Origin of the sequence: Acinetobacter sp. YH12086 (genome assembly GCF_013419345.1) — a bacterium.
Taxonomy (GTDB): domain Bacteria; phylum Pseudomonadota; class Gammaproteobacteria; order Pseudomonadales; family Moraxellaceae; genus Acinetobacter; species Acinetobacter amyesii.
On the sequence record NZ_VPAF01000019.1, the window covers coordinates 1 to 51,082 of the forward strand.

Below are 51,082 nucleotides of genomic sequence, written 5' to 3' on the forward strand. Positions count from 1 at the left end.
TGCGTTTCGTTCGTTTCCGTCTATCTCGTCGGTATGGTGCTCATTATAGGGCAATTTCTTACACGCGCAAGTGCTTTTCACTCACAAAGAACACGAGTGTTTTATTTTTATGCACCATTATGGTTCAAAAAACACACTTTACTCACATAAATACATGATATTTATTACAAATATCATGTAAAATATTTTTCCTATTTTGTGCGCTTAGTTTTTTACAGGTGCTGCTTTAATCACCACACTCTGTATAACTACTGGGTTTACAGGGACATTCTGATGCATTCCATAGTTCGCAGTTGGAACTTTTACGATTTTATCGACGATATCCATACCTTTAGTGACCTTACCAAAAACAGCATATCCCGCATTCATTGCACTTTTATTGAGAAACTCATTGTCTGCAACATTAATAAAGAACTGACTACTTGCTGAATCAGGATGATTCATCCGTGCCATTGCCAATGTGCCGCGTTTATTGCTCAAGCCATTACTTGATTCATTCTTAATCGCCGCTTTTGTTGGCTTCTCCTGCATTTTGACATCCATGCCCCCACCCTGAACCATAAATCCAGGAATCACGCGATGAAAGATTGTACCGTTATAAAATTTTTCTTTTGCATAGCTTTCAAAGTTTTTTGCTGAGATAGGTGCCTTGTCATTGAATAGTTCAATTTCAATATTGCCTTGAGAGGTTTTCATTTCGACAATAGTATTGGCAGCAAAACTGCTTAAGCTCACACAGCCAAGTGCTGCTGTAAATAAAATCTGTTTTAACATTTGCTAACTCTTCTGGTTGATCTCGTACTTGTTATTGACTGTATATTAGTCTTTGATGATTAAAAAGTAATTATTCTGCCATTATTAAAACGAGAACAATGATGACGCAAATAATACCGTCGGACACTCCATTGACACATTTACCGCCTTGGCAACTGCGTGGCGATGCTTTTATTTTAAATTATTGGCTCTCTCCGAGTTTTATCCAACAAGCGCAAATGTTCCGTTTAGCGACATCAGCTTTGGGTCGTGTGGTTCAGGTGTTATTGGTCCGATACCATGATTCGCCTGTGGGTCCTTATGACGAATTGCTGATTTTAGATCACCCTTTATGGAGTAAGAAAAGGTTAAGTTCGATACCTAAGATTTATGTTTCGACAGATATCTCTGTCATTTATGGTCAAAAACTCTGGGGTATTCCTAAAGAGTTGGCAAAGTTTGAATGGCAACAACATGACAATGAAGTGGTCTGTACTATAGAAGTTGAACAACAAAAGATGCAGATCCGTTTAAAAAAATCACGTTTACAGCGTTCTTTCTATATTAATAGTCATCATATCCCTGCAGCGATGTTGCAAATCAGACAAGCGTGGGAAGGTAAGCGCTATCAATTTTCACCAAAGTTTCGCGGACGGCTATCTAAACTGAAACAGGTAGAATGGCACAACACACAGGATATTTTTCCAAATTTTTCTGAAGCACGATTATTGCAAAGCTTTTATGTCCCAGAATTTAGCCTCGTTTTTCCTGCTGCAAAAATCCAAGATAAATAACCCAATAAATAAAAACCCAGTGTTTCACGTGAAACACTGGGTTTACTTTATATAAAGGAATGATTAGCTACGTTTATCCCAAAATTTACGGAACTTCGTACTGATCTCGATCACGTATTTTTTAGCTCGGTGCGAAACCGGGGTTAAATTGATAAAACCATGGGTTTGATCGGTATATTCTTGATAAAACACTTTCACCCCTTGCTGACGGAGTTTATGCGAATAAATTTCACCTTCGTCATGTAAAACGTCATGCCCTGCTGTCACGATATACGCGGGTGCGATACCTGCCAATTTTCCATAGGTTGGTGAAATTAATGGATCATCTAAGGCCACTGCATGTTGTTCTGCATATAAAGCCGTTACGACATCAATATCTTTTTCAGTCAGAACCAAACCATCTTTATAAGCATAGAAAGATGGGTGGCGACTTTTGAAATCCACCACAGGATAAATTAATAGCTGAGCTTGCGGGGCAAAAACTTTCTGAGCACTGCGCTGCGCAACTGCGGTAGCAATATTGCCGCCTGCACTATCCCCTGCCACCGCAATTCGATTTTTTAGAATTTTAAACTGACGACTATTTTGATAAGTCCAAGCCAAGGCATCTTCACAACTTTGCATTAATTGAGCTGGGCTGGCCTCTGGCGTGAGTGGATAATCAATACTTAAAACTTGTGCTTTGGCATGCACGGCCAATAAACGACAAACTTCATCATGCGTGTCTAGACCACCCACCACAAAACCACCACCGTGATAGAACACGATCATCGGTAATTTTTTATTTGGAGCAGGATGATAATGACGCGCAAACAGCGTAGCACTTTGTAAAGGTAGACGTATATCTTGCACTTGTTTCACAAAGGTCGGCTTGGTCTTGATCGACTCCATCTGTAAATCAAATAATTTACGAGACTTCACATAGTCTTCGGTCACAAAGCCTGACTTACCTTGCTTGAGTTGAGCCGCCATCATGCATTTCACCAGCGGATCTAATTCTGGAAAAATAAACGGATAATCGAGACGTTTTGCGAGGCTTTCTTTGGCAAAGTTAGGAAGACGATCAAGTAACCGAGCAGCCGTACCTTGGCCTTTATCTTTCATATTTTTAAGTGATTCATTCAATGCAAACATGCTCTATCCTTCGAATTATGCTCTTCATACTTTCTACATGATCTAGGTCAAATGTGACCATATTCACATATAAGTCTCAACATCGACATACATAGTACAGACCTAGTTAAGCTAATCTTCTTTTATAGAGTTGTCATTGACAATTTACCCAAGTTTTATGGGTTGATTATGCTAACCCATTCTCGATAAAGGATACTCACCATGGCTAAAAAGATCATCCTTCTGTCTTTTGCGACTGCTTTTTTGGCTGTAGGCTGCGTAGCATTCCCTGAAGATGGTTACTACGATGGACGTTATGATCAACGTTATGACCGCCGTTATGATCATAATGATCGACGCTATGATAATCGTTATGATCGCCGTTACGACAGTCGTTATGAACAAGACCGCCGTACATGGGAACGTCAGCAACAACAACGTAATCGTTTAGAGCTCGAACGTAGAAAGCAGCAACTTGACCAGCGTAACTGGGAACAGAATCGTAAAAATCAACAAGAGTGGGATCGTCGTAAAAACGAACTCGAACGTCACCGTCTAGAACAACAGCGTAAATACTCTGAAGCTGAACGTCGTAAACGTGCTGAACAAGATCGTCAAAAAGTCAGCAAAGAGCGTCAGCGCTTAGAAGAACAGCGCCGTAAAGCCAGTCAAGATCGTAGAAAACAAATTGAGCAAGAGCGCAAAAAAAATATTCAAGATTTAAGAAAGGCATCAGATCAACAACGTAAAGCGGCTGAAGAACGTCGTCGCGCGTGGGAAAATCGCCGTTAATTGTTGTTTTTTGCAGATCGGTTAAAAGTAAAAAGCTCATCTACATGATGGGCTTTTTTTTCGTTCACTAAAAATAGAAAAGGTAAAAAAAAGCAATAGAAAAGAAAATAGACAGAAGAGGCATCCTATCTTCTGTCTATTCTTGACTGCCTGTTGTTACAGGTCAGAGAGCATTAAACAATCTTATTGCTGAACTGCAGGTTGTGGTGCAGGCGCAGATTGAACTTCAGCACCTTGAGCTGATGGATCTGCTTGAACCACAGCACCCGATTGCTCTGTCGTTACAGATGCTTCAGTTGCAGACGTTACTTGTGCGGTTTCCGGAGATTCTACAGTTTCTTGAGAAGTACAACCCACCGCAGCTAAACCAAAACCTAAAACTGCGACAGCGAATAAACCAATTTTTTTCATCTTCATTATTTCCTTCATTGAATCATTAAAAGCAAAGCTCAACTTTGCCCGAGTCATAATGGAAAAAAATTCTGTGAAGTTCCCACCTTCTGAGTTGTACTTTGTACGAGGCACGGTACAGCTTATGAAATGTTTTATTAATTAGGCGGTTTTCTTTCGTTTTAAGGCTTTACATCATTTTTTAACTCAAGTGCTTTGTTTTTTATTAAAAAAATAAATATAAATGATTTTGAATAAAGCGTGATCACAGCTTTTGAATACAACAAAGTTCAACAAAACTTGCAACTCAGTTACTTAAGTGGCTGTTTTTATAAATTTCATGCAAAAAAAAGCCTGCTTATGAGAGAAGCAGGCCATGAAAAACACATTTGAAATAAATTAAGAAACTACAGCGATAGAATCTGAAACAAAGAATACTGTGCTGATCATTTTTTGTGAAATATTTAATAAAACTGATACTAAGAGTTTTTATGTATAAATATTAACCACTATTTTTTGAGGCAAAAAAAATGCTGATTCTTGGGAAATCAGCATGGAAAAGTGTTTCTAAAATCTAGAGGTAGTCACCATATCCCTCTCTCCAGTGGATATGGTCACTTCCGATAGATAAATTATGCAAATTTTCAGGCACAAAGAGAAACCGTTAAAATTTATGATGAAAATCTATAAATCCGATCAAAATATGATTATACATTCAAATCAATAATTTATATTTTCATAGAATTTAATTTTGCAGTCGATATTTTGCTGAAAAACCATTTATTTGAATAAAAAACTGCATTTAATCGCTGACTTCGCTTGAATTTTTATCCCCTGCCCCGATTTCTTTTATTAATCATGAATTCAAAACGCATGGCAGTTACGCATCGATGTCGTTTGAACGCACAGCTATAAGGACTGAACATGTTTAAGAACCCATTTAAACGGAGTAAATCAATGGCGACTGAGCAAAACCAAGACGCTCAAGATCTTCAACAAGAGCAAGCAGAACAGCAAACTCAAGCTGAAAACGAGCAAGCTGAAGTTTCAGTTGAAGATTTACAAGCACAAATCACCAATTTAGAAGAAAGCTTAAAACTTGAAAAAGCACGTACTGCAAATGCCGTATATGAAGCGCAAAAAAGTGTAGAGCGCATTCAACGCGAATCTGAAAAGCATAAAGATACTGTGCTGGAAAAATTTGCAAAACAATTGCTTGAGTCAGTTGATAACCTTGAACGCGCGATTGCTGCGGCAGGTGATGAAAAATCAGGTTTATCTGAAGGTGTAGAACTTACACTGAAATCATTGCTCAGCACTTTAGAAAAATTTGGTGTGGTTGCTGTGGATACTGCAAATGGTTTCAATGCAGATCTTCATCAGGCTGTGGGCATCGATCCAAATGCCAAATCAAATGAAATTGGGACAGTATTGCAAAAAGGCTATAGCTTAAACGGTCGTCTATTACGCCCTGCTATGGTTATGGTTGGTGCATAAAGACAAATTTTCTGAGACGAATTAAAAATTTTAACCAATATTACTTGAAAATTTTTGATTGGCTCTCATATCGGATAACAAGCGAAAACATCGTAAAAGAATTTTAGAGGAAACATCCAAATGGCGAAAATCATTGGTATTGACTTAGGTACTACAAACTCTTGCGTAGCAGTACTTGAAGGCGACAAAGTAAAAGTAATCGACAACGCTGAAGGCGCTCGTACAACCCCATCTATTATTGCGTATAAAGACGGCGAGATCCTTGTCGGTCAATCTGCTAAGCGTCAAGCAGTGACTAACCCTAAAAACACATTATTTGCAATCAAACGTTTGATCGGTCGTAAGTACCAAGACCAAGCTGTGCAAAAAGATATCGGCCTTGTACCTTACAAAATCATCAAAGCTGACAATGGCGATGCTTGGGTTGATGTAAACGACAAGAAACTTGCACCACAACAAATCTCTGCTGAAATCTTGAAAAAGATGAAAAAAACAGCTGAAGACTACCTTGGTGAAACAGTAACTGAAGCGGTAATTACTGTTCCTGCGTACTTTAACGATGCTCAACGTCAAGCGACTAAAGATGCAGGTAAAATTGCTGGTTTAGATGTTAAACGTATCATCAACGAACCAACAGCTGCTGCACTTGCGTTCGGTATGGACAAAAAAGAAGGCGACCGTAAAGTTGCGGTTTACGACTTAGGTGGTGGTACTTTCGACGTATCAATCATTGAAATCGCTGACCTTGATGGCGACCAACAAATCGAAGTATTGTCTACAAACGGTGATACATTCCTTGGTGGTGAAGACTTCGATAATGCATTAATTGAATACTTGGTTGAAGAGTTCAAGAAAGAACAAAGCGTAAACTTGAAACAAGATCCGCTTGCACTTCAACGTTTAAAAGAAGCTGCTGAAAAAGCAAAAATCGAGCTTTCTTCTTCGAATGCAACAGAAATCAACCTTCCATACATCACAGCAGATGCGACTGGTCCTAAACACTTAGTGATCAACGTGACTCGCTCTAAACTTGAAGGTTTAGTTGCTGAATTGGTTGCTCGTACAATTGAACCATGTAAGATTGCACTTAAAGATGCAGGTCTTTCAACCTCTGACATCTCTGACGTAATCTTGGTGGGTGGTCAGTCTCGTATGCCACTTGTACAACAAAAAGTACAAGAGTTCTTCGGCCGTGAGCCACGTAAAGACGTGAACCCAGATGAAGCTGTAGCGATGGGTGCTGCGATTCAAGGTGCAGTACTTTCAGGTGATAAAACTGACGTACTTCTTCTTGACGTAACTCCGCTTACACTTGGTATTGAAACAATGGGTGGCGTGTTAACAGCGATCATTGAGAAAAACACGACGATTCCTGCGAAGAAATCTCAAGTGTTCTCAACTGCTGCAGACAACCAACCAGCTGTAGACATTTCAGTTTACCAAGGTGAACGTAAAATGGCTCAACAAAACAAATTGTTGGGTAACTTCCAATTGGGCGATATTCCACCTGCTCCACGTGGTGTACCACAAATTGAAGTATCATTTGACATCAACGCTGATGGTATCTTGAAAGTATCTGCAAAAGATAAGAGCACAGGTAAAGAGCAATCAATTCAAATTAAAGCTAACTCTGGTTTGAGCGATGCTGAAATTGAAGCGATGATCAAAGATGCTGAAGCGAATGCTGAAGAAGATCGTAAATTTGAAGAATTAGCGAAAGCACGTAACGAAGCTGATGCACTTGTTTCTTCTGCTCAAAAAGCAGTAAAAGATCTTGGCGAACAGGTAACTGCTGATGAGAAATCTGCAATCGATGCTGCTGTAGCTGAGCTCGAAGCAGCGACTAAAGAAAACGATGTAGATGCAATCAAAGCGAAAACTGAAGCACTTCAAAACATCATTATGCCGATCACTCAACGTGCTTATGAAGCTGCACAAGGTCAAGGCGGTGCTGAAGGTTTTGATCCTAACGCTTTCCAAGGTGCTGAAGGTCAAGCTCAAAAAGCAGATGACGGCGTTGTAGATGCTGAGTTCACTGAAGTGAAAGATGACAAAAAATAATTTGTCGCTTTAACTGAGTTTTTCAAAGCTTAAAAAAACCGCGCGAAAGCGCGGTTTTTTTTGTAGATGATTTCATCTGCATCAGACTATATTCAAATAACACGCAAACGTTCAAACAGCCACATTCTTCTCGACTGCCAATCTGGCTAAACTTAGATTTGCATAGCGCTAAATTTCAGTTAAATTAATGCAAAATAAACAAGTTTTGCGACGCTATGCGTTTGATTTTAATTATTGTTGTCATCGTTTTGAGTACTTGGTGGATCTATCAAACCAAGCAGCATCCTCAACTGAAATTTAATTCAATTTCAGATCGACTTTTACACCCTCTCGATACCCGACTGCGTTATCGGGTTGCTGATGTCGATCCGCGTTTTGGATTAAGCCAGCAACAAGTCATTCAACTTAGCCAAGAAGCCGCAGAGATATGGCATAAAGGGGCACTCAAACCGTTATTTATCTATGACCCAAATGCACAACTGGCGATCCATCTAATTTATGATGATCGCCAAGAACAATACAATGCCTATAAGCAAGTCCAAAAGACCTTAGCCGCAGATAAAGCCCGTAATGATTTATATGCCGAGAACTTAGCAAATTCGAGAAAAGGTCTGGAGATGAATGAGCAACAGCTCCGATCAAAACAAGCCATGATTCGTGCGGAAATCGCACAGCTGTCACAAGAACGTATGAGTTGGAGTCGAATCGAACATGCGCAAGGCCCCAATATGCAACGCGTTGAAAGAGAACTTGCGCAAGTCAAAGCACAAGCGATGCAATTAGACCAAGAAATAGATCGATTTAATCAGCAAAATGATCAATTTAACCAACAAGTCTTAAGCTATAACCAGCAAATCGATCAATATAATGCAGGCGTGATACAAGCCAGTCAGCGCTTTCCTGCTCGAGAGTTTCATAAAGGTGTCTTTATGGGCGATCAGATTCAGATTTATCAATTTGATGCCGAAGATGATTTACGCCTTACCCTTGCCCACGAACTCGGACATGCTCTCGGCTTATCTCACCATAATGACCCTGCTGCATTAATGTACCCAATTTTAGGCGCGCAACAATTAGAAAACTTTAAACTGATGCCAGCAGACCAAGGATTACTATATTATCGTTAGAATACCCTGAGCAAAAAAACCATACAATCTATAAGGATATTATAGGATTCACCAACAATAATTAGCATTTCATGTTATTGTTGATTTGCAATAATTCCCTTATATCAATGACATCTTACGTGGAGAGCAATGTGAGTTACTACCATATCTTAATTGAAGTGAATGACCACATCAGCACGATTGAACAAACCCGTGATATTGAGATTTTTGATATTACAGACATTCAACCTTATCTCCATGCGGTACTTTTACCCTTTTTTAATGAGCAATTAATTGAGCTCGAAGACGAAAATCTTGAGTTTAAAGATGTCTTACATTTACAGGTCAAACAAACCCTATTGCCGATCCGTGACCTCATCGAAGAAGAACAACGCCTGCTTCCGAGTGATACCGATGTCACCATTACGGCATATGAAATTTTTAATAATTATCAATTGACTCAAGACGTGACTACCGTAATTTTAGATCTATTAGAAGCACTAAAATTTGAAGCCTAATATTGATTTTAAACATTAAAAAAGCCCTCTAAATGAGGGCTTTTTTATGGCTCAATTCATCATCGCGATTAGATCGAGAATGAAGATCCACATCCACACGTGGTTGTCGCATTCGGGTTTTGAACCACAAATCGAGAACCTTCAAGACCTTCAATATAGTCGACTGTTGAACCAACTAAATATTGATAGCTCAGTGAATCAACCAACATCTTCACATCACCATTGATAAATTCAGCATCATCTTCGTTTTGGCTTTCAGCAAAATTAAACCCATATGAGAAACCTGAACAACCACCACCAGTCACATATACACGTAACATAAGGTCTTGATTACCTTCACTCTCACGCAATTGGCGTACTTTATTGGCAGCATTGTCAGTCAGCACAAGTGCTTGAGCATTCATGATGGATTCCTCTGAGTCATTGGGGTGTCTTTAAAAAGAAAAGACCATATTTCAAGTATAACATACTCAATATATGGTCAGTCTTTACAGTTTAAAGTTAAATCAGAGTATTTTTCTCAAGATTCATTTAAAATTTATTTATAGTTTTCTTCCTGTAATGCGCATTCGAAGTTTTTCGGATCTTGTTTACAGCGGAATTGCCATAATAGTTTCATCATTCGCTTATCGTAGATACCACGTTTAGTCAAATCGATACGCGCTTCACGCATCATTTTTTGATAACCAGCTTTGTCTGCAGTTGGAACATCCATCCAATATTTGGCTGGAATTTCTGACTTCATTTTGCCTAATATCGTGAATGCACGAGGTAATTGTGTTTTGACCCAATCACGTGATTTTTGCCCATACCCCGCTGGGAATTTATCTGGGCGAATAATAATATTTCCCGTCACTTGTAAAATTGGATAATTGACAATTGCGCCTTTGCTGCCTAAACCTTTATGTAATTCTAATGGTTTGAACACCGCAGCAGGTGCCCCAATTATATCTACCTGACCATTGTTAAATTTAGCGCCAAAATTGGTTACATCGGCACTGACCGCTTGAGCCCCGACCTGCTGCACCATAATTTTCTGTGCTTCATCGTAGTCTAGCACCGCAATTTTTTTACCTGCTGCTTTAGCGACAGTATTAATACTTCGGTCATTCACTAACAGATAGGCATCACCAACAGGTATCACACCTGCCACTTCATATTTACTATTGACCATGCTCTTAGCAAATGTTGGACTTGCAAGACCTTGCATAACTTTTACGGCCAATTTCAAATCTGGAATCGCACCAATGGCATCTAAAGAACCGGTAAAATTATTGAATTGGCGACCACGCATACCAGTAACACTGATCCCATCACATTTACCAGCTTTAAAATCTTCTGCAATCACCGCTTCATTTTGACCGACGCGGAGCTCAATGTCTGCACCCCAGTTTTTTGCCGCCAATTGATAATCTTTCATCAGGGTAAAAACATCACCATTTTTACCAACCAAATCAAATACACATACCACTTGCTTCGCTTGAGCTACGCCATTTACCGCCATTAATGCAGCAGCAACGCTCAATGCCTTTGTCCATTGTTTCATACTGACTTTCCTTGTTTTTTTACTGTTTTTGTTTTTAACCATTTTTTGAATTTTGGGTCATGCTGAGTTCGATTCTATTGACTCACAGCCCTCGATTTGAATTTAGATTACCTGAATATTTTGCTGACTCAATGGCGAGAATGACCTGTAAATTTGCAAAAAAAAGCCTGGATAAATCCAGACTTTTTTCTTTAAATATCAGCTTATTCGCCACCAAGTGAACATTCAAAATTGGCTTTATCGACAGAACAACGTGCCTTTTTCAAAACAGACATCATGCCTGCATCATAAATGCCACGCTTCGTCATATCCATACGACCTTCACGCAGTAATTTTTGATATTTGGTTTTATCTTCTGCACTTAGGTTAAGTTTATATTTCGCAGGAATACCCGCTTCTAGACGGTTAATCATCGCGATACTCTTCGGTAAGTGTTTCACAAACCAATCACGTGATTTTTGACCAAAGCCTGCAGGGAACTGATCAGGACGAATAATAAAGTCCGCAGTCACTTGTAGAACTGGGAAGTTAAACATCGCACCATTGGTACCTAAACCTTTATAGATCTCTAATGGTTTGTAGGCATATGCAGGCGCACCCACCATATCCACCTGACCATTATTAAACTTCGCCACAAAGTTAGATACATCTGAAATCACAGCTTGAGCGCCGACACGTTGCACCATGATTTTTTGTGCTTCGTCATAGCCTAAAACTGCAAACTTTTTACCTGCTGCTTTTTCAATTGAGTCAATTTTCTTGTCTTTGACAAAGATGAATGCTGAACCCAGTGGGGCAATACCCGCCACTTCGTATTTTTTACCACCTAGGTTGCTAACCATTTTTGCAGCATTACGTTGGTCTAATGCAAAGGTAATCGCACGTTGCGCAATCGCATTACTCGGTGCGCCACCCAGCGCATCAATAGAGCCTGCAAATTTGTTGTATTGACGCGCACGCATTGCGGTCATAAATACACCGTCACATTTACCCGCTTTAAAGTCATTGTCGGCTACTGCTTCGTCTTGACGCGGAATTAAGTTAATTTCAGCACCCCAGCCTTTTGCTGCAAGCGCCCATTCCTGAGCCATTTGATATGACTCGCCTGACTTACCTAGTAAGTCAAATACACAGATATCTACTTTTGCTGCCTGAGCTGAACCAGCAAAGCCAATTGCAGCAAACGTAGCCAATGATAGGAGCGTTTTTTTCATTCTATTTTTCCTTTCAAATCTTTTTATGGTTCAGAGGTGTCCTTACACAAGCCCGATATTAAGCAAGTTAATTTAAAAAAAATAGAGCATTTACTCCATTTATTTATGTCATTTTGGCATATTCTGTTTTTCTGTGATGTATATCACTTTTTATTCAAACTAAAATTATAAATATAATCATCATCTTATATTTGCAAAAATGGCTTTTTACATTTACAGCGATTGCATCAAAATTTACAAAGAAATACAGAAAAAAGCTTATTCACCCGCCACTGAACACTCAAAATTGGTTCGCTCAATCGTACAACGGGCTTTTTTTAGTACCGTCATCATGGTGGAGTCATAGATCCCTTGTTTGGTTAAATCCATCCGTCCTTCACGCAATATTTTCTGATACTTCAACTGATCATCTTTGCTGAGATTCATCTTATATTTGGCAGGAATTTCAGCTTCCATACGTTTCACCATGGCAAAACTTTTTGGTAATTGCTTAACAAACCATTGCCGAGAAGGTTCAGCAAAACCTTCTGGGAATTTATTATTATGAATAATCAGGTCTGCCGTGACATTCACCACAGGAAAATTCACCATCGCCCCGGTAGTGCCTAAGCCTTTTGAAATTTCAAGTGGCTTAAAGGCATAAGCTGGCGCAGCCACAATTTCAACTTCGGCCTGATTAAACTTGCGAATAAAATTAGAAATTTCTGACATCACTGGCACAGCGCCAACACGGTCGACCATCACTTTTTGCGCATAATCATAATGCAAAATGGCAAATTTTTTACCTTCAGCTTTTTCTAAATTATTGATATTGCGATCACGGACAAAAATGTAGGCTGAACCAATTTGCCCGATCCCTGCCACTTCATAACTATCTTTACCTAGATTGCTAATCAGTCGTTTACTGTTCCGTTTATCTAAGACATAGGTAATGGCTTTTTGCGCGATGGTATTATTCGGTACACCGCCAATGGCATCAATCGAACCGGCAAATTTGTTATACGCACGTGCCCGCATCGAGGTCATATAAAACGCGTCACATTTCCCTTCTTTAAAATCTTTATCGACTTTGGATTCATCTTGATATGAAATCAGTTGAACTTGTGCTCCCCATGCCTTACTGGCCAGAGACCACTCTTCCATCAGCTTATAAGATTCCCCCGCTTTTCCAAGTAAATCGAACACACAAACCTTCTGATTGGCATAGCTTTGTGCAGACATCACACCTGAAAGAAGCGATAAAATTAAAATTCCTTTTCTCATTTCTTATATTCCCAATATGTTTTATTAATCCATTTAAAACAACAACTTGAAATATTTTTTTAATACTAAAGCCCGTTCAATATACCTAAATACGTGGAATCTGTCACATTTTTTCAGATGGTTGCGATGCTTTGTTTTTTCTTTTGCAAAGCCATCCATTAGAATAGCCCCACATTCTTCTTGTTTAGTTAGTTCCATGATTCAGTTAGACCAACTTTCCATTCGTCGCGGTGGGCGTGTTTTATTTCAAAAAGCATCTATGCAATTGCATCCAGGCTGGAAAATCGGCTTAACCGGTGTAAATGGTGCGGGTAAATCGACTCTTTTTTCTGCGCTTTTAGGTGGAATGGAATCTGATGGCGGCTCATTGACTCGTCCTGCGGTATGGACCGTCGCGCATATGGCACAAGAAATCAAAGCACTCGATATGAAAGCGATTGATTTCGTTCTATCAGGCGATGAAGAATATTGGGATATACAACATAAACTTGAACATCCAGAACAATTAGACAATGAAGCGTTGGCACACTTATATGGCCGATTTGATGAAATCCATGGCTATACAGCACCATCCAAAGCCTCACAACTGATGGCTGGTCTGGGTTTCTTTGAACATCAGTCGCAGCTCAATGTTTCAAGCTTTTCTGGTGGTTGGCGTATGCGTTTAAACCTTGCGCGTACCCTGATGAGCCGTTCCGACCTCTTATTACTCGATGAACCAACCAACCACTTAGACTTAGATGCGATTTTGTGGTTAGAAGATTGGTTAAAAGCTTACGAAGGTACACTAATCTTGATTTCACATGACCGTGATTTCTTAGATGCGGTGACTGATCATATTTTACATATCGAAAATCAAGAGCTGACACTTTACACCGGCAACTATTCGACCTTTGAACGCACCCGCTCTGAGCGCTTGGCACAACAACAACAAGCCTATGAAAAGCAGCTTGAAACCCGTGCGCATCTCCAAAAATTTATTGACCGTTTTAAAGCCAAAGCCACCAAAGCCAAACAGGCTCAAAGCCGTATTAAACAATTAGAACGCATGCAGGAACTTTCTGCCGCGCATGTCGATACACCATTTACCTTTAGTTTCCGTGAGCCAACCAAAATGAGCTCACCGCTGCTGCAAATGGAACATGTCGATATTGGCTATGGTGACAAACTGATTGCCACCAATGTGAATTTACAGATTACCCCAAACAGTCGCATTGGTTTACTGGGAATGAATGGTGCAGGTAAATCAACCTTAATTAAATCCTTGGTTGGAGACCTTCCCTTATTACAAGGGACACGCAAAGCCTCTGAACTGTTGAATATTGGCTATTTTGCTCAGCATCAAATGGATGCTCTAGATGGCAATGCCAGCCCGATGTTGCAATTATCTCGAATTGCTGACAAAAAAATCAGTGAAGCGGCATTACGTTCATTCTTAGGTAGCTTTGGTTTTAGTGGCGAACGCATGGATACGCCAAGTGAAGGCTTTTCAGGCGGTGAACGAGCACGATTAGCTTTGGCTTTGATTGTTTGGCAGCGCCCCAATGTTTTAATTCTAGATGAACCGACCAACCATTTAGACCTTGATATGCGTCATGCCCTAACAATGGCGCTGCAAGATTTTGAAGGTGCTGTGGTTTTGGTTTCACATGAACGTCAATTGATTGCCAGCGTTTGTGACGAATTATTGTTGGTACATCATGGAAAATGTCGTGAATTTGATGGCGACCTCGTGGCTTATGCCGATTGGCTGCGTCAAGCACGGATTGACATGATGAAAAATAGCCAACAAGCCCCTATTCCCATCAAATCTCAAGTTGAAACTAAACCGACGATTTCTAAAGTCGATAAAGAAGCGCAGCGTAAAGAAGCTGCACGTCAGCGTGAATTGACCCGCCCGATTCGTAAAAATATTGAAAAAAATGAAGCGCAAATCAGCAAAATTCAGCCACGCTTAAACGAAATCGAGGAATTATTAGCAGACAGTGCTTTATATGAAGCCAGTCGAAAAGATGACTTACTCAAACTAATGAATGAGCAAACAGAATTAAAAGCCAAACTTGAATCTGTCGAAGAGCAAATGCTTGAATTAATGATGGAATTAGAAGAAATGGAAAGTAGTTTTGAGGCTTAATTTAAAAAGCAAAACCCTAGATTTGCATTATTAAGAAAACCTAACTTAAGCTCAAAAAATCAATCGCCGTGAAATTTAAATGTTCCACGGCGATTTTTTATTTAAACTTCACAATCATAATCACACTATAAATCTAAAAAATATTTAAAAAATCGAATGTTCATATCCAACTGATTATTGCATCGTTAAGGCATTTCTATTCGGAAAGAATCTAAAAATTCAGCGATCGCTTTTACCCTAATTATGTAAATGAATTCAAAAAAATATACTTCACATCAAACTCATTACCACAGTTATCCACAAAAGCCATTTTTAAATTCAAATCTTAGTTTTAAATTCATTTTTATTTTTTAAATTCAAAATATCAAACCACCTTTTTGTGGATAAATATTTTTAAATAATGTTGTCCACAATTATAAATGACTTTGATGTTAAACACTATTAAATGTGAAAATTCACAAAACTTATCCACATTTGCAAGATGGATGCATTTTATCTCCATTCACGACATCAATTTAAACTTTTTATTGTTTAAGATAAGGCAGAAGGATGGGCTTTTTTTGCCTTTAAAAAACGTAATTCTTGTATTTTCCAGGTCTGATCAAAATGCCAGATTTCCTGTATTTGCTGCTGTGTTTCGGCTAAACCAATTAAAATTTTGCACTCAGTTTGGTCACGATTAAACTCATATTCTTCAAATTCTACGTCTGGTTTTTGTGGTTTCCAAACCCCATTCTTCACTGCATGTGCAATACGTTCATAGCGGACATAATTACTTTCGACACGCCCGTCTTGCTCATAAACCACCTTAAAGTGCTCATCTTCGTATTCGGCTAAAACGGTATAATTTCCGGTAAAAAATGCATTTACCCAGATGTCACGAATGTGTTCAAGTTGATTGTCCATCATATATAGACCTCTTATTTTTAGCTGCTAAGTTCAATTTGATTTGAGCTTAGCATCAGAATAAGTCAATTTTATAAAACACAAATTGGCGATTTAATATTCAATTTTATTTAAGATAGCATAAAAAAAAGCACTCCCAAGAGTGCTTTTTTGAATGATTCTGTAATCAGAATTTAGGCATCAATATCCGCATTTAACGCATTTTCTTCAATGAAGGCACGACGTGGTTCCACATCATCACCCATCAAGCAAGAGAACATACGATCAGCTTCAATCGCATCCTGTACCGTTACTTGCAGCATGTTACGGTTCTCAGGATCCATTGTAGTTTCCCAAAGCTGTTCAGCATTCATCTCACCCAAACCTTTATAGCGCTGAATCATCATGCCACGGCGTGAGTCTTGTAAGATGTTTTGCCAAACCTGATGGAAGCTGCTCACTGGAATTTTGCGCTCGCCTTTTTGTAGGTAAGCACCTTCTTCCAATAAGGTGAACCAACTCTTCGAATTTTTGAGTAAACGCGCATATTCACCTGAACCCAATAGACCTGAATCTAACAAGTATTGGTGTGGTAAATTATGAACATAGATGGTAATACGCGGGAAATAGGTCGCTGACTTATTGCCTTCAGTATCTTCATGCTCAAAAGTTTCTAAGCTTAATTCAGGACGTAGGCTAGGTTGAGTTTTCTCAATATTGGCACGTAGTTGCTCACCCCAAGTCTGTACATAGTCTTGGTTATTTGCTTGATCTAACTTAAAGCCTTCTACTGCCAATAAACCATCCAACACACTTGCAGGATAACGTACAGTCAGACGATGCAAGCTCTTTTGAGAGGTTTGATAATCCGCAATCACACCCGCTAAAGCCTCACCACGAATGGCTGGCGCTTCTGCACTGATGTGTAATTCAAGCTCATCAATTGCATTTGAAATCAGGTATGTCTCAAGTGCATCATTATCTTTAATGTACTGTTCTTGCTTGCCTTTTTTCAGCTTATACAACGGTGGCTGTGCAATATAAATATATCCACGTTCCACAAGTTCTGGCATTTGACGGAAGAAGAAAGTCAATAGTAGCGTACGAATGTGCGAACCATCGACGTCGGCATCGGTCATGATGATGATTTTGTGATAACGCAGTTTATCTGGGTTATATTCCTCACGGCCAATACCACAACCTAAAGCGGTAATCAGTGTTCCCACTTCTTGAGAAGAAATCATCTTGTCAAAACGTGCACGTTCCACGTTGAGGATTTTACCTTTCAGCGGCAAAATCGCTTGCATCTTACGGTTACGGCCCTGTTTTGCAGAACCACCCGCAGAGTCACCTTCGACTAAGTAAAGTTCAGACAACGCAGGATCTTTTTCCTGACAATCGGCCAATTTACCTGGCAGGCCTGCAATATCAAGCGCACTCTTACGACGAGTCATTTCACGTGCTTTACGCGCTGCATCACGCGCACGGGCTGCATCAATAATTTTGCCTGCAATAGATTTAGCGGCTTGTGGGTTCTCTAAAAGATATTCAGAGAACGATTTATTCATTGCTTGCTCAACCGCAGTTTTCACTTCGCTCGACACCAATTTTTCTTTGGTTTGCGAAGAGAATTTTGGATCAGGCACTTTCACCGAAACAATTGCAGTTAAACCTTCACGCGCATCATCACCAGAAACCGCCACTTTCTCTTTTTTGAGTAAGTTTTCGCTTTCCATGTAGCTGTTTAAGCCACGAGTTAATGCAGCACGGAAACCCGCTAAATGCGTACCACCATCTTTTTGTGGAATGTTGTTGGTAAAGCAACGAACATTTTCCTGATAAGAATCATTCCACTGCAATGCAACTTCTACACCAATGCCATTATCGGCTTGAGTAGTAAAGTGGAAGATATCATTCAGATGGGTTTTGCCTTGGTTAATATATTTTACAAACTCAGACAAACCACCTTCATAGTCATAAACGTGCTCTAAATTGATACGTTCGTCACGTAGTACAATTCGTACACCTGCATTCAGGAAAGATAATTCACGTAAACGACGCGCCAAAATATCGACATTAAAAATCGTTTGACTGAAGGTTTCAGCACTTGGCCAGAAACGTATACGTGTACCTGTACGATCTGTCTCACCCACCACTTTTAATGGATACACGGAATCACCGTGTTTATATTCTTGCTGGTGGATTTGACCCGCACGATGAATGGTTAATTCGAGCTTACTTGAAAGCGCATTCACCACGGATACACCTACACCGTGTAGACCGCCTGAAACTTTATAGCTGTTATCGTCAAATTTACCGCCCGCATGCAGAATCGTCAAAATCACTTCTGCTGCAGAAACACCTTCTTCTGGGTGAATGTCGGTAGGAATACCACGACCGTTATCCGATACGCTTACAGATTCATCTTCATGAATGGTGACTTGAATTTCGTCACAATGACCTGCCAACGCTTCATCAATTGAGTTATCGACAACTTCAAACACCATGTGGTGTAGGCCAGTACCATCGTCAGTATCACCAATATACATGCCCGGACGCTTACGTACAGCGTCTAGACCACGTAATACTTTGATGCTAGAGGAATCATAAGCTTTTTCTATGGTTTGTTCTGTTTGAGAAGCAGCTTGATCTTCTGAACTCATGGTTTCTCCCTAGTGAAAAATAGGTCTATCCAAAGGTGGTATTTCATTGCACAACAGCCTGCACCGTACCATTTTCAACTTTGAATAATTGATAAGAAATAGATAAATCATGTAAGTGTTTTTGCACTGAATCATGGTCTAAAGTGGTAATAAAAACTTGACTACCAAGATGGCTTAAACGCTCAATTAAACGCTGTTGTGCGGTTAAATCTAATTCTGCTGTCAGATCATCTAATAATACCACAGTTTCCTTATTACAAGCATGTAGCATTGCAATCTGTGACAGTTTTAACGCCATGATCAATAACTTTTTTTGCCCACGAGAGAGTACAACATCTGCCTCCCCCATAGCGGTTTTTAACCTTAAATCTGCACGGTGCGGACCATACTCGGTATAGCCACGCTCGCAGTCTTTAAAATGCTGATTGGTCAGATCATTCAACAGCCCTGTTTCGGCATGAAAGCCTGCATTGTATTCCAGTGTCACTGTTAAATCAGGCAATAATGCTTCAAGATCTTGTTGAAAATATCGAATCCACTGTTCCACCACATTACTCCGTAGACTATGCAAGATCTCACCATAGTCACTGAGCATTTTGTTCCACGGTTCTAAGTCAGACAAACTCAAATGACGTCGTGATTTCAGCAAACTATTCCGCTGTTTTAATGCCCGTGCATAATATTGCCATGTATGGTAAAACTCTGGTTCCACGTGGAACATCAACCAATCTAAAAGTTGACGTCGTGGCTTCGCACCATGATCAATAATATCCGTACTTTGTGGGTCGATGAGTTGTAGCGGTAAAATCTTAGCCAACTGCCCTTGTGTCCCCACTAGGTCGCCATTGACTTTAATCACATGCTCGCCCGACTGCATTTTTTGCATACCAATGCGGTCTGTTGCAGACTGCGCAAAGACAACAGCGTCAGGGCTATTATTTTGAATATAGTTTTTCGGAATATGGGTTCGAAAAGAACGTCCAGTTGCCAGCAAATGTACTGCTTCTAATACAGACGTTTTACCTGAACCATTTTGCCCATAAAAGACATTAAACGGCTGCAACCCAGAGAGTGCAACCGTCTTTAAATTTCGAACACGTTCTACATGTAAACGCGTGATATGCATAATAATTGAGACGTCAGTCCGAATTAAACACGCATTGGCATCACAACATAGGTTTGATCTTGTTGCTGTGGATCTTGTACCAATACCGACTGGTTCGCTTCTGTCATGGTCATTGCAACATCATCACCATCCAATACATTCAAAACTTCCAATAAGTACTGTGCATTAAACGACATTTCCATCGGTGCATCTGCATATTGAATTGCGAGATCTTCGATCGCTTCATCTTGCTCAGGGTTATTGGCACGTAGTTGTAAAGTGTCCGCATCAAACTTCAAGAATACGCCACGCAATTTTTCATTACTTAAAATCGCTACACGTTGCAGTGATTGTTTAAATACATCATGTGCAATACGCACGTTTTTATCGCCACCACGTGGAATCACACGGCGGTAGTCAGGGAATTTACCATCGATCAATTTTGTGGTGAAACGTACGGTAATATCACCCTGCTCTTTATCACGGCTGGCAATGGTAATTGTTACATTTAATAATTCACGACCAATTAACAACGATAATTGCTCGTCTTCAACACTCAATAGACGCTGCAATTCACCTACGGCTTTACGTGGAACAATCGCTTGCATTGCTTGTGTCGCATTCGAGCTTGCCGCTGTTTCACACATCGCCAAACGGTGACCATCGGTCGTTACTGCACGCAATTGATTTTCATCAATTTCAAGCAAAGTACCCGTCAAATAAAAACGCACATCTTGAACCGCCATGGCAAAAGATGTTTTCTCAAATAAACGCTTTAACTCACGTTGAGTCACACCGACTTGAGTGCCTTGAGTATTTTCAGTGGTTAATAATGGATAGTCTTCTGCAGGCAAAGTACCCAATACAAAACGACTGTTGCCAGATTTTAAAATACAACGTTGATCTTCAGTAATTTGTAAATCAATCAATGCCGCTGAAGGCAATGATTTACAGATATCCATCAGTTTACGCGCAGGAACTGTCGTCACCCCTGCTTGTAAACATGCGCCATCTGCCAGCGGTGTACTCGCAACCAATTCCACTTCTAGGTCAGAACCTGTAATGGTCAATGCTTGCTCAGTAACCTGTACTTTGACATTGGATAAAATATTTAAGGTATGGCGACGCTCAACCGCTCCTACGACATGTGACAGAACATTCAGTAAGCTTTCTTTCGCGATTTTTAAACGCACAATACATTCCTCTAAAAACTGAAGACAGACAAAATAAATTAATTTTTTAGCAGTGTACTATGCGGCAGAATATACCGCATTGCAAGAACAGAATTTGAACAAAAAGACTTAACTTTGCAGCAGACGTTGCAAGTTTTTATAGTCCTCATTGAAGATTGGATCTTCTTCACGCAGGCTTTGTACTTTTTCACAGGCATGCATCACAGTACTGTGGTCACGGTTACCAAAAGCCATACCAATTTCAGGGAAACTATCCCCTGTCAGCTCACGTGCTAGCCCCATAGCCAACTGACGTGGACGTGCATAAATACGTGTACGTTTTGGGCCAACCAATTCTTTGAGTGGAATACGGAAATATTCACTCACCACACGCTGAATATTTTCAGTACTAATGGTACGTGCACGAATCGCCAACACATCTTTTAATGATTCACGCACCACATCAAGGTCGATAGGGGTACCTTTAAAACGAGAAATAGCTACGACTTTATTCAGCGCACCTTCTAGTTCACGGACATTGGCAACCACTTGTTGAGCAATAAACAACGCACAATTACGTGGAAGTTCCACCCCATTGCTTTCCGCTTTTTTCAGTAAAATTTCAATACGGGTTTCAATATCGGGTGGTTCCACACCCACCGATAAGCCCCACGAGAAACGTGAAACCAAACGTGGATCAAGTTCAGTCAGTTCTTTTGGATAACGATCTGAGGTTAAAATGATTTGCTTAGATTCATCTAATAACGCGTTGAAGGTATAGAAAAACTCAACCAAGCTGGCCTCTTTACCCGCCAACAAATGAATATCATCCACCAATAACAAATCTAATGAACGACAATTTTTCTTAAATTCTTCGACCTTACCTTTCTGTAGAGAGCTCACAAAGTCTTGTACAAAACTTTCAGCCGTCATGTACATCACACGTGCATTCGGCTTCGCTTGTAATAATGCATTACCTACGGCTTGCATCAAATGGGTTTTACCTAAACCAGTCGGTCCATATAAAAATAATGGGTTATGCTGTGAAGCACCGGGCTGCGTCAAGACTTTACGACAGGTTTCTGCCGCCATCTGATTGGAACGGCCTTCAACAAACAAGGAAAAGGTAAATAATGGGTTAAGCTGACGCTTACGGTTATTTTTTGAAGACGTCTCTTCTTTTTCTTTTTTAGGACGATTCGGTGCAGACACTTGCGGCGTTGACTCTAATGCTGCGGTGGTTGTTGCAGGTTGCTCAGCTGCAGATAAAATTGCACCAGGCCGTGAATCAACCAAAATCTCGACTTTACGTACCCGACCTTCAGACAACTGTTCCGCTAAAATAGAGATCAGTTCTAAATGGTGCTCTTGAATATAGCGTGTCCAATACGGATTCGGTGCATAGAGTTTTAGACTATCACCTGCATCTTCTGCCACTAGTGGGCGTATCCACATTGTATAGACATTTCCTGAAAGCTCTTGTCGCAAGCGAGTTAAGCAGTCTGTCCAAAGCATGTGAAACCCCTATTTCAGTCCATTGTACGTAAAAAAATAATTCAACCCCGCCTAAGCGGGCAGCCATTCTAACCATCTTATCCACATCTGTCATGAACAAATCAGTCGAAATCGATCAAAAAAACGCAAATTGAGTTTAAATTTAAATTTAAATCGCGTGTGGATAAGTTTATCCGCAAGCTGTGGATAAATTATAGCACAAAGTTATCCACAAACTATCAAAATTATAAAAACATCATTATCCACAATATAATTATTTGTTTTTTAAATCTAAAAATGCTTTTTCCACAGAAAACATCAACACTAATAGTAATAAATTTAAATTTTAAAATTTGAATTTATTTATAAGATCGACCCATTCTGGGGATAACTTGATGGTTGGTTTAAATTCAAATTTAAATTCATAAAACCAATTCACAAATTTGAGGTTGTGGATAAATCTGTGAGTAAACTTGAAGATAACTTAAATAATTAATATATACAATGATTTAGTTTGTGAGTATTTTAATTTAAAACTTTCTGACTGATTTCTAATCCTTATATTATCTTGATATATCACAGCCTAGATTTTGAAAGAAAGCGTGTTTTTCATTGACAGCTCAAGCAATGAGCACTAAAATCGCGAACCTTTACTGAAAGATCATTTTTGGAGTTTCGATATGAAACGTACTTTCCAACCTTCTGAGTTGAAACGTAAACGCGTTCATGGTTTCCGTGCTCGCATGGCTACTAAAGCTGGCCGTCAAGTATTAGCGCGTCGTCGTGCAAAAGGTCGTCACAGCTTAACTGTTTAATTTCAGTTAAGACTGTCAAGACTTGGGTGTTATGACAACACTTTACGGCTTTAGCACAGATGTGCGAATACACTGTGCTGCCGATTATAAAAGTGTGTTCGATGGTGCGCTTTTTAAAGTGCATCAACCCCATTTCTTATTTCTAGCAAAAATCTCCGAACAGCCGAATAGCCGTTTGGGTATTGTTGTTGCTAAGAAAAAAGTGCGCCGCGCACATGAAAGAAATCGAGTAAAACGACTTGCACGCGAAAGTTTTCGCCTGCATCAACAGCAGTCTAATGTATTAGATATTGTCGTTATGCCAAAAATGGGCATAGAGGCGGTACCGAATGCAGAGTTGCATCAGCAATTACAATTTGCTTGGCAAAAATTGCAGCGCCTTGCAAATAAGCATAAAAAAATAGCTACCTCCCCACAAGCGTAGAGATGACCAATGGTTCGTTTACTGCATTGGCTCATTCGTTTCTATCAGATTGCGATTAGTCCATTATTGGGACCACGCTGTCGTTATATTCCAACATGTTCTCAATATTCTTTGGAAGCAGTCCATCAACATGGTGCTGTACGTGGAGTGTGTCTAGCTGTTCAGCGTATTTGCCGTTGTCATCCTTGGGGCGGTTCAGGCTATGATCCTGTTCCATCAAAAGCAATTCGTTTTATTTCATTTCAGCAAATAGATTCTCAAACGCTTCACGTTGCTGTACCCTTTCGTGAACGTTTATTGAACCAAAATCACTCTAACCACTTGGGGTAATACCTATGCAACAATGGGCCAGGATTGCAATTCTAGGGGCCATGTTTGTTGTCGCATATTTGCTCATTTTGGCTTGGCAGAAAGATTATGGACATGCGGAACAAAAATCTCAGCAAAATGCTGCGGTGGTAACGCATGAAGTATCTGCCGATTTGCCAAATGGCCAGACAGCTACGGCTGCTACTGATGTGCCGCAAGCAAATAATGCTGCTACACAACAAACAACAGATGCCACTGCACCTGTTAGTCAACAGTTAATTTCAGTACAAACTGACCTTTACCATCTTTGGATTAATCCAAAGGGTGGCGATATTGTTCGTATTGAATTACTCAATCATGACAAAAATAAAGACAGCGACGAACCATTTGTAATGCTTGAAAGCGATGCAAAACGTACTTATGTTGCTCAGTCTGGCTTAATTGGTCTTAATGGCCCTGATAGTAATCCGAAAGGACGTCCAACCTATGAGATTGAAAAATCTTCATATACGTTGAATGACGCAAAAGCTGTGAAGGGTAAAGATGGCCAAACAGCAAAAGTTTTGTCAGTACCAATGGTTTATAAAACAGCAGATGGTGTAGAGGTTATTAAAACCTTTAACTTCACTGAAGGTGAATACCCTGTTGTCGTGAATCATAAAATCGTGAACCGCAGTGCTCAGAACTGGCAAGGTCAGATGTTTGGTCAGCTTAAACGCGACAACTCTGAAGATCCAGGTAAATCTGATCAAGGTATTTTCACTTTAGGTACATTCCTTGGTGGTGCATGGGGTTCGCCTGAAGAACATTACAACAAACTTAAATTTGCTAACTTCAATGAAGAAAAATTGAATGTTGAAGCAACTGGCGGTTGGGTTGCAATGGTTCAGCATTACTTCGTGAGCGCGTGGATTCCTGGACAGATCAAATTAACGCAAGCCAATGGTCAACCGTATGCTGCGAAACTTGAGTCACGTAAATCTACTGATGATATGAACATCATTCAGTTCACATCACCTGCAATTAATGTTCCTGCAGGAACAGTGGCAGAAGTAGATGCAACGTTCTATTCAGGTCCAAAAATCCAATCTGAATTAAAAGAATTGGCAGTTGGTTTAAACCAAACTGTAGACTACGGTTGGTTATGGCCTATTGCGAAATTATTGTTCGTCGGTCTTGAGTTTTTCCACGGTTTAGTGGGTAACTGGGGTTGGTCAATTATTCTATTGACCATTCTGGTGAAACTGATCTTATGGCCATTGTCGTCGAAGAGCTACCGCTCTATGGCGAAAATGCGTGTGATTGCACCTGAAATGCAACGCATGAAAGAAGAGTTCGGTGAAGACCGTATGCGCTTCTCGCAAGAAATGATGGCATTGTATAAACGTGAGCAAGTGAACCCACTATCAGGTTGCTTGCCGTTATTGCTCCAAATGCCGATCTTCCTTGCTTTGTACTGGGTATTGATGGAGTCTGTTGAACTTCGTCATGCGCCATGGTTAGGTTGGATTCAAGATTTATCTGCGATGGATCCGTGGTTTATTTTGCCGCTATTAATGGGCTTAACCATGTTTATTCAGCAAAGTTTGAACCCACAACCGGCTGATCCAATGCAGGCGAAAGTCTTCAAAATCATGCCTGTGATCTTTACGGTATTTATGTTGTTCTTCCCTGCGGGCCTTGTGCTTTACTGGATCTGTAACAACAGTATTACTATTCTTCAACAAGGTTTGATTAACAAATCTGTTGAAAAAGAACGTTTAAAACGTGAAGCAGCTGACTCAGCAAACTAAGCATTGCTGATGGGCTGAATAAATCCGCTTAAGATGGTAATCTTAGGCGGATTTTTCTTTATCTGTCGTTTGAAAATTTTTAGGTAAATTTTATGTTAAACCGAACCACCATCGCAGCAATTGCCACACCGCCGGGTCGTGGTGGTGTCGGCGTGATTCGCCTGTCTGGTCCCAAATCTTATGCCATTGCAGAAGCATTAACGCAGCAATCCCTGCCTGAAGCACGTTTTGCTGGTTTCCGTAAGTTTTTTGATGCATCGAATGAAATCATGGATGAAGGTTTGGTGATTTGCTTTCCAAATCCGCACTCCTTTACGGGTGAGGATGTGGTGGAGCTTCAAGGTCATGGTGGCCCAGTTATTCAAAATGCATTATTGGCACGGTTACTTGAATTGGGTGCTATTGCTGCAAAAGCGGGCGAATTTTCAATGCGCGCCTTTGAAAATGGCAAAATGGACTTGGTGCAAGCCGAGGCGATTGCTGATCTGATTGATGCCACCTCACAAGCAGCGGCACGTTCAGCGGTACGTTCATTACAAGGTGCTTTTTCGAGCAAGGTCAATACGGTGTTAGAAAAACTTATCCATTTGCGTTTGCATGTGGAAGCAGCGATTGATTTTCCTGAAGAAGAAATCGACTTTTTGGCGGATGGTAAGATTTTGGGCTTATTGGATGAAGTGGCAAGCTCGGTCCATGCTGTGCAGCAATCTGCCCGTCAAGGTCAGTTACTGCGTGAAGGTCTACAAGTGGTGATTGCCGGTAAACCCAATGCAGGTAAGTCATCGCTACTCAATGCTTTAGCGGGTGTTGAACGTGCGATTGTGACGGATATTGCGGGTACGACACGTGATGTTTTACATGAAAAAATCAGCCTCAATGGTTTGCCGATTACCTTGACCGATACCGCAGGTTTACGTGAAACCGGTGATATCGTCGAAAAAGAAGGGATTCGCCGCGCAATTAAAGAAATTGAGCAAGCTGACTTGTTACTTTTGGTCTATGACTTAAGTCAGGGCGAAGATCCACTACAATTGGCTCAAGCATACTTTGCCGATCATATTGAACCGAAGCGTTTGATGTTGATTGGTAATAAATGTGATTTGACAGGATTTACCGCGGAAATGACCGATTTAAACGGTTTTCGACATATTCGCGTTTCAGCTAAACAAGAAACTGGCGTTCAAGCGCTTATTGATGCGATTACAGCGCATGCAGGCTTTCAACCAGAGGAAGATACCTTTATTGCTCGAACACGCCATTTAGACGCAATGAAGCGCACTCAGCGCTATCTTGCAGAAGCACGTGAGCAGTTGGTGGTTTATCATGCGGGTGAGTTGGTGGCTGAATCTCTACGTTTGGCGCAAAATGCCTTAGGTGAAATTACGGGCGATTTCAGTGCGGATGATTTGCTTGGGAAGATTTTTGGATCGTTCTGTATCGGCAAGTAATAAAACGATTGAGCTCCTCGTTTCATCCATTGAAATATCCATCCAAAGCACGATGTTCGAAAACATCGTGCTTTTTTTGCATCCCTTTAGCCTGGGTTTGAGCCAAAAATGATTTTAAAGATCGATCTCAGCACATCTTTCATTTTCATCCCATAAAAAGGATTGATCGCTGCTCTTTTCGATGCAGCTTCAACTTTGACTTTGAGTGTTGCATAGTCTGGAAATTGTTGCTGTTGCGAAGATTTTTCGACTGCTGACAAAATATCAATTAAAAATGCACGATTAATTTTTGAACTTAATGGAATGGATTGATACCACTGTTTTTCAAAGCGACGATCTAAAAAGATATCGGGAATTTCGGGGCTGGTGGCATAAAACATGGCTTTGGTGCGCATACATTTACTGCATTGACCACAATTTTTTGGTCGAGCCCTATAGTCCACACAAATCGACAGGGTTTGTAAATCTAAGTTAGATTGGCTTAAAAATGCGGTTTTTTGAGATCGCGTGACATCATCGTCAAGGGTGATTAATGCCCCGGATCGATTCTTCATCAATCGGTTGGATGCCGTATTTGAGCCATAGGGATGAACGAATAATTGTTGATCTAAACGATAATCGGCTGAAATTCGATATTGCTGGTAATGTTCAAAAATCGAAGCGCAGGAAAACAGCGAAAAGATATGTGTGACATGTGAACCTTTAGGGTTACAGCCATATTTACTGTATAGCGCGTAAGCATCGGTTTTTACCACGCGACTTTGCTTAAAAACTTGGCTTCTAAAGTCATGGGTCTGATCCATTAAGGTCTGAAATTTTTCATGGTCATCAAATTTATAATCCATTCCATGCACAGTGAGACAATCAGAATCTTGCCCATTTTCAAGAAAAGCTTTGTATGTACTATAAGTGGAGTCAATCCCACCGCTAAAAAAGTTTAAATTTTGAGTGGTTTGGTTTGCCGGTGGTGTTTGGATAATCGATGCAGCACTGAGCATGACTGGTTGATATAAATCAGGTAACCAAGCGGCCCAGACCGTTGAAACCTCCCGTGCGGAGTGGAGGGTTTGTATTGAAATAGGTCCTTCTACATGCAGCGGGATGCCAAGGCGCATGGCAATGGGTAAAAAGCCCCAAACAATAAAATCATAGGTTTCTAATTGCGGTAAGGATTCAAACGGTAAAATATAGTGAATATTCCCGTATTCGCTGCTAGCAATGATTTGATTTTCTACAGTGTTAATTTGACATTGAATTTTTAGCATTTTTTAAATTTTTGAATCACATCAGACAAGATCTTAATTTAATTTGATTGATTTTTATAGGGTTTCTTAATTGTTTTTGGGTTTAAGAAGCACCCAATACAAGATGCTTCTTGAATAAGTTTAGTGGTTAATTGGTGTTCAGACTACGGTGCCAAAGCAATAAGCCGATACACAATAAACCTACACCCATACAAAAACCTAAAACACCGACGATCAAGCCGAAATGATCAGATAAATAGCCGGCTGCAATAATTGGAATAATGGTTCCTAAATATCCGATAAACAAATAGGTCGAGATCACCGCAGCACGGTTTTGATTGTTGGTCATTTGATGAACTAAGCCAAATGCGCCTAAAAGCCCTAGACCATGCCCTACACCGACTAAAATATCGCTAATAAAAAACAATGCACTCCAGTGTTGGGTCATACATAGCGCAAGGAGCGCATAGCTCAGTATTAACACTATTAAGCCGGCATTGACACATTTTGCAGAAGGAATCGATTTCGCCATAAATTGCACGACAGCGGAAACCAGCAAGATACTTGCAATGGCACTACCACTGACCAAAGGGCCATGCCATGGGATCGCATCTTTGACGAAAGAGGGTGCGAGTGATGCAAATAAGCTAAAAGAACCAAAGGCACAAAAGGCAGTCAGTCCAGCGATATAAAATCGTGAATGATCACGCTTTTCAGGCAATTCCAAATGTGGTGCCACTGAAAAAGGCTGTGGCTCAAAATTCGGTGTGCGAATAAAAAATAACCCTATTAAACACGCCAACCCCCCAAAGATCACAGGGATATAAGGGGTGACTAAAGGCTGTTCCGAAAATTGGGCAATCACTCCACCAATAAATGGGCCAAGACCAAAACCAATCACGGTAATGATTGAACTCAACTGTGGAGCATTATTTTTATGCGGTTCAGGAATGGTATAGACCAAACCAAGCATGGCTGAGGTGCTGATTAAACCCGAGGCAATCCCGATAATAAAGCGCCCGATAGATAACCACAGCGCATTACTGGCAAACACCGACAAGCTTAAACCTAAGATGATGCACGCCATACCGATTTGCAGGGTTCTTAAAAAACCAAAACTATTACTGGTACGACCTAAAAACAGCAAGGTCGCTAGGCAACCAAACATGTAGGCAACAAAGATATAGGTGATATGACTCGGCAGCAGTCCCCAAAGTTGTTGATAAATGGGATACAGAGGACTAGCTAGCGCTGTACCAATAGTGCCCATACAGAGTGCAAGGCTCACCATGATAAATGGTCGCCAAGAGGGAGATGTGGTCATTTTAAAGTCGCAGAGGTACAGTCAATAGGGTCAATATTGTGCTGTATGAGAAAGACGGAAATATGGGCTCAGTTTAATGCCGATTTTTTTCCATGGTCAAATCACAGTTGTAACTTTATCCATAGCGTTTAAGCAGTTTTACAAATTCTTCCAGTTCTGCTTCATTGATTTCAGCATCTTGAGGTAATACATGATGGCGTAAATGTGCTTCGATTAATTCATTCATTAATCCATTTACAGCACCTTTGATGGCCGCAACCTGTTGTAAAACCTCGATACACCCTGCTTCGGGTTGCTGTAAAGCCAGTTCAACCGCATTGACCTGACCTTGTAGGCGTTTAACCCGATTTAAAATCTTTTTGTCCTGATGTAAATGACTCAACACTTTCTCCCGAAAATAAATATACTATGGGGGAGTATATTTAAGCATAGCACCTAATGAAAACTTCCCCATCCATCCGAATTCATCATCATCAATTTGATGAAGGTAATCCACTCGCACAAAAACGGATCTTAATTGCCACCATTTTAACGGCAGTCATGATGTTGTTAGAAGTCATTGGCGGTTGGATTTTTAATTCGATGGCATTATTGGCTGATGGTTGGCATATGAGTTCACATATGTTGGCATTAGGCTTGGCCTATTTTGCCTATCGTGCGGCACGCCACTATGCCCAAGATGCTCGTTTTAGTTTTGGGACTTGGAAAATTGAAATTTTAGCGGGCTATAGCAGCGCGATATTATTGATGGTCGTTGCTGCATTTATGGCCTTTCATTCGGTGGAACGCTTATTCAACCCGGTTCAAATTCATTATAACGAAGCAATCCCTATTGCGAGTTTAGGTCTGGTGGTGAATTTAATCTGTGCTTGGTTATTGCATGATGACCATCACCATCATCATCACCAGCATAGCCATGAAGAGCAGCATGATCATCATCACGACCTCAATCAGAAAGCAGCCTTCATGCATGTGGTTGCTGATGCGGTGACTTCGGTGTTGGCGATTGTGGCTTTATTTGCTGGAAAATGGATGGGCTGGGGATTTTTAGATGCGCTATTGGGGATTGTTGGTGCGGTACTTGTTGGTAAGTGGGCCATTGGGCTGATGAAAGAAACAGGACAAACATTACTGGACGCAGAAATGGATCATCCTGTTGTCGCTGAAATTCGTGAGGTTTTGCAAGATTTACCAGCGCCTGTTATGGTGACCGACTTACATGTGTGGAAAGTGGGTAAAGGTCAGTTTTCATGTATTGTAGCTTTAGAAACAAGTCAGGCATTGAGTGCAGATGAAGTGCGCCAAGCGCTGTCGATTCATGAAGAAATTGTACATGTGTCTGTTGAAATTAATTCACCTGATGAAGCTTAATATGTTCCACGTGAAACGGCATGTAGCTATTGCGTAATGAACTGAAAAAAGCCCAAGACTTTCACACGTTAGGGCTTAGAATGCTGAATCAATTAAATGTTGAAGTTCGGTCTATGTTGAAAAAAATATGTGCGTTGGCGTTGAGTACCACCCTTTCGACTTTTGCTTTGGCAGATGCGGCACACGTTCAAAAGCTCTTGGCAGAAAAGCACCCCAGTTTAAAAATTGAAAATATTCAAAGTACCGAAATGCCGGGCATATATAGCGGCTTTGTTGAAGATCAAGTTTTGTATTTGAGTGAAAATGCGGATTATGTGATTGCAGGATCTATGATCCGTTTAAAAGATCAAAAAAATCTGACCAAACAATTGATCCTCAGTCAGCAAAAAACTGAGTGGAATAAACTCCCATTACAAGATGCGATTAAAACAGTCAGGGGGAATGGAAAGCGCCAAATCGCGATCTTTTCTGACCCAAATTGCCCATATTGTAAGAAGCTTGAAGTAGATCTGGCAAAACTCAATGATGTGACCATTTATACTTTTATCACAGCCATAAAACCGCAGTCGTTGGCGCCATCGAAGCAGATTTTTTGTGAGTCAAACCCTGCTATGGCCTGGGATAATTTAATTAATAAGGGAATTCAACCGAAGTCAGCGAAAAGCTGTGCAAACCCGATTGAGCGAAATTTAATATTAGCTAAAAGCTTAAAACTAGGTGGTACACCGGGAATTGTGTTTGCTAATGGTTCGATTTTAACAGGTGCATACCCGACTGCTGAATTAGAATCAATTTTAAAAGAGATCAAATAATTTCAAGCTGTACGGTGAATAAAGTATAAGTAAAAAAAATACCCGTCTATAGGCGGGTATTTTAATGGCGTTATAAAAAACTAGACGCGGGTTTTTTTCGTTACAAGGTTATAGATAAATAACACGATAATCGCACCAATAACGGATGCGATAAAACCAGCGGCAGAATTTTCTCCATATAGACCTAATAAACGTCCGCCATAGGTCGCAAGTAAGGAACCTGCTATCCCGAGAAGGGTGGTCATAATGAAACCCGCTTTGTCATCTCCAGGATGGATCGCACGTGCAATTAAACCAGCAATAAAACCAACAACAATCGCAACAATGAGTGACCACATAGTAACTCTCCTTTTGTTATCATGTATTTGTTTTTTACGACATGTTCAATCTTTATCTTTAATCAAAACTGCGCTGAGCTATAGCCTAAACATGCAAAAAACTGTTGTTTTTTTGTTCAAAACAAACCAAAAAATAAAAAAAAGTGGCCTTCGGCCACTCTTAAGTATCTGATCTTACTTAGAGACCAATTTCGCCAATAAATGGAATATGACGATATTTTTGATCATAGTCCAGACCATAACCCACGATAAATTTATCTTCGACTTCAAAACCTAAAAATTTTACTTCGAGTTCAATCTCACGACGTGAAGGCTTGCTAACCAAAGTACAAAGCTCGATTGAGTTTGGATTACGCGTCTGTAAAATTTCTAAAACTTTGCTTAAGGTATTGCCTGAATCGATAATATCTTCAACCACCAAGACATCTTTATCTTTAATGTCACCGTCTAAATCTTTTAAGATTTTTACATCACGAGTAGATACGGTCCCACCGCCATAACTTGAAACGGTCATGAAGTCGAGTTCATGCGGTTTTGAAATTGCGCGGCAAAGGTCAGCCATAAAAATAACAGAACCGCGTAAAAGACCGATTAACACCAACTCTTTGTCGCTGTTAGCATAGTGTGCATCAATTTTTGCGCCAAGCTCTTTCACTTTAGCTTGAATTTCTTCAGTGGAAATCAGTACGCTCATTTGAACAGACATGGGTAGATACCTAAAAAAGCAAATCAAAAAATAAAAAAGGTGTTGACTTGCAACACCTCTAAAGATGAACCAATTTTAATACATCTGGCTCGCAGATGCATCTTTTTTGCCGTTGAAAATGTAATCAGTTTTTCTTGGAAGTGCTGTCACGCTTGAGTAAGCACAGACAAGCGACGGCAATCAGTCCAATTTTCAACGCTGTTTTTCGTTTCGGTCGAGCCGTTTTATGCTTTGACATAAGCACATTGTCCAAACACATAGGTGGCATGGATATTACGATCATCACCCATCAGCATGAGGGCAAATAAAGCATCTTCCAGATTTTTGGCACGTTGTTGACGTAAGGCTTGTAAAGCCGTGGCATTTAAATCGAGCACCACAAAATCTGCTTCTTTGCCCAAATCAAAGTTTCCAAGTTTGTCCTCTAGATCTAAGGCTTTTGCTCCACCTAAAGTGGCATGGTACAGCGCTTCAAATGCGGATAGTTTATCGCCTTGAAGTTGTTGAACTTTGTAGGCTTCATTGATGGTTTGTAGTTGGTTAAATGAGGTGCCTGCGCCAATGTCTGTGCCTAAGCCGACTTTCACCTGTTTTTCCCATGTTTTCTTTAATGGAAATAAACCACTGCCTAGGAACAAGTTCGAGGTTGGACAAAACGCGATTGCAGAGTTGGTCTGATGCATACAATCCCACTCGGCATCTTCCAAATGCACGCAGTGCGCAAACACGGAACGTGATCCGGTCAGACCATAATGATGATAAACGTCTAAATAGCCGTTTTGCTCAGGGAATAATGCTTTGACCCACGCAATTTCATTTTTATTTTCACTCAAATGTGTATGCACATAAACATCAGGATACTCGGCTTTTAGCTCCCCTGCCCGTGTCAATTGCTCAGGCGTTGAGGTTGGGGCAAAGCGAGGCGTGATGGCATACAGGTTACGGCCCTTGCCATGCCACTTTTCGATGAGTGCTTTGGAGTCGTTGTAGCCACTCTCAGCTGTGTCACATAATGCTTCAGGGGCATGTCGATCCATCATGACCTTACCGGCAATTAAGCGCATCTGATGCTGTTCTGCAGCTTTAAATAAAGCATCGACCGATTGTGGATGAACGGTACAAAAAACAAGAGCTGTTGTGGTTCCGTTTTTGAGTAACTCGTTTACGAAGAACTGTGCAATTTGCTCTGCATAAGCCGGATCTTCAAATTGGATTTCGGTTGGGAAGGTATAAGTATCAAGCCATTCCAGTAGCTGTTCACCATAAGCCCCCATCATTTCCGTTTGTGGATAATGAATATGGGTGTCGATGAAACCCGGAACAATCAATTGATCTGGATAATGTTGTACTTCAACCTGATCTGGGAGATGGTGTTGGCCCTCAGACCATGGACCGAACCATTGAATTTTTCCGGCTTGCGTAATTAGCAAACCATCTTCGAAATAGCGCACTTGGTCGTGAATTTCACGTGCTTGGGCAACTGTATTCTGAATATCTAGAAAGCGACCACGGATCGCTGTAGATGCGATAACAGAAGACATGACATACCTGCAGTTTAGAATTTTTTCGGTTGATTGTAGCCCAATTTGGTTCAAAATACCGTTAGAGTAATTGTGAAAATGTGTTCTAAAAAATAGAACACCTGTTTATAAGTGATTCTGTTTTTTTTGTTCATTGTATTTGATTTGAATAATACAAAAGCATTGAGCTGTATACATTACATCGATGAATGAATAAAGACCATGAGTCGCAACGCTTGCTATATTGATCTCAAGAGCGCCCTTTAAAAAACGATAATGAACCCTTTAGTGAACATGAGCTATTCAGACCAATTAAAGCATAACCTGCTTCAGCATCAAGGCATCATGCAGATTTTACATGCCCTGTATGCCATAGATACACAGGCTTATTTGGCCGCAGGCGTGGTTCGTAATTTGATTTGGTCACAGCGACATCAACAACTCTATGTACTGGAAGGCACAGAAGTCGATGTGATTTATTATGCGGAACATGATGATGGGACACAGGGTCAAAGAATTCAACAGCAGATGCAGTTGAATTTTCCTCACATTCATTGGGATGTCACCAACCAAGCGACAGTACATCAGTGGTATCGTTTAGACAATGGTGATTCTATTTTGCCCCTAACATCGATTTCCCATGCCCTTTCTTTGTGGGTTGAAACTGCAACGGCTGTTGCAGTCCGTTTAAATGAGCTTGATCAAGTAGAAATCGTGGCACCATTTGGACTGGCTGATTTATTTGAATTAAAACTGCGTTGGAATTCAACCTTAGTTAGTCGAGCGACTTTTTTGCAGCGTGTGCAGCAAAAACAATTTTTACAACGCTGGCCGAAACTCAAACTCTTGATGACGCCTGAAGCTTAGTCCAAGTTTTCGTTGCAGAATAAAAAAGCCTTCTCGAAAGAAGGCTTTTAATCATCTAAGTGTTTTAAAGCGTGGTTTCATGGTACTTCTTGCTGTGTCGGATCGATAACCACGCGGTGATGGTTAAGGTCACCACAATAAAGCCGAGTGAAATCCAAATTGGCATGTGGAACACATCGAGCAACAGCATCTTAGCGCCAATAAATACCAGGATAATGCCCAGACCATATGGTAAGTAATGCATTTTCGATGCAGCACCAGACAAGAGGAAGAACATGGCACGTAGACCCAAAATCGCCATCAAGTTTGCAGTCAGTACAATGAATGGGTCAGAGGTAACCGCAAAGATTGCTGGGATTGAGTCCACCGCAAAAATGATGTCCGATGCTTCAACCAAGATCAATACTAAAAAAAGCGGCGTTGCCCATAAGACACCATTTTGACGAACAAAGAATTTATCTTCATGCATCTGAGGGGTAATACGCATGTGTTTACGTAGCCACTTCAAAATCGCCATATCTTCGATATCTTTATCTTCTTCGTCTTGGCCTTTAAGGAATTTAAAGCCGGTATACACTAGGAATGCACCGAAGATGTATAACACCCAAGAGAATTCTTGAACGAACCATGCCCCAATAAAAATAAAGATAGTACGTAGTACAATTGCACCGAGGACACCGTAGAGTAACAGTTTGCGCTGCAAAGCAGGTGGAATGGCAAAGGCAGCAAAGATCATGAGCCAGACAAAAACGTTATCAATTGCGAGTGATTTTTCGAGCAGATAACCAGCGAAATATTCCATGACTTTGGTGTTTGCAACAGCGACACCAGCGGTTTGCTGTAAGTAGAGCCACAATGCGCCACCGAATAAGGTAGCCACAGAGACCCATGCAATACTCCAATAGGCAGCGGTTTTGACTTTGACTTCTTGGCCTTTGTTATTTTTAAAGCCTAAAAAGTCGATGAGTAGCATGATGGTGACTAAACCGAAAAATGCCAGATATAGCCATAAAGAGCCAATCGTTTCCATGTGTATTCTCCACATCTAACAACCAGCCATAAAAAAACCTCGACCAGTTGCCAGACGAAATAAAACGCCTGAGACAACATGATCAAGGTCTTGCCTACATCGTACTGTAATGATTTTCAGCAGCGATGCTCAGATACCGACTTTTTGCAAAGTGTAATGACGATATTCTGACACGTAAAACAAGGTTTACGTTTGGAGGAGGCTACTCCCCTTGTTCAAATTTTGTTTTGGACACTGTCCAAATATGCGGCAAAGCATGACAGTTTTTAGTTCAAAGTGCAATCGGCAATTTGCGAATTCATTTAATGCGTCACGGGAGGATTAAAATCACCACGTTGTACCAACGCTAAGGCTAAAAGTGTCCCGATCACCGCGATGATTCCTCCGATCACGCCAATATAACTCAAACCGAAATGAACGCTGACGATACCGCCCAAGAGTGCGCCACCGCCAATCCCGACATTATAAAGTCCTGAATAGATAGCCATGGCGACATCGGTGGCATCGGATGCGAGATGCAGCGTCTTTGACTGTAATGCAAGGCTAAATCCAATGATACTCATGCCCCATAGTAGGCACACCGCACTCACACCTGCAAAACTCAGAGAAACAGGCAGCAACAGCAGCATGGATAAAGCCAGTGTGGCTGTACTCAAAGGAATCGCAACTTTAGGATATTTCCCACCAAATTTCCCGAACAGATAAGAACCTAGAAAGCCTGCAGCACCAAAGATTAATAACAACGTGGTGGTTTGCATGGAACTGAATGCAGCAATGTTGAGTGAGAACGGTTCGATATAGCTATATGCGGTAAATTGCGCGCTAATGATGATAATGGTTAATGCAAAGACCATCATTAAGCTTGGACGGCGAATAAACTGTTTTAAGCTGCTTAGCGAGCCAGAGTTCAAACTCGGCAGTATTGGCAGCGTTTTGGCTAAAATCAGGCAAACGATACTGGCGCCAATGCCAATCAGAGCAAAGGTATTTCGCCAACCATAGGCTTCTCCGACCATACGCCCAAACGGAATACCGAGAACCATCGCCAAAGCTGTGCCTGTGGCCAAAAGCCCCAAGGCTTGAAATTCTTTGCCTTTCGGTGCAACACGAACTGCCAGCGACGCAGTAATGGACCAAAAAAGTGCATGCGAGAAAGCAATGCCAATTCGACTGAGCAATAAAGTATTAAAGCTCCATGCGAAATACGACAGAACATGGCTGACAATAAACACTATAAATAAGCAAATCAGGAGTGATCGACGTTCAATATTTTTGGTCAATAACATGATCGGCAATGAAATCGGCGCAACCACCCATGCATAGAGCGTAATCATGATGCCGACATCGGTCGCGGCTAAGCTAAAGGTTTTGCCAATATCGCTGAGTAAAGCGACAGGTACAAATTCAGTGGTATTAAAAATAAATGCTGCGAAAGCCAAAGCAATCACAGCCGTCCAAGAGCCAGAAGAAGCCGTTTCGGAGGGAGAGGCAGACATGAGTGTCTTCAAATAAATAAAGTGGCTTATTTTACTATGCTCTATACACAAGCAGGAACCGATTAAAGCCCTGTGCATGCGCTTTAAATTAATACAAAAACAACAGAGTTGACCTGCATTACATGCCAATTTATAAAAAAATGGAGGAAATTTAAGATGTTTGTACAACAAGATGATGATCAAAAAAAAGGAGCTTTCTTTGTTGAGCAAGATGGGGAACGTTTGGCAGAGATGACTTACTCATGGGCAGGCGATGATAAATTTATTATTGATCATACCGATGTCAGTGACAGCTTGCGAGGACAAGGTGTTGGACGACATCTCCTCGATGCAGCAGTGAATTTTGCTCGGGAAAAGAACGTGAAAATTATTCCACTCTGTCCTTTTGCAAAATCTGTATTTGATAAAGATGAATCGATTCGTGATGTTCTACGCTAAATTGTACAGCGTGATGTAGATTAATCATTTGGATAAATAAAAACAGCCTGATCGTATTGCAATCAGGCTGTTTTTATTTGAAATTTAGCTGTGAAATTGAATTAAGATCGTGATTTATACAGCGATACAACCAAGCATGCTGCAGCAATGAGCAATACAAAGATAGCGATAAGATAAAGGTCCATAATAAAAATATCCGGCAAGTGTGATTTAATTGTTTTTTAATTAATGTGAAAGGTGTACGGATTTATTATCACCTACAGTTGAATATAGGTCGTTTAAGTTCTGTACCAATCACTTTCTCGTTTGTTACACGGTGTATTTTTTCATAAAAAGGAAGAAAAAACAGTGACTATGCAACATCAAGATAACGGTCAAAAAGGTGAATTTTTTCAGTTAAATGCTGAGGGTGAACGGCTCGCAGAAATTAGTTATCTATGGCGTGATGAACATACCATTGTGGCAAATCACACGTGGGTAGATGATTCATTGCGTGGGCAAGGTATGGCTCGAGTGTTATTGGATCATTTGGTGGAATTCGCTCGTGATAAACGCTTAAAGATTATTCCAACTTGTTCTTATGTTGATGTGATGTTTCGTAGAGATAAAACCCTTGCCGATGTTCAAGCCTAAAAAAGCCCGCCATGCGGGCTTTTCTATCATTATGAAATTTTTAAAAAAAACTTAAAAAGCTAATTTGTATTTAATTGAGCTTTAATTTTAACAGCGTAGTAGGTACTTTGAAAAGATTTGGCCAAAACTGCAATAAGATCGAGCAGCTTGATATCCCTAAAATCAAGCTTAAACACATGATATTTAATAATGCAAAGTCATTCAGTACAAAATAAATACTGCCAATAGTCATCATCATTAGTAAATAAATGAGATAGTGAGGAATCGCAGTACGCAGTGTTATTCCTAAAATAAATGAGCAAATAACGACATTAAAAAAATCTGAAACGCCAAAATTATTCAGTATGATCAAGGCAGCAAAATATACACAAGTGATTGATAAAAAAATGAGTAAATTCTTGAGCATGGTAGGCCTCTTTATTCATCTTCAAATGGAAATAATTTCATTGTTTTAATATGTATGAGTTTAAAAAAATGAAGGTGATATCGGTATACGTGATCTTGGTTTTGTGTTGTAAGTTAAAAAGCACATTTGATTAAAAAATATACAAATATTTACTCATCCTGTAGCGCTTTCTACGTTAAAATCGTGCAAATACTTTAAGAATAAATACAATGATACAACTCTGTTATGCCAGTACACGTGTAGAACAACAATTTGATTTAATACAAGATTTAAGTGATATTTTGGTGAGAGCCCGCAGCTTCAATACCGAACAGCGTATTTTTGGCGTGCTGTACTATGCCGAAGGCCGGTTCTTCCAATGCCTGCAAGGTGAGCAAGCGGCTCTCGAACAGCTTTTTCAGCTTATTGCGAAAGATACTCGCCATCGGGATATTGTGCGTTATCCTGATCAAAATATTGATCAAATCGATTTTTCAAAATGGTCGATGAAATATGTCAACCGACATAGTGAAATTGCTAGTTTGTTTCAGCGCTTTGGATATTCAAGCTTTCAACCCGACGTGCTCAATCTAGAACAAATTCAGGCGTTTTTAACGACATTGTTAAGATTAGAGAATGTTGAACAGCCGGTTAAGCTGGATTTAGGCTATAAAAACCGAGGCTATCAGCATTATTTTTAAGCTGAGTGTGAATAAAAAAAAAGCCCGCGCAGCGGGCTTTTTTTTATTTTATCTAGTGGGTTTAGGCTTTTAATGCACTGATCAACTTCTGATGTAAACCACCAAAACCGCCATTCGACATAATCACCACAGCATCGCCCTCGCCTGCCTCGCTTACGATGGTTTGAATGATCTCATCCAGTGAACGAGCCACCACAGCTTTATTCGTAGCAGCTTCAATCACAGGCTGTAGATCCCAATCCAAACCTTCAGGTTGATACCAAATCACTTCATCCGCTAAGCGTGCAGAATGTGCAAGGCCATCTTTATGGCTACCCATGCGCATGGTATTAGAACGTGGCTCGATTACTGCCCAAAGCTTACGTTGACCCAGACGCTTACGCGCACCTTCTAATGTGGTATCAATCGCCGTTGGGTGATGTGCAAAGTCGTCATAAACTTCAATGCCACGGATTGTGCCCAAAAGCTCCATACGACGTTTTACACCGCCAAAATTTGAAAGTGCTTCACACGCCGTTTCAATCGAAACACCGACATGTTCAGCCGCAGCAATGGTTGCCAAAGCATTGGCTACACTGTGTTGCCCAGTCATATTCCATTTGACTTCGCCTTTCACGACACCATGCTGTAGCACTTTGAAATGTGAACCGTCAGCAGACAATTGTTCTGCATACAATTCAGATTTGTCATTGGCATCTAAAGATGTACGCACCACAGGTGTCCAGCAGCCCATTTCCAAGACTTCATCAATATTTGTTTCAGTGATGGGCGCAATGATACGGCCTTCACTTGGAATAGTACGCACTAGATGATGGAATTGCTTTTGAATCGCAGCCAAGTCTTCGAAGATATCGGCATGGTCAAATTCAAGGTTATTTAAAATCGCTGTTTTAGGATGGTAATGCACAAACTTAGAACGTTTGTCGAAGAATGCCGAATCATATTCATCGGCTTCTACACAGAAATATTGACCACCGCCTAAACGTGCACTTTCACTAAAGCCTAAAGGTACGCCGCCAATCAAGAAGCCTGGATTTAAACCTGCTTGATCGAGCACCCACGCCAGCATGGTTGTGGTTGTGGTTTTACCATGTGTGCCTGCAACACCTAACACATGTTTGCCTTGTAGGACGTGGTCTGCAAGGAACTGTGGGCCAGAAATATAAGGCAGGCCTTCGTTCAACATGTATTCCACAGCATCAATGCCACGTTTCATGGCATTGCCGACAATCACGAGATCTGGATGTGGTTGAAGATGGCTACGGTCATAGCCTTGCATTAAGGTAATGCCTGCATTTTCCAATTGGGTAGACATTGGTGGGTAAACGTTTTGGTCTGAACCCGTGACCTTATGTCCTAAATCGCGCGCCAAGAGCGCCAATGAACCCATAAAGGTGCCACAAATACCCAAGATATGCAGATGCATTCGTTCTAACTCCACTGCTTTTACCGACACATCACTTTGTTATTGTGGTGTTGTCATTATAGATTTGGTTGAAAAAGTTAATTTCAGTTGAGAGCAACCATAGCAAGGGTCTTAGCGAAAAGATAGATTTTTTTGTATGAGATCGTGCAAAAAGATTGAGCTCGTAACTGATCAAATGTACGCAATTTTCTTGAGGATAAAAACACGGAAAATAGGCGCGAAATCGTGATGAAAAACGTACAATATGCGCAAATTTTTGCGATCTTGATTGCTTATGTCACTTGCCCTGTTTTTATTGATTATTTCCAACTGTTTTATGACTTTGGCCTGGTATGGGCATTTGAAGTTTTTACATGATGCACCGCTTTGGCAAGCGATTTTATTTGGATGGGCGATCGCGTTACTCGAATACAGTTTTATGATTCCAGCAACGCGACTGTTGGCCAAATATGGGTGGTCATTGGGTCAAATGAAAATCACACAAGAAGTCGTGACGCTATTGGTCTTCGTTCCATTTATGATTTTCCTTTTTAAACAACCCTTTAAGTTGGACTATTTGTGGGCAGGTTTATGCCTTTTTGGATGTGTCTATTTTGTATTTCGCAGTGCTTAATTGATTCAATACCGCATGGGGCTGATCATTTAAGTGAGGCGTGTTTACAGGCATTTTTGAGGACTTTACTAAACTCACGGTCTCGTGGAGTGGGATCTTCATAGTCAAAGGCATAATCACTCTCACTGGTCAGTACAGTCATTTGACCGTCTGCTTCAAAGTTCATGAGAGCAAAACCATAGCTTTGGTCATCGCAATACACACGATATTCTGAAATTGAATACATTTTATCGCGGCCATCATCTGCTTTGTAATAGCCTGTCATCTTGACCGGCTTACGTTCATCAATAATAGATTTTCTGGTGACTAAAAATTTTTCGTGGATGTAGCCATTACTCTTAATTTGGCCGTAATAGTCTTTTTGTTGCTGTAAAAGGTTAAATTCTTTCACAAATTGGTTCGTATTGAGTTGAACGAGTTGGGCAAAACTTTGAGAGCTTAGGGCTAGAGTAAGTAGGATAAACATCTGTTTCATATTTAAAGTGTTGTTATAAATATTGATTTAATAAAAGTTTTTATAAAATTGAAAAAAATAAAAATATTTTCATCAAAATATTATGGAGTTTTCTTTTAAAGACAACCGTTAAATTTTATTGAGATGAATTTTCAGTCTATAATATGGGGCTCTTATTAAAGCTTGGCTCTAGTCGAGATTTACTCTCTCTTACTTTAATCTCTGGAAACATTGCAATGAATGCGGCCGCTTCACAAGACACTCCTCTCGTTGGAATTATCATGGGTTCTCAATCGGATTGGGCAACGCTAGAAAACACTGCCAATATGCTGAAACAGCTTGGCGTCCCATTTGAAGCGGAAGTTGTATCTGCACACCGAACTCCAGATCGATTATTCGAATATGCTGAAACCGCACGTGATCGTGGTATTCAAGTGATTATTGCCGGTGCTGGCGGTGCAGCGCATTTACCAGGTATGTGTGCAGCCAAGACTGACCTACCTGTACTTGGTGTACCGGTAAAATCATCAATTTTAAACGGCGTGGATTCATTGCTGTCTATCGTGCAAATGCCAGCAGGTATTGCAGTTGGTACTTTGGCGATTGGCGCAGCGGGTGCGACCAATGCAGCGATCATGGCGGCACAAATTTTAGGTTTAACGCGTCCTGAAATCGCAAAAAATGTTGCAGATTTCCGTGCTGCGCAAACCGATAAAGTGGCGAGTAAAAATATTCCGGGTCAAGCTTAATTAAGGGGCATTTCTCATGGATAAAACCATTGGTATTTTTGGTGGTGGCCAGCTTGGTCGCATGATGGCGCAAGCGGCATTGCCTTTAAACATTCAATGCACCTTCTTTGAAGCGAGTACCGACTGCCCTTCTGCAGCGCTGGGTCCAGTGATTTCGACTCAAGCTGAAAATGGTTTGCAAGATTTCATTCAGAGCGCAGATGTTTTCAGCTTAGAGTTTGAAAATACTCCGTTAGCAGATGTTGATGTGTTGACCAAGAACAAAGCATTGCACCCACCGCGCCAAGCTTTAGCGATTGCACAGCATCGTTTGTCTGAAAAAGCCTTGTTTGATGAATTGGCTATCCCAGTTGCACCTTATAAGGCCGTGACATCTTTCGAGGGTTTACAAGCTGCTGTTGCTGAGTTGGGTTTACCCATCGTACTGAAAACATCGCGTGGCGGTTATGACGGTAAAGGTCAATTTGTGCTACGTAGCGCTGAGCAAATGGATCAAGCATGGGCTGAACTGGGCCCTGCTGGTGAATTGATTGCGGAAAGCTTTGTAACCTTCTCACGTGAAGTCTCAATCATTGCGGTGCGTGGTCAAGATGGCGATGTGAAAACATGGCCATTGGCGGAAAACCACCACCACAACGGCATTTTGTCGCATTCGATTGTGCCTGCACCAAACAGTGCAGACTTACAACCAGTTGCGCAAGATTACATTACTCGCCTGCTCAATCATTTGAATTATGTCGGTGTTTTGACGTTAGAGCTGTTTGTGACGGATAAAGGCTTATATGCCAATGAGATGGCGCCACGTGTGCATAACTCGGGGCATTGGTCGATTGAAGGCGCAGTGTGTTCACAATTTGAAAACCACATTCGTGCTGTAGCAGGTCTACCTTTGGGTTCAACTGAAGTTGTTCGTCCAACGGTCATGGTAAACATCATTGGCCAACATCCGAAGTCTGAAGATGTATTGGCACTGAATGGCGCGCATTTGCATCTGTATAACAAAACAGAGCGTGAAGGCCGCAAAATCGGTCACATCACTTTAATGCCGAACGATACTGCTGAATTAACAGCTTTATGCCGTGCTTTGGCGAAAATTTTGCCGAATCCACTGGCACTTAGCGAAGATATGACCATTTAAACCTGTGTTTGAATGATAAAAAAGCGGTCATGCACATGGCCGCTTTTTTTATTGCTGTAGTTCGGGCATCATTGCGCCTCTTTGCAAAATCACACCGTTTATCGCTGAAACGATAAGAAACTATTGATTATAAAGTGTTCGTTCGTTTATAAATATTCTGCGTTAATCTTCGTATTATTTTTTGTGTATCAATAGCCTGTGATGTGTGTGAATCAAAATCAAAAATAACCAAAGCGTTTTGAATTTAAATTGTGTTTTTGAATTCAAACTATGAATTTGAATTCAAAAAATCCTACACGAAAAAAATGAATTCAAAGTTTATGAATTCAAATTTGAAAAATGAATTCATTTCGCCGTGTTTAAATTTAAAATTTGAATTTAAAAGTTGCTCAGACTTATTGGATCTATAGGGAGTATATTTTAAAACCTATAATATTTTGATTATTAATAATAAAAATGAATTTTTATCCCATTTTGCATTTGTGGATAATTTTTTATGCACCTAATTTATCTTTAAATTTAAAAGTTTTGAATTTAAATTTAAACCGGTGTTTGGTTTCTAATGAATTTAAAGTTGGGTTGTGGGTAACTACTTTTAAATTCAAATTTTAAAACTGAATTTAAATAAGTAGAAAATATGAATTTAAATTTACGTTTTGAACCTTTAACTTTTGCTTTGAGCTGCTATTGTTAAAGCAACAATTTAAATTCAAAAAAGATCTAGGGTATGAAGCATCACTTAGGATTTGTTTTCGGGACTGCTTTATTGGCAATAACTCAGGCAAATGCCGAGTTGATTATTAATGGGCAGTCTGTCAATTCGTCGAGCATGCCTGCAACAAGCAGCATTTCATCACAAAATAACTTTCAAGGTTGTTTAGCCAATTTGCGCTCGCAAGCAATGAATGCTGGTGTGAGTGCGTCAACTTATGATCGCTATACGCAAAATTTAACACCTGATTATTCTGTGATTGAAAAGCTCAACTATCAGCCTGAGTTTTCAACACCGATTTGGGACTATTTGTCAGGTCTGGTGGATGAAGAGCGTGTACAACTGGGTCAGCAGAAATTGGCGCAGCATCGTGATGTATTAAACCGTGTCGCAGCGGCTTATGGTGTGCCTGCTGAAACCGTGGTCGCGGTTTGGGGTGTGGAGAGTAATTTTGGTGATATTGCGGGTAGTTATCCTTTATTACAGTCATTGGGCACTTTAAGTTGTGAAGGCCGCCGCCAAAGCTATTTCCGTGGCGAGTTTTTTGCAGCCATGCGGATTTTGCAGCGTGGTGATTTAAATGAATCACAATTGAAAGGTTCGTGGGCAGGTGCATTTGGTCATACCCAATTTATGCCGAGTACCTATGAAGAACTGGCCGTGGATTTTGATGGTGATGGCCGCCGTGATTTAGTGTCGAGTACCACGGATGCGTTGGCATCTACAGCCAACTTCCTGAAAAAGCGTGGTTGGCAAACTGGTCAGCCGTGGGGCTTTGAAGTAAAAATTCCCGAAGGAATGTCGATCAGTGGTGAAAGTCGCCGTAATAAAAAGTCATTAGATAGCTGGATGAATCGTGGTTTGCAGCGTGCCGATGGTACACCGTTAATACAAGGTAACCTTTCTGGATCGAGCCAAGCAGGTTTAATGGCACCGGCTGGGGCAAGTGGGCCTGTGTTCTTGGTGTTTAAAAATTTCGATGCAATCTATAGCTACAATGCAGCAGAGAGTTATGCATTAGCGATTGCGCATTTATCCGATCGCTTGCAAGGCAAGGGTGGCTTTAGTACGACATGGCCAACCGATGATCCTGGGACTTCACGTGCGGAACGACGTGAGATTCAACAATTTTTACTTAACCGCGGCTATGATATCGGTAAAGTGGATGGATTAATTGGAGATAAAACCCGTCAAGCAATTCGACAAGAGCAAAATCGACTGGGTTTAAGTCCAACAGGTCGGGCGGGACAGCAGATTTTACGGGCATTTCGTAATGAGCATGCCAAGGCAATGATGAATTAAGTTTGAGCTATGCTTTTTATATAGTAGTCAATATATATAAAAGCTTGTCTATATAAAAAAAGGTCTGCAATTGCAGACCTTTTTTATATGTTTTTGACTCTTAAACCGCAGTGATTGTACCTAAGATACGATAGCCAGCAGCACCAGTCACACTTGGTAAATTTGCACTAAGCTGATTGACAAAGCGCATCGCCAACCAAGCAAAGGCTGTGGCTTCCACCCATGTTGGGCTTAAGCCTAAATCTGCGGTACTTTGTACCGTCCATTCATGTTTACGTAAACGCCAGCGCAGTTGCTCTAATAGGTGCGAATTGTATGCACCACCACCGCATACATAGACTTCACCAGTATCCATATCAGAACGGTAAATGGCTTTTTTAATGGCACGTGTGGTGAGTTTCATTAAGGTTGCTTGAATGTTTTCTGGCGTATCTTCAAGTTCGTCATATTCGAGATCTCCACGCCAATCGAGAATCTGTTCATCTAACCATTCAAGATTGAAGTCTTCACGACCTGTGCTTTTAGGTGGTTCTTTAGAGAAAAACTCATGTGCTTGTAAGCGGTCGAGCAGACTGCGAATAGGTTGACCATAAGCTGCCCAGTTCCCATTTTCATCATAGGGCTGACCAGTATAACGTTCGCACCAAGCATCCATTAAAATGTTAGCTGGACCTGTATCAAAGCCATACACGGCTTCAGGTTGACCTGCAGGCAACATGCTAACATTGGCAATTCCGCCCAAGTTCAAAATCACACGGTGAATGGTGTCATGTTGGAAAAGCGCTTGATGAAACGCAGGAACTAAAGGTGCGCCTTGACCACCTGCAGCCATATCACGGCGGCGGAAGTCTGAAATCACAGGGATTTTAGTGAGTTCGGTAATAATATTGGGGTCGCCAATTTGCAGGGTAAAACCATGTTCAGGACGGTGGCGGATGGTTTGACCATGTGAGCCAATCGCCTTGATTTGACTACGATCTAGCTCATTCTTCTCGATCAACTCATTGATGCCATGACCGATCATTTGAGCTAAAGCAACGTCTGCCTTACCCATGCGATCAATTTCGTTATCATCAGGCAAGGTGAGGGCCATCAGTTCATCACGAAGGTCTGGGTCAAAGGGAAGTGTGAGCGTCGCATGAATCTCTAAAGGATCAAAAGAAGCAGCAACAATATCGACACCATCCATGCTCGTGCCGGTCATTACCCCAATGTAGATCGCTGTCATGATGATTCTTAAGCCTGCAATGTGCTGAAAAAGTGTTAGTATATCGCACAAATTGTATAACTGATCTATTTGGATTTTGTGATGTCAAATTTCCTGCCGGCTGAAGAACAACTTGCCCTCATCCAACGAGGCACACATGAGATTATTTCTGAAGAAGATCTTCTTAAGAAATTAAAGCAGAATCGCCCATTAAAAATTAAAGCGGGTTTTGACCCGACTGCACCTGATTTACATTTAGGTCATACGGTTCTGATTAATAAATTAAAAGTTTTCCAAGATTTAGGTCATGAAGTTTACTTCCTGATTGGTGACTATACAGCCATGATCGGTGACCCAACGGGTAAGAGCGCTACACGTCCACCGTTGTCTCGTGAAAAAGTTTTAGAAAATGCTAAAACGTATCAAGAACAAGTATTTAAGATTCTTGACCCTGCGAAAACTAAAGTTGTGTTCAACTCAGAGTGGTTTGGTCAAAAAACTGCTGCTGACTTGATTCAGTTAGCTTCACAGCAAACTGTGGCACGTATGTTGGAACGTGATGACTTCACTAAACGTTATAACAGCCATCAACCGATTGCGATTCACGAATTTTTATATCCATTGGTGCAAGGTTATGACTCAGTTGCGCTAGAAGCGGATGTAGAGTTGGGGGGTACAGACCAAACCTTTAACTTGCTGATGGGTCGTACATTACAAAGCCGTTATGACCAAGAATCTCAAGTGTGCATTACTGTGCCGATTCTTGAAGGTTTAGACGGCGTAAATAAAATGTCTAAATCTTTGGGTAACTATATTGCTGTATTTGATGCACCGGGTGCGATGTACCAAAAAGTGCTTTCAATGCCGGATGATTTGATCGAACGTTACTTTGACTTATTGAGCTTTAAATCGATTGAAGAAATTCAACAGTTGCTTAAAGAAGTGGCTGAAGGTCGTAACCCACAAGAAGTGAAGAAAATTCTTGCACTTGAATTGGTTGAGCGTTTCCATGGAGCAGAAGCTGCAGCAAATGCGCACAAAGGCGCAGGTAACTTGATTACTGAAGGTGAACTTCCAGAAGGTACACCAGAAGTGACGATTTCTCGTGGCGCATTTGGTGGTGAGATTTTCATTACTTCTATTTTGCGTGAAGCGGGCTTGACTAAAAATGCAGCTCAAGCAAAAGATGCAATTGGTCGTGGCGCGGTGAAAGTGGATTGGGAAGTGGTTGATGCAGGTTATGCTGTGTCAGAAAACAAAACTTTGATCATCCAAGCGAGCAAAAAAGCGATCGCAAAAGTAACTTTTACCGACTAATAAATTCTTGAATTTTTAGTTAAGTTATTGAATTAAAAGCAGGCTTCGGCCTGCTTTTTTTTACCAATTAATATATTAATAATATAAATAAGCAAATTCAAAAAAAACCTTATAAAAACAACACTTAAATTTTTCCAAATGTGTTGCATTTCTTGAATTTTATGTATAAGATTTATTCATCTAGAGAGATATATACCATCTAGAGGGTACATAACGATAACTCCACTTTTTATAAGTCTCTTCCCCAAGGGACTCTTTTTTTAGTGAGTTAACAAATAACTATAATAACTACACGATGGATCGACTAAAGATTCAATTCTAAGGGAAAGATTTTGGGAGAGATCTTTCCCTTTTTTATTTGTAAAATTGAGCTATTCCTTTCAAAAATCACATTCATTTCTGTATTAAAGACTTTAATTGTGCTAGAAAAAAAGCCCGATTCAATCGAGCTTTAAAATGTCTTTACTTAGATAGATGTTCATGGAGCTTGGTTTTAGGGCTTAGAACCAAATTGAATGAAGCTTAATTTAGGTAAAATCCGCTTGACTAAAGTCCCGACTAAAAGTGCGGTAATAATGGTGCCTTCACGGACTCCGATGACTTGATGTAAGACCAGCCAACTGCTGATAACTGCAATACTGACCAAGAGAATGTCGCCATAGGTCTTACAGTTGCCAAAATCAAGGCGATAACGAACAGCAATGGCTTGATAGAGACCTTCTGCGGCTAAGAGGACTAGACTGGCTTTGACCACTAAGCTCACACCTAAAGCGGTAATCAGGCAACTTGCCAAGCAAGCCAGGAGTTGAAGTGGGTAACTTTCTATGCTCCAGCCTTGGGTGAGCCACATTAAACTGTCAATAAATGCACCAAATAAAATTCCCACAGGTAATTGCAACCACTGTATCCACTGAAAGCGTGATTTTAAGATCAGCATTTGCAGCAGAATCATGACGATATGCATTAATACTGTTAATGTGCCGACGGTGAGTGGAAAGATATAGCTAAAGCTGTAGGGCACCGAAGAAATAGGGGATGTCCCTAAATTTGAATGTATAGAGAGTACGACACCAAAAGCTAATAATCCTAATCCGCTTAATAGTAAGAATAAGCGTGGAAAAAACTGTGTTGGCATCCTGCACCTAAAAAATAAAAAGAGTGTACGTGAAATGCAGCCTGCGCTCTATGCGTCTAAAGCCCAAAAATAGTGGCTTTTTATGACTGTGATCGTTAATAGTGATTATTCAAATAAATAGGCTGTATTTTTATCAGCAAAAATGACTAAGCATGTAATTAAAATGATTTTTGCAAAAACAGGCCTTATGGAACAATGGTCAAAAATCAAAAAAGAGCAACAACATGGCGTATTACAATACCGATAATCATGATGAACAGATCGATCGAATCTTGAGATATTTGTTTGACTACCAAACCACACAGCATAAGCGAGCATTATTTTGTGAGGCGCAGCAACAATTACATGATTTGGATATCGCAGCACAGTACCAACTATTTGCATTGGTACGAGAACAACTCCCTCGACGTGCAAAGCTGCTATTTTCTGCTGAAGATTTCCGTGGAAAGCAACAAGTCATCTTGGAAGTCATGCAACATTTAGCATATGAACGTTAAAAGAATGCTGGGAAATATAAAAATGCACGCAAAAAAAGTCTATAAAGCTTGAATCGGTGTGATGACAGAAAAAAATGATGTGCTTTGAGGCAGAAAAGTAGACTAATGATTAATAAGCAATCAAAGTCACTTTTATTAGACTTAAAAGCGCTGAAAAAGATTTGCTAGATATAAGAAATTTACTTAATTAAATATCGACTATTTGCTAAATATTTATAAAAAATGCTTAAAAAATAGGTAAAAGTGCAATTTTTTTAGCAAAAACGCTTATAAAAAATACATACGTGAAAAATATAGTGAATTGGGGGTTGCAATGATTCTGAAATGCTCTAGAATGCACCCCATACCGACGAGATAGACGGAAACGAACGAAACGCG

48 protein-coding genes are annotated in these 51,082 nt (G+C 40.5%); 24 read left to right on the forward strand and 24 right to left on the reverse strand.

Annotated elements, in window-relative coordinates:
• Window positions 1-204: 204 nt before the first annotated feature.
• A complete protein-coding gene (locus tag FTU29_RS15200; RefSeq protein WP_180122672.1) occupies window positions 205-774 on the reverse strand; it encodes a peptidylprolyl isomerase in 570 nt (189 codons plus the stop codon).
• A gap of 101 nt (window positions 775-875) precedes the next feature.
• Here FTU29_RS15200 and FTU29_RS15205 point away from each other — a divergent pair, with 101 nt between their 5' ends.
• Window positions 876-1,547: an acetoacetate decarboxylase family protein gene (locus tag FTU29_RS15205; RefSeq protein WP_180122674.1), complete on the forward strand. Its 672-nt coding sequence runs from the start codon at window positions 876-878 to the stop codon at window positions 1,545-1,547.
• Window positions 1,548-1,610: 63 nt separating this feature from the next.
• Here the strand turns inward: FTU29_RS15205 and FTU29_RS15210 are convergent, their stop codons facing one another.
• Entirely contained in the window at window positions 1,611-2,681 is a 1,071-nt protein-coding gene (locus tag FTU29_RS15210) for an alpha/beta hydrolase (protein ID WP_078194436.1), read from the reverse strand.
• A gap of 201 nt (window positions 2,682-2,882) precedes the next feature.
• Here FTU29_RS15210 and FTU29_RS15215 point away from each other — a divergent pair, with 201 nt between their 5' ends.
• Window positions 2,883-3,452, forward strand: coding sequence for a hypothetical protein (locus FTU29_RS15215; protein ID WP_180122676.1), 570 nt, complete (start codon window positions 2,883-2,885; stop codon window positions 3,450-3,452).
• A 183-nt stretch (window positions 3,453-3,635) separates the two neighbouring features.
• Here FTU29_RS15215 and FTU29_RS15220 read toward each other — a convergent pair whose 3' ends face one another.
• A complete protein-coding gene (locus FTU29_RS15220) occupies window positions 3,636-3,863 on the reverse strand; it encodes a hypothetical protein (RefSeq protein WP_257226945.1) in 228 nt (75 codons plus the stop codon).
• Between the two features lie 936 nt (window positions 3,864-4,799).
• Here FTU29_RS15220 and grpE point away from each other — a divergent pair.
• From grpE to FTU29_RS15240, 4 genes are all read left to right on the forward strand, one after another.
• The gene (gene grpE / locus FTU29_RS15225) at window positions 4,800-5,339 is read left to right on the forward strand and encodes a nucleotide exchange factor GrpE (RefSeq protein ID WP_111885723.1); all 540 of its coding nucleotides are present in this window, start codon (window positions 4,800-4,802) and stop codon (window positions 5,337-5,339) included.
• Between the two features lie 120 nt (window positions 5,340-5,459).
• Window positions 5,460-7,400, forward strand: a complete 1,941-nt coding sequence (gene dnaK / locus FTU29_RS15230) for a molecular chaperone DnaK (RefSeq protein WP_078194438.1) — start codon at window positions 5,460-5,462, stop codon at window positions 7,398-7,400.
• A gap of 215 nt (window positions 7,401-7,615) precedes the next feature.
• Window positions 7,616-8,527: a matrixin family metalloprotease gene (locus tag FTU29_RS15235; protein ID WP_180122687.1), complete on the forward strand. Its 912-nt coding sequence runs from the start codon at window positions 7,616-7,618 to the stop codon at window positions 8,525-8,527.
• Window positions 8,528-8,646: 119 nt separating this feature from the next.
• Entirely contained in the window at window positions 8,647-9,024 is a 378-nt protein-coding gene (locus FTU29_RS15240; RefSeq protein WP_171263823.1) for a hypothetical protein, read from the forward strand.
• Window positions 9,025-9,092: 68 nt separating this feature from the next.
• Here FTU29_RS15240 and erpA read toward each other — a convergent pair whose 3' ends face one another.
• The 4 genes from erpA to FTU29_RS15260 form a co-directional block, all read right to left on the reverse strand.
• Window positions 9,093-9,428, reverse strand: coding sequence for an iron-sulfur cluster insertion protein ErpA (gene erpA, locus FTU29_RS15245; protein WP_078194440.1), 336 nt, complete (start codon window positions 9,426-9,428; stop codon window positions 9,093-9,095).
• 134 nt (window positions 9,429-9,562) lie between these two features.
• Window positions 9,563-10,570: a putative solute-binding protein gene (locus FTU29_RS15250; RefSeq protein WP_111885715.1), complete on the reverse strand. Its 1,008-nt coding sequence runs from the start codon at window positions 10,568-10,570 to the stop codon at window positions 9,563-9,565.
• A gap of 203 nt (window positions 10,571-10,773) precedes the next feature.
• Window positions 10,774-11,784 carry a putative solute-binding protein gene (locus FTU29_RS15255; RefSeq protein WP_078194442.1) on the reverse strand — a complete coding sequence of 337 codons (1,011 nt, stop codon included), beginning with the start codon at window positions 11,782-11,784 and terminating at the stop codon, window positions 10,774-10,776.
• Between the two features lie 258 nt (window positions 11,785-12,042).
• Window positions 12,043-13,047: a putative solute-binding protein gene (locus tag FTU29_RS15260; protein WP_180122689.1), complete on the reverse strand. Its 1,005-nt coding sequence runs from the start codon at window positions 13,045-13,047 to the stop codon at window positions 12,043-12,045.
• A gap of 196 nt (window positions 13,048-13,243) precedes the next feature.
• Here FTU29_RS15260 and FTU29_RS15265 point away from each other — a divergent pair, with 196 nt between their 5' ends.
• Window positions 13,244-15,181, forward strand: coding sequence for an ATP-binding cassette domain-containing protein (locus tag FTU29_RS15265; protein ID WP_180086020.1), 1,938 nt, complete (start codon window positions 13,244-13,246; stop codon window positions 15,179-15,181).
• A 531-nt stretch (window positions 15,182-15,712) separates the two neighbouring features.
• On the opposite strand, the gene FTU29_RS15270 is transcribed toward FTU29_RS15265, so the two are convergent.
• From FTU29_RS15270 to dnaA, 5 genes are all read right to left on the reverse strand, one after another.
• A complete protein-coding gene (locus FTU29_RS15270) occupies window positions 15,713-16,090 on the reverse strand; it encodes a hypothetical protein (protein ID WP_078189504.1) in 378 nt (125 codons plus the stop codon).
• A gap of 170 nt (window positions 16,091-16,260) precedes the next feature.
• Window positions 16,261-18,729 (reverse strand): DNA topoisomerase (ATP-hydrolyzing) subunit B, encoded by a 2,469-nt coding sequence (gene gyrB / locus FTU29_RS15275; protein WP_078194446.1) that lies wholly within the window; start codon window positions 18,727-18,729, stop codon window positions 16,261-16,263.
• Window positions 18,730-18,772: 43 nt separating this feature from the next.
• Window positions 18,773-19,855 (reverse strand): DNA replication/repair protein RecF, encoded by a 1,083-nt coding sequence (gene recF / locus FTU29_RS15280; protein WP_180122691.1) that lies wholly within the window; start codon window positions 19,853-19,855, stop codon window positions 18,773-18,775.
• Between the two features lie 23 nt (window positions 19,856-19,878).
• Window positions 19,879-21,027, reverse strand: coding sequence for a DNA polymerase III subunit beta (dnaN, locus tag FTU29_RS15285; protein WP_078194448.1), 1,149 nt, complete (start codon window positions 21,025-21,027; stop codon window positions 19,879-19,881).
• Window positions 21,028-21,135: 108 nt separating this feature from the next.
• Window positions 21,136-22,521, reverse strand: a complete 1,386-nt coding sequence (gene dnaA, locus FTU29_RS15290; RefSeq protein ID WP_180122693.1) for a chromosomal replication initiator protein DnaA — start codon at window positions 22,519-22,521, stop codon at window positions 21,136-21,138.
• Window positions 22,522-23,180: 659 nt separating this feature from the next.
• Here dnaA and rpmH point away from each other — a divergent pair.
• The 5 genes from rpmH (at window position 23,181) to mnmE (ending at window position 27,289) form a co-directional block, all read left to right on the forward strand.
• Window positions 23,181-23,315 (forward strand): 50S ribosomal protein L34, encoded by a 135-nt coding sequence (gene rpmH, locus FTU29_RS15295; protein WP_000831329.1) that lies wholly within the window; start codon window positions 23,181-23,183, stop codon window positions 23,313-23,315.
• 31 nt (window positions 23,316-23,346) lie between these two features.
• Entirely contained in the window at window positions 23,347-23,739 is a 393-nt protein-coding gene (gene rnpA / locus FTU29_RS15300) for a ribonuclease P protein component (protein WP_078189509.1), read from the forward strand.
• 9 nt (window positions 23,740-23,748) lie between these two features.
• A complete protein-coding gene (yidD, locus tag FTU29_RS15305) occupies window positions 23,749-24,069 on the forward strand; it encodes a membrane protein insertion efficiency factor YidD (protein WP_078189510.1) in 321 nt (106 codons plus the stop codon).
• 5 nt (window positions 24,070-24,074) lie between these two features.
• A complete protein-coding gene (gene yidC / locus FTU29_RS15310; protein ID WP_180122694.1) occupies window positions 24,075-25,841 on the forward strand; it encodes a membrane protein insertase YidC in 1,767 nt (588 codons plus the stop codon).
• A 92-nt stretch (window positions 25,842-25,933) separates the two neighbouring features.
• Window positions 25,934-27,289: a tRNA uridine-5-carboxymethylaminomethyl(34) synthesis GTPase MnmE gene (gene mnmE / locus FTU29_RS15315; RefSeq protein WP_180122696.1), complete on the forward strand. Its 1,356-nt coding sequence runs from the start codon at window positions 25,934-25,936 to the stop codon at window positions 27,287-27,289.
• Window positions 27,290-27,375: 86 nt separating this feature from the next.
• Here mnmE and FTU29_RS15320 read toward each other — a convergent pair whose 3' ends face one another.
• The 3 genes from FTU29_RS15320 to FTU29_RS15330 all read right to left on the reverse strand — a co-directional run bounded on the left by FTU29_RS15320 (window position 27,376) and on the right by FTU29_RS15330 (window position 30,239).
• Window positions 27,376-28,554, reverse strand: coding sequence for a hypothetical protein (locus FTU29_RS15320; protein ID WP_180122698.1), 1,179 nt, complete (start codon window positions 28,552-28,554; stop codon window positions 27,376-27,378).
• 127 nt (window positions 28,555-28,681) lie between these two features.
• Entirely contained in the window at window positions 28,682-29,857 is a 1,176-nt protein-coding gene (locus FTU29_RS15325; protein WP_228144801.1) for an MFS transporter, read from the reverse strand.
• Between the two features lie 115 nt (window positions 29,858-29,972).
• Window positions 29,973-30,239 (reverse strand): metal/formaldehyde-sensitive transcriptional repressor, encoded by a 267-nt coding sequence (locus FTU29_RS15330; protein WP_078194474.1) that lies wholly within the window; start codon window positions 30,237-30,239, stop codon window positions 29,973-29,975.
• Window positions 30,240-30,295: 56 nt separating this feature from the next.
• On the opposite strand from FTU29_RS15330, the gene dmeF reads away from it, so the two are divergent.
• Together dmeF and FTU29_RS15340 are read left to right on the forward strand one after the other, a co-directional pair.
• Window positions 30,296-31,228: a CDF family Co(II)/Ni(II) efflux transporter DmeF gene (gene dmeF / locus FTU29_RS15335; RefSeq protein WP_180122705.1), complete on the forward strand. Its 933-nt coding sequence runs from the start codon at window positions 30,296-30,298 to the stop codon at window positions 31,226-31,228.
• Between the two features lie 113 nt (window positions 31,229-31,341).
• Window positions 31,342-32,040 (forward strand): DsbC family protein, encoded by a 699-nt coding sequence (locus FTU29_RS15340; RefSeq protein WP_180122729.1) that lies wholly within the window; start codon window positions 31,342-31,344, stop codon window positions 32,038-32,040.
• Window positions 32,041-32,120: 80 nt separating this feature from the next.
• Here FTU29_RS15340 and FTU29_RS15345 read toward each other — a convergent pair whose 3' ends face one another.
• From FTU29_RS15345 to guaD, 3 genes are all read right to left on the reverse strand, one after another.
• Entirely contained in the window at window positions 32,121-32,378 is a 258-nt protein-coding gene (locus FTU29_RS15345; protein ID WP_180027157.1) for a GlsB/YeaQ/YmgE family stress response membrane protein, read from the reverse strand.
• 178 nt (window positions 32,379-32,556) lie between these two features.
• Entirely contained in the window at window positions 32,557-33,084 is a 528-nt protein-coding gene (gene hpt / locus FTU29_RS15350; protein WP_078194457.1) for a hypoxanthine phosphoribosyltransferase, read from the reverse strand.
• Window positions 33,085-33,308: 224 nt separating this feature from the next.
• Window positions 33,309-34,625 (reverse strand): guanine deaminase, encoded by a 1,317-nt coding sequence (gene guaD / locus FTU29_RS15355; RefSeq protein ID WP_180122707.1) that lies wholly within the window; start codon window positions 34,623-34,625, stop codon window positions 33,309-33,311.
• 273 nt (window positions 34,626-34,898) lie between these two features.
• On the opposite strand from guaD, the gene FTU29_RS15360 reads away from it, so the two are divergent.
• On the forward strand, window positions 34,899-35,471 hold the full coding sequence (locus tag FTU29_RS15360) for a nucleotidyltransferase family protein (RefSeq protein ID WP_257226946.1): 573 nt from the start codon (window positions 34,899-34,901) through the stop codon (window positions 35,469-35,471).
• Between the two features lie 64 nt (window positions 35,472-35,535).
• Here FTU29_RS15360 and FTU29_RS15365 read toward each other — a convergent pair whose 3' ends face one another.
• Both FTU29_RS15365 and FTU29_RS15370 read right to left on the reverse strand, forming a co-directional pair.
• On the reverse strand, window positions 35,536-36,501 hold the full coding sequence (locus FTU29_RS15365; protein WP_180122711.1) for a TerC family protein: 966 nt from the start codon (window positions 36,499-36,501) through the stop codon (window positions 35,536-35,538).
• A gap of 302 nt (window positions 36,502-36,803) precedes the next feature.
• Entirely contained in the window at window positions 36,804-37,997 is a 1,194-nt protein-coding gene (locus FTU29_RS15370) for a sugar transporter (protein WP_180122713.1), read from the reverse strand.
• A gap of 132 nt (window positions 37,998-38,129) precedes the next feature.
• On the opposite strand from FTU29_RS15370, the gene FTU29_RS15375 reads away from it, so the two are divergent.
• The 3 genes from FTU29_RS15375 (at window position 38,130) to FTU29_RS15385 (ending at window position 40,154) form a co-directional block, all read left to right on the forward strand.
• Window positions 38,130-38,435: a GNAT family N-acetyltransferase gene (locus tag FTU29_RS15375; RefSeq protein ID WP_347269446.1), complete on the forward strand. Its 306-nt coding sequence runs from the start codon at window positions 38,130-38,132 to the stop codon at window positions 38,433-38,435.
• A gap of 306 nt (window positions 38,436-38,741) precedes the next feature.
• Window positions 38,742-39,068 carry a GNAT family N-acetyltransferase gene (locus FTU29_RS15380; protein ID WP_180122715.1) on the forward strand — a complete coding sequence of 109 codons (327 nt, stop codon included), beginning with the start codon at window positions 38,742-38,744 and terminating at the stop codon, window positions 39,066-39,068.
• A gap of 615 nt (window positions 39,069-39,683) precedes the next feature.
• Complete coding sequence (locus FTU29_RS15385; protein ID WP_180122717.1) at window positions 39,684-40,154, forward strand: BLUF domain-containing protein; 471 nt, start codon at window positions 39,684-39,686, stop codon at window positions 40,152-40,154.
• Window positions 40,155-40,215: 61 nt separating this feature from the next.
• Here FTU29_RS15385 and mpl read toward each other — a convergent pair whose 3' ends face one another.
• Window positions 40,216-41,580, reverse strand: coding sequence for a UDP-N-acetylmuramate:L-alanyl-gamma-D-glutamyl-meso-diaminopimelate ligase (mpl, locus tag FTU29_RS15390; RefSeq protein WP_180122719.1), 1,365 nt, complete (start codon window positions 41,578-41,580; stop codon window positions 40,216-40,218).
• 274 nt (window positions 41,581-41,854) lie between these two features.
• On the opposite strand from mpl, the gene FTU29_RS15395 reads away from it, so the two are divergent.
• Window positions 41,855-42,193: a DMT family protein gene (locus FTU29_RS15395; RefSeq protein WP_180122721.1), complete on the forward strand. Its 339-nt coding sequence runs from the start codon at window positions 41,855-41,857 to the stop codon at window positions 42,191-42,193.
• Window positions 42,194-42,218: 25 nt separating this feature from the next.
• Here FTU29_RS15395 and FTU29_RS15400 read toward each other — a convergent pair whose 3' ends face one another.
• Complete coding sequence (locus FTU29_RS15400) at window positions 42,219-42,668, reverse strand: hypothetical protein (protein ID WP_180122723.1); 450 nt, start codon at window positions 42,666-42,668, stop codon at window positions 42,219-42,221.
• A 215-nt stretch (window positions 42,669-42,883) separates the two neighbouring features.
• Between FTU29_RS15400 and purE the strand changes: the two genes are divergently transcribed.
• The 3 genes from purE (at window position 42,884) to FTU29_RS15415 (ending at window position 46,548) form a co-directional block, all read left to right on the forward strand.
• Entirely contained in the window at window positions 42,884-43,396 is a 513-nt protein-coding gene (gene purE / locus FTU29_RS15405) for a 5-(carboxyamino)imidazole ribonucleotide mutase (protein WP_180122725.1), read from the forward strand.
• A gap of 16 nt (window positions 43,397-43,412) precedes the next feature.
• The gene (locus FTU29_RS15410) at window positions 43,413-44,534 is read left to right on the forward strand and encodes a 5-(carboxyamino)imidazole ribonucleotide synthase (protein WP_111886091.1); all 1,122 of its coding nucleotides are present in this window, start codon (window positions 43,413-43,415) and stop codon (window positions 44,532-44,534) included.
• A 727-nt stretch (window positions 44,535-45,261) separates the two neighbouring features.
• Window positions 45,262-46,548 carry a lytic murein transglycosylase gene (locus FTU29_RS15415; RefSeq protein WP_180079210.1) on the forward strand — a complete coding sequence of 429 codons (1,287 nt, stop codon included), beginning with the start codon at window positions 45,262-45,264 and terminating at the stop codon, window positions 46,546-46,548.
• 100 nt (window positions 46,549-46,648) lie between these two features.
• Here FTU29_RS15415 and FTU29_RS15420 read toward each other — a convergent pair whose 3' ends face one another.
• Window positions 46,649-47,776 carry an anhydro-N-acetylmuramic acid kinase gene (locus tag FTU29_RS15420; protein ID WP_180079211.1) on the reverse strand — a complete coding sequence of 376 codons (1,128 nt, stop codon included), beginning with the start codon at window positions 47,774-47,776 and terminating at the stop codon, window positions 46,649-46,651.
• Window positions 47,777-47,839: 63 nt separating this feature from the next.
• Between FTU29_RS15420 and tyrS the strand changes: the two genes are divergently transcribed.
• Window positions 47,840-49,072, forward strand: coding sequence for a tyrosine--tRNA ligase (gene tyrS / locus FTU29_RS15425; RefSeq protein WP_171262600.1), 1,233 nt, complete (start codon window positions 47,840-47,842; stop codon window positions 49,070-49,072).
• 493 nt (window positions 49,073-49,565) lie between these two features.
• On the opposite strand, the gene FTU29_RS15430 is transcribed toward tyrS, so the two are convergent.
• Window positions 49,566-50,207, reverse strand: a complete 642-nt coding sequence (locus FTU29_RS15430) for a YitT family protein (RefSeq protein ID WP_180122727.1) — start codon at window positions 50,205-50,207, stop codon at window positions 49,566-49,568.
• Window positions 50,208-50,431: 224 nt separating this feature from the next.
• Between FTU29_RS15430 and FTU29_RS15435 the strand changes: the two genes are divergently transcribed.
• Window positions 50,432-50,704 (forward strand): hypothetical protein, encoded by a 273-nt coding sequence (locus FTU29_RS15435; protein WP_078194471.1) that lies wholly within the window; start codon window positions 50,432-50,434, stop codon window positions 50,702-50,704.
• The last annotated feature ends 378 nt before the right edge of the window (window positions 50,705-51,082 follow it).

Coding starts and splice junctions, on each gene's coding strand:
- FTU29_RS15200 (WP_180122672.1), bottom strand. CDS start 774: ATGTTAAAACAGATTTTATTTACAGCAGCACTTGGCTGTGTGAGCTTA.
- FTU29_RS15205 (WP_180122674.1), top strand. CDS start 876: ATGACGCAAATAATACCGTCGGACACTCCATTGACACATTTACCGCCT.
- FTU29_RS15210 (WP_078194436.1), bottom strand. CDS start 2,681: ATGTTTGCATTGAATGAATCACTTAAAAATATGAAAGATAAAGGCCAA.
- FTU29_RS15215 (WP_180122676.1), top strand. CDS start 2,883: ATGGCTAAAAAGATCATCCTTCTGTCTTTTGCGACTGCTTTTTTGGCT.
- FTU29_RS15220 (WP_257226945.1), bottom strand. CDS start 3,863: ATGAAAAAAATTGGTTTATTCGCTGTCGCAGTTTTAGGTTTTGGTTTA.
- grpE (WP_111885723.1), top strand. CDS start 4,800: ATGGCGACTGAGCAAAACCAAGACGCTCAAGATCTTCAACAAGAGCAA.
- dnaK (WP_078194438.1), top strand. CDS start 5,460: ATGGCGAAAATCATTGGTATTGACTTAGGTACTACAAACTCTTGCGTA.
- FTU29_RS15235 (WP_180122687.1), top strand. CDS start 7,616: ATGCGTTTGATTTTAATTATTGTTGTCATCGTTTTGAGTACTTGGTGG.
- erpA (WP_078194440.1), bottom strand. CDS start 9,428: ATGAATGCTCAAGCACTTGTGCTGACTGACAATGCTGCCAATAAAGTA.
- FTU29_RS15250 (WP_111885715.1), bottom strand. CDS start 10,570: ATGAAACAATGGACAAAGGCATTGAGCGTTGCTGCTGCATTAATGGCG.
- FTU29_RS15255 (WP_078194442.1), bottom strand. CDS start 11,784: ATGAAAAAAACGCTCCTATCATTGGCTACGTTTGCTGCAATTGGCTTT.
- FTU29_RS15260 (WP_180122689.1), bottom strand. CDS start 13,047: ATGAGAAAAGGAATTTTAATTTTATCGCTTCTTTCAGGTGTGATGTCT.
- FTU29_RS15265 (WP_180086020.1), top strand. CDS start 13,244: ATGATTCAGTTAGACCAACTTTCCATTCGTCGCGGTGGGCGTGTTTTA.
- FTU29_RS15270 (WP_078189504.1), bottom strand. CDS start 16,090: ATGATGGACAATCAACTTGAACACATTCGTGACATCTGGGTAAATGCA.
- gyrB (WP_078194446.1), bottom strand. CDS start 18,729: ATGAGTTCAGAAGATCAAGCTGCTTCTCAAACAGAACAAACCATAGAA.
- recF (WP_180122691.1), bottom strand. CDS start 19,855: ATGCATATCACGCGTTTACATGTAGAACGTGTTCGAAATTTAAAGACG.
- dnaA (WP_180122693.1), bottom strand. CDS start 22,521: ATGCTTTGGACAGACTGCTTAACTCGCTTGCGACAAGAGCTTTCAGGA.
- rpmH (WP_000831329.1), top strand. CDS start 23,181: ATGAAACGTACTTTCCAACCTTCTGAGTTGAAACGTAAACGCGTTCAT.
- rnpA (WP_078189509.1), top strand. CDS start 23,347: ATGACAACACTTTACGGCTTTAGCACAGATGTGCGAATACACTGTGCT.
- yidD (WP_078189510.1), top strand. CDS start 23,749: ATGGTTCGTTTACTGCATTGGCTCATTCGTTTCTATCAGATTGCGATT.
- yidC (WP_180122694.1), top strand. CDS start 24,075: ATGCAACAATGGGCCAGGATTGCAATTCTAGGGGCCATGTTTGTTGTC.
- mnmE (WP_180122696.1), top strand. CDS start 25,934: ATGTTAAACCGAACCACCATCGCAGCAATTGCCACACCGCCGGGTCGT.
- FTU29_RS15320 (WP_180122698.1), bottom strand. CDS start 28,554: ATGCTAAAAATTCAATGTCAAATTAACACTGTAGAAAATCAAATCATT.
- FTU29_RS15325 (WP_228144801.1), bottom strand. CDS start 29,857: ATGACCACATCTCCCTCTTGGCGACCATTTATCATGGTGAGCCTTGCA.
- dmeF (WP_180122705.1), top strand. CDS start 30,296: ATGAAAACTTCCCCATCCATCCGAATTCATCATCATCAATTTGATGAA.
- FTU29_RS15340 (WP_180122729.1), top strand. CDS start 31,342: ATGTTGAAAAAAATATGTGCGTTGGCGTTGAGTACCACCCTTTCGACT.
- FTU29_RS15345 (WP_180027157.1), bottom strand. CDS start 32,378: ATGTGGTCACTCATTGTTGCGATTGTTGTTGGTTTTATTGCTGGTTTA.
- hpt (WP_078194457.1), bottom strand. CDS start 33,084: ATGTCTGTTCAAATGAGCGTACTGATTTCCACTGAAGAAATTCAAGCT.
- guaD (WP_180122707.1), bottom strand. CDS start 34,625: ATGTCTTCTGTTATCGCATCTACAGCGATCCGTGGTCGCTTTCTAGAT.
- FTU29_RS15360 (WP_257226946.1), top strand. CDS start 34,899: ATGAGCTATTCAGACCAATTAAAGCATAACCTGCTTCAGCATCAAGGC.
- FTU29_RS15365 (WP_180122711.1), bottom strand. CDS start 36,501: ATGGAAACGATTGGCTCTTTATGGCTATATCTGGCATTTTTCGGTTTA.
- FTU29_RS15370 (WP_180122713.1), bottom strand. CDS start 37,997: ATGTCTGCCTCTCCCTCCGAAACGGCTTCTTCTGGCTCTTGGACGGCT.
- FTU29_RS15385 (WP_180122717.1), top strand. CDS start 39,684: ATGATACAACTCTGTTATGCCAGTACACGTGTAGAACAACAATTTGAT.
- mpl (WP_180122719.1), bottom strand. CDS start 41,580: ATGCATCTGCATATCTTGGGTATTTGTGGCACCTTTATGGGTTCATTG.
- FTU29_RS15395 (WP_180122721.1), top strand. CDS start 41,855: ATGTCACTTGCCCTGTTTTTATTGATTATTTCCAACTGTTTTATGACT.
- FTU29_RS15400 (WP_180122723.1), bottom strand. CDS start 42,668: ATGAAACAGATGTTTATCCTACTTACTCTAGCCCTAAGCTCTCAAAGT.
- purE (WP_180122725.1), top strand. CDS start 42,884: ATGAATGCGGCCGCTTCACAAGACACTCCTCTCGTTGGAATTATCATG.
- FTU29_RS15410 (WP_111886091.1), top strand. CDS start 43,413: ATGGATAAAACCATTGGTATTTTTGGTGGTGGCCAGCTTGGTCGCATG.
- FTU29_RS15415 (WP_180079210.1), top strand. CDS start 45,262: ATGAAGCATCACTTAGGATTTGTTTTCGGGACTGCTTTATTGGCAATA.
- FTU29_RS15420 (WP_180079211.1), bottom strand. CDS start 47,776: ATGACAGCGATCTACATTGGGGTAATGACCGGCACGAGCATGGATGGT.
- FTU29_RS15430 (WP_180122727.1), bottom strand. CDS start 50,207: ATGCCAACACAGTTTTTTCCACGCTTATTCTTACTATTAAGCGGATTA.
- FTU29_RS15435 (WP_078194471.1), top strand. CDS start 50,432: ATGGCGTATTACAATACCGATAATCATGATGAACAGATCGATCGAATC.